49 protein-coding genes, 2 tRNA genes and 1 riboswitch (2 of these 52 running past the window's edge) are annotated in these 56,587 nt (G+C 64.9%); of the genes, 37 read left to right on the forward strand and 14 right to left on the reverse strand.

Annotation, left to right across the window (positions count from 1 at the left end):
- On the forward strand, positions 1-1,074 hold the 3' portion of the coding sequence (locus tag ACFVSJ_RS01795; protein ID WP_387433664.1) for a CitMHS family transporter. Its footprint begins 405 nt before the window's first position; the window shows 1,074 of its 1,479 coding nt (coding positions 406-1,479); its start codon lies off the left edge, out of view; the stop codon is at positions 1,072-1,074.
- 23 nt (positions 1,075-1,097) lie between these two features.
- On the opposite strand, the gene ACFVSJ_RS01800 is transcribed toward ACFVSJ_RS01795, so the two are convergent.
- Entirely contained in the window at positions 1,098-2,396 is a 1,299-nt protein-coding gene (locus tag ACFVSJ_RS01800; protein ID WP_387433666.1) for an LCP family protein, read from the reverse strand.
- A 170-nt stretch (positions 2,397-2,566) separates the two neighbouring features.
- Here ACFVSJ_RS01800 and gatC point away from each other — a divergent pair, with 170 nt between their 5' ends.
- From gatC to ACFVSJ_RS01820, 4 genes are all read left to right on the forward strand, one after another.
- Positions 2,567-2,863 carry an Asp-tRNA(Asn)/Glu-tRNA(Gln) amidotransferase subunit GatC gene (gene gatC, locus ACFVSJ_RS01805; RefSeq protein ID WP_387433668.1) on the forward strand — a complete coding sequence of 99 codons (297 nt, stop codon included), beginning with the start codon at positions 2,567-2,569 and terminating at the stop codon, positions 2,861-2,863.
- A 5-nt stretch (positions 2,864-2,868) separates the two neighbouring features.
- A complete protein-coding gene (gatA, locus tag ACFVSJ_RS01810) occupies positions 2,869-4,410 on the forward strand; it encodes an Asp-tRNA(Asn)/Glu-tRNA(Gln) amidotransferase subunit GatA (RefSeq protein ID WP_387433671.1) in 1,542 nt (513 codons plus the stop codon).
- Positions 4,410-5,918, forward strand: a complete 1,509-nt coding sequence (gene gatB, locus ACFVSJ_RS01815) for an Asp-tRNA(Asn)/Glu-tRNA(Gln) amidotransferase subunit GatB (protein ID WP_387433674.1) — start codon at positions 4,410-4,412, stop codon at positions 5,916-5,918. The genes gatA and gatB overlap by 1 nt, the downstream gene beginning before the upstream one ends.
- Positions 5,919-6,021: 103 nt before the next feature.
- On the forward strand, positions 6,022-6,570 hold the full coding sequence (locus ACFVSJ_RS01820; RefSeq protein WP_387433676.1) for a DUF5666 domain-containing protein: 549 nt from the start codon (positions 6,022-6,024) through the stop codon (positions 6,568-6,570).
- A gap of 3 nt (positions 6,571-6,573) precedes the next feature.
- On the opposite strand, the gene ACFVSJ_RS01825 is transcribed toward ACFVSJ_RS01820, so the two are convergent.
- Positions 6,574-7,602, reverse strand: a complete 1,029-nt coding sequence (locus ACFVSJ_RS01825) for a formylglycine-generating enzyme family protein (RefSeq protein WP_387433679.1) — start codon at positions 7,600-7,602, stop codon at positions 6,574-6,576.
- Positions 7,603-7,762: 160 nt separating this feature from the next.
- Between ACFVSJ_RS01825 and ACFVSJ_RS01830 the strand changes: the two genes are divergently transcribed.
- From ACFVSJ_RS01830 to ACFVSJ_RS01850, 5 genes are all read left to right on the forward strand, one after another.
- Complete coding sequence (locus ACFVSJ_RS01830; RefSeq protein ID WP_387433681.1) at positions 7,763-8,797, forward strand: ABC transporter permease; 1,035 nt, start codon at positions 7,763-7,765, stop codon at positions 8,795-8,797.
- A 30-nt stretch (positions 8,798-8,827) separates the two neighbouring features.
- Positions 8,828-9,751, forward strand: a complete 924-nt coding sequence (locus ACFVSJ_RS01835) for a carbohydrate ABC transporter permease (RefSeq protein WP_387433684.1) — start codon at positions 8,828-8,830, stop codon at positions 9,749-9,751.
- Between the two features lie 55 nt (positions 9,752-9,806).
- The gene (locus ACFVSJ_RS01840; RefSeq protein WP_387433685.1) at positions 9,807-11,468 is read left to right on the forward strand and encodes a sugar ABC transporter substrate-binding protein; all 1,662 of its coding nucleotides are present in this window, start codon (positions 9,807-9,809) and stop codon (positions 11,466-11,468) included.
- Positions 11,469-11,551: 83 nt separating this feature from the next.
- Positions 11,552-12,589: a LacI family DNA-binding transcriptional regulator gene (locus ACFVSJ_RS01845; protein ID WP_387433687.1), complete on the forward strand. Its 1,038-nt coding sequence runs from the start codon at positions 11,552-11,554 to the stop codon at positions 12,587-12,589.
- Positions 12,590-12,616: 27 nt separating this feature from the next.
- Positions 12,617-13,804: a Gfo/Idh/MocA family protein gene (locus ACFVSJ_RS01850; protein ID WP_387433689.1), complete on the forward strand. Its 1,188-nt coding sequence runs from the start codon at positions 12,617-12,619 to the stop codon at positions 13,802-13,804.
- Here ACFVSJ_RS01850 and ACFVSJ_RS01855 read toward each other — a convergent pair.
- On the reverse strand, positions 13,801-14,730 hold the full coding sequence (locus ACFVSJ_RS01855; RefSeq protein ID WP_387433692.1) for a LysR family transcriptional regulator: 930 nt from the start codon (positions 14,728-14,730) through the stop codon (positions 13,801-13,803). The genes ACFVSJ_RS01850 and ACFVSJ_RS01855 overlap by 4 nt on opposite strands.
- A 110-nt stretch (positions 14,731-14,840) precedes the next feature.
- On the opposite strand from ACFVSJ_RS01855, the gene tdh reads away from it, so the two are divergent.
- From tdh to hutI, 4 genes are all read left to right on the forward strand, one after another.
- Positions 14,841-15,887: an L-threonine 3-dehydrogenase gene (gene tdh, locus ACFVSJ_RS01860; protein WP_387433695.1), complete on the forward strand. Its 1,047-nt coding sequence runs from the start codon at positions 14,841-14,843 to the stop codon at positions 15,885-15,887.
- Positions 15,888-15,907: 20 nt separating this feature from the next.
- A complete protein-coding gene (locus ACFVSJ_RS01865; RefSeq protein ID WP_387433697.1) occupies positions 15,908-17,101 on the forward strand; it encodes a glycine C-acetyltransferase in 1,194 nt (397 codons plus the stop codon).
- A gap of 326 nt (positions 17,102-17,427) precedes the next feature.
- Positions 17,428-18,525 carry an NAD(P)/FAD-dependent oxidoreductase gene (locus tag ACFVSJ_RS01870; RefSeq protein ID WP_387433699.1) on the forward strand — a complete coding sequence of 366 codons (1,098 nt, stop codon included), beginning with the start codon at positions 17,428-17,430 and terminating at the stop codon, positions 18,523-18,525.
- 11 nt (positions 18,526-18,536) lie between these two features.
- Positions 18,537-19,757 carry an imidazolonepropionase gene (gene hutI / locus ACFVSJ_RS01875; protein ID WP_387433702.1) on the forward strand — a complete coding sequence of 407 codons (1,221 nt, stop codon included), beginning with the start codon at positions 18,537-18,539 and terminating at the stop codon, positions 19,755-19,757.
- A 47-nt stretch (positions 19,758-19,804) separates the two neighbouring features.
- Here hutI and ACFVSJ_RS01880 read toward each other — a convergent pair whose 3' ends face one another.
- Positions 19,805-23,689, reverse strand: a complete 3,885-nt coding sequence (locus ACFVSJ_RS01880) for an endo-alpha-N-acetylgalactosaminidase family protein (RefSeq protein ID WP_387433704.1) — start codon at positions 23,687-23,689, stop codon at positions 19,805-19,807.
- Positions 23,690-23,962: 273 nt separating this feature from the next.
- Between ACFVSJ_RS01880 and ACFVSJ_RS01885 the strand changes: the two genes are divergently transcribed.
- Genes ACFVSJ_RS01885 through ACFVSJ_RS01905 form a run of 5 tightly spaced genes read left to right on the forward strand, consistent with a single transcriptional unit; the run spans position 23,963 to position 28,442 of the window.
- Positions 23,963-24,880, forward strand: a complete 918-nt coding sequence (locus tag ACFVSJ_RS01885; protein ID WP_387433706.1) for an SIS domain-containing protein — start codon at positions 23,963-23,965, stop codon at positions 24,878-24,880.
- Between the two features lie 9 nt (positions 24,881-24,889).
- A complete protein-coding gene (locus ACFVSJ_RS01890; RefSeq protein ID WP_387433707.1) occupies positions 24,890-25,828 on the forward strand; it encodes an ROK family protein in 939 nt (312 codons plus the stop codon).
- Positions 25,825-26,781, forward strand: a complete 957-nt coding sequence (locus ACFVSJ_RS01895; protein WP_387433710.1) for a 1-phosphofructokinase family hexose kinase — start codon at positions 25,825-25,827, stop codon at positions 26,779-26,781. The genes ACFVSJ_RS01890 and ACFVSJ_RS01895 overlap by 4 nt, the downstream gene beginning before the upstream one ends.
- Positions 26,778-27,617 (forward strand): ketose-bisphosphate aldolase, encoded by an 840-nt coding sequence (locus tag ACFVSJ_RS01900; protein ID WP_387433713.1) that lies wholly within the window; start codon positions 26,778-26,780, stop codon positions 27,615-27,617. The genes ACFVSJ_RS01895 and ACFVSJ_RS01900 overlap by 4 nt, the downstream gene beginning before the upstream one ends.
- Positions 27,618-27,641: 24 nt before the next feature.
- A complete protein-coding gene (locus tag ACFVSJ_RS01905) occupies positions 27,642-28,442 on the forward strand; it encodes a DeoR/GlpR family DNA-binding transcription regulator (RefSeq protein WP_387433715.1) in 801 nt (266 codons plus the stop codon).
- A gap of 5 nt (positions 28,443-28,447) precedes the next feature.
- Here the strand turns inward: ACFVSJ_RS01905 and ACFVSJ_RS01910 are convergent, their stop codons facing one another.
- Entirely contained in the window at positions 28,448-29,128 is a 681-nt protein-coding gene (locus ACFVSJ_RS01910; protein WP_387433717.1) for a histidine phosphatase family protein, read from the reverse strand.
- A 48-nt stretch (positions 29,129-29,176) separates the two neighbouring features.
- Between ACFVSJ_RS01910 and ACFVSJ_RS01915 the strand changes: the two genes are divergently transcribed.
- Positions 29,177-29,932, forward strand: a complete 756-nt coding sequence (locus ACFVSJ_RS01915; RefSeq protein WP_387433719.1) for a CPBP family intramembrane glutamic endopeptidase — start codon at positions 29,177-29,179, stop codon at positions 29,930-29,932.
- A 102-nt stretch (positions 29,933-30,034) separates the two neighbouring features.
- Here the strand turns inward: ACFVSJ_RS01915 and ACFVSJ_RS01920 are convergent, their stop codons facing one another.
- The gene (locus tag ACFVSJ_RS01920; protein WP_387433721.1) at positions 30,035-30,673 is read right to left on the reverse strand and encodes a VOC family protein; all 639 of its coding nucleotides are present in this window, start codon (positions 30,671-30,673) and stop codon (positions 30,035-30,037) included.
- Positions 30,674-30,898: 225 nt separating this feature from the next.
- On the opposite strand from ACFVSJ_RS01920, the gene ACFVSJ_RS01925 reads away from it, so the two are divergent.
- Together ACFVSJ_RS01925 and ACFVSJ_RS01930 are read left to right on the forward strand one after the other, a co-directional pair.
- Positions 30,899-32,215 (forward strand): bifunctional o-acetylhomoserine/o-acetylserine sulfhydrylase, encoded by a 1,317-nt coding sequence (locus ACFVSJ_RS01925; protein WP_387433724.1) that lies wholly within the window; start codon positions 30,899-30,901, stop codon positions 32,213-32,215.
- Positions 32,216-32,376: 161 nt separating this feature from the next.
- Positions 32,377-32,491: riboswitch (SAM riboswitch) on the forward strand.
- Between the two features lie 14 nt (positions 32,492-32,505).
- Positions 32,506-33,627, forward strand: a complete 1,122-nt coding sequence (locus ACFVSJ_RS01930) for a homoserine O-acetyltransferase (RefSeq protein WP_387433726.1) — start codon at positions 32,506-32,508, stop codon at positions 33,625-33,627.
- 3 nt (positions 33,628-33,630) lie between these two features.
- Here the strand turns inward: ACFVSJ_RS01930 and ACFVSJ_RS01935 are convergent, their stop codons facing one another.
- Positions 33,631-34,767 carry a winged helix DNA-binding domain-containing protein gene (locus ACFVSJ_RS01935; RefSeq protein ID WP_387434161.1) on the reverse strand — a complete coding sequence of 379 codons (1,137 nt, stop codon included), beginning with the start codon at positions 34,765-34,767 and terminating at the stop codon, positions 33,631-33,633.
- A 10-nt stretch (positions 34,768-34,777) separates the two neighbouring features.
- The gene (locus ACFVSJ_RS01940; RefSeq protein WP_387433728.1) at positions 34,778-35,605 is read right to left on the reverse strand and encodes an SGNH/GDSL hydrolase family protein; all 828 of its coding nucleotides are present in this window, start codon (positions 35,603-35,605) and stop codon (positions 34,778-34,780) included.
- A 77-nt stretch (positions 35,606-35,682) separates the two neighbouring features.
- Here ACFVSJ_RS01940 and ACFVSJ_RS01945 point away from each other — a divergent pair, with 77 nt between their 5' ends.
- The gene (locus ACFVSJ_RS01945) at positions 35,683-36,330 is read left to right on the forward strand and encodes an alpha/beta hydrolase (protein ID WP_387433731.1); all 648 of its coding nucleotides are present in this window, start codon (positions 35,683-35,685) and stop codon (positions 36,328-36,330) included.
- Here ACFVSJ_RS01945 and ACFVSJ_RS01950 read toward each other — a convergent pair.
- Positions 36,327-36,557 (reverse strand): RNA-binding S4 domain-containing protein, encoded by a 231-nt coding sequence (locus ACFVSJ_RS01950; protein ID WP_387433733.1) that lies wholly within the window; start codon positions 36,555-36,557, stop codon positions 36,327-36,329. The genes ACFVSJ_RS01945 and ACFVSJ_RS01950 overlap by 4 nt on opposite strands.
- A 23-nt stretch (positions 36,558-36,580) precedes the next feature.
- Here ACFVSJ_RS01950 and ACFVSJ_RS01955 point away from each other — a divergent pair, with 23 nt between their 5' ends.
- The 13 genes from ACFVSJ_RS01955 (at position 36,581) to ACFVSJ_RS02015 (ending at position 49,949) form a co-directional block, all read left to right on the forward strand.
- Positions 36,581-37,585, forward strand: a complete 1,005-nt coding sequence (locus tag ACFVSJ_RS01955; RefSeq protein WP_387433735.1) for a DMT family transporter — start codon at positions 36,581-36,583, stop codon at positions 37,583-37,585.
- 91 nt (positions 37,586-37,676) lie between these two features.
- Positions 37,677-39,062, forward strand: a complete 1,386-nt coding sequence (locus tag ACFVSJ_RS01960) for a glycine--tRNA ligase (protein WP_387433738.1) — start codon at positions 37,677-37,679, stop codon at positions 39,060-39,062.
- Between the two features lie 2 nt (positions 39,063-39,064).
- Positions 39,065-40,027 (forward strand): GNAT family N-acetyltransferase, encoded by a 963-nt coding sequence (locus ACFVSJ_RS01965; protein ID WP_387433740.1) that lies wholly within the window; start codon positions 39,065-39,067, stop codon positions 40,025-40,027.
- 91 nt (positions 40,028-40,118) lie between these two features.
- On the forward strand, positions 40,119-41,564 hold the full coding sequence (locus ACFVSJ_RS01970; RefSeq protein WP_387433743.1) for a YibE/F family protein: 1,446 nt from the start codon (positions 40,119-40,121) through the stop codon (positions 41,562-41,564).
- 103 nt (positions 41,565-41,667) lie between these two features.
- Complete coding sequence (locus tag ACFVSJ_RS01975) at positions 41,668-42,597, forward strand: ABC transporter ATP-binding protein (protein WP_387433744.1); 930 nt, start codon at positions 41,668-41,670, stop codon at positions 42,595-42,597.
- A complete protein-coding gene (locus ACFVSJ_RS01980; RefSeq protein ID WP_387433746.1) occupies positions 42,594-43,370 on the forward strand; it encodes an ABC transporter permease in 777 nt (258 codons plus the stop codon). The genes ACFVSJ_RS01975 and ACFVSJ_RS01980 overlap by 4 nt, the downstream gene beginning before the upstream one ends.
- 30 nt (positions 43,371-43,400) lie before the next feature.
- Positions 43,401-44,504, forward strand: a complete 1,104-nt coding sequence (locus ACFVSJ_RS01985) for a sensor histidine kinase (RefSeq protein ID WP_387433749.1) — start codon at positions 43,401-43,403, stop codon at positions 44,502-44,504.
- The gene (locus tag ACFVSJ_RS01990) at positions 44,501-45,112 is read left to right on the forward strand and encodes a response regulator transcription factor (protein ID WP_387433752.1); all 612 of its coding nucleotides are present in this window, start codon (positions 44,501-44,503) and stop codon (positions 45,110-45,112) included. Before ACFVSJ_RS01985 ends, ACFVSJ_RS01990 begins: the two co-directional genes overlap by 4 nt.
- Before the next feature lie 40 nt (positions 45,113-45,152).
- Entirely contained in the window at positions 45,153-46,334 is a 1,182-nt protein-coding gene (gene dusB / locus ACFVSJ_RS01995; RefSeq protein ID WP_387433755.1) for a tRNA dihydrouridine synthase DusB, read from the forward strand.
- Positions 46,335-46,398: 64 nt separating this feature from the next.
- Positions 46,399-47,715, forward strand: coding sequence for a deoxyguanosinetriphosphate triphosphohydrolase (locus ACFVSJ_RS02000; RefSeq protein WP_387433757.1), 1,317 nt, complete (start codon positions 46,399-46,401; stop codon positions 47,713-47,715).
- A 34-nt stretch (positions 47,716-47,749) separates the two neighbouring features.
- A complete protein-coding gene (gene dnaG, locus ACFVSJ_RS02005; protein WP_387433759.1) occupies positions 47,750-49,636 on the forward strand; it encodes a DNA primase in 1,887 nt (628 codons plus the stop codon).
- A 51-nt stretch (positions 49,637-49,687) separates the two neighbouring features.
- Positions 49,688-49,760: transfer RNA gene (locus ACFVSJ_RS02010), tRNA-Asn, on the forward strand.
- Positions 49,761-49,876: 116 nt separating this feature from the next.
- Positions 49,877-49,949: transfer RNA gene (locus tag ACFVSJ_RS02015), tRNA-Asn, on the forward strand.
- A gap of 62 nt (positions 49,950-50,011) precedes the next feature.
- Here the strand turns inward: ACFVSJ_RS02015 and ACFVSJ_RS02020 are convergent.
- The 5 genes from ACFVSJ_RS02020 to ACFVSJ_RS02040 form a co-directional block, all read right to left on the reverse strand.
- A complete protein-coding gene (locus ACFVSJ_RS02020; protein ID WP_387433762.1) occupies positions 50,012-50,419 on the reverse strand; it encodes a hypothetical protein in 408 nt (135 codons plus the stop codon).
- A 50-nt stretch (positions 50,420-50,469) separates the two neighbouring features.
- Entirely contained in the window at positions 50,470-51,753 is a 1,284-nt protein-coding gene (locus ACFVSJ_RS02025; RefSeq protein ID WP_387433764.1) for an alpha/beta hydrolase, read from the reverse strand.
- Positions 51,754-51,793: 40 nt separating this feature from the next.
- Positions 51,794-54,292, reverse strand: coding sequence for a phosphatidylglycerol lysyltransferase domain-containing protein (locus ACFVSJ_RS02030; RefSeq protein WP_387433767.1), 2,499 nt, complete (start codon positions 54,290-54,292; stop codon positions 51,794-51,796).
- 83 nt (positions 54,293-54,375) lie between these two features.
- The gene (locus ACFVSJ_RS02035) at positions 54,376-54,555 is read right to left on the reverse strand and encodes a glycine zipper domain-containing protein (RefSeq protein ID WP_387433769.1); all 180 of its coding nucleotides are present in this window, start codon (positions 54,553-54,555) and stop codon (positions 54,376-54,378) included.
- A 19-nt stretch (positions 54,556-54,574) separates the two neighbouring features.
- Positions 54,575-55,804: a multidrug effflux MFS transporter gene (locus ACFVSJ_RS02040; protein ID WP_387433771.1), complete on the reverse strand. Its 1,230-nt coding sequence runs from the start codon at positions 55,802-55,804 to the stop codon at positions 54,575-54,577.
- Between the two features lie 173 nt (positions 55,805-55,977).
- Between ACFVSJ_RS02040 and ACFVSJ_RS02045 the strand changes: the two genes are divergently transcribed.
- Positions 55,978-56,587, forward strand: partial view of a phage holin family protein gene (locus ACFVSJ_RS02045; RefSeq protein ID WP_387433772.1) — the 5' portion only. The gene runs 239 nt beyond the window's last position; only the first 610 of its 849 coding nucleotides appear in the window; its start codon is at positions 55,978-55,980; its stop codon lies off the right edge, out of view.

The following is a 56,587-nucleotide window of genomic DNA, read 5'->3' on the forward strand; positions in this document are numbered from 1 at the left end:
CCGGTTGTCCTCACCTGCGTGGCGGGCCTCGCCAACGGCACCATGAACATCCTTCCGTGGGGCGGTCCGACTGCCCGCGCCGCAACCGCCCTGCACCTTGATGTCAACGACGTCTTCGTCCCGATGGTCCCGTCGCTCATCGTCGGCCTCATCGTGGTGCTGGTCTTCTCCTGGCTGCTTGGCCTGCAGGAACGCAACCGCCTCCGCGCCACTGCACCGGAGATCTGGGGCGACGTCGCCAATCCGGCTGACGCGTTCGACGGCGGCAACGGCCGCGGCGGTTCGGTCGCCGCCGGTTCGGGCCTGGGTTCCGGCTCCGGCTCAACCAAGAACGCAGGCAAGCCGGGCACCGGCGGAGGCTCCGGCGTCGTGGTTCTGGAACGTACCGAAGAATTGGTGGACGAGCACGATACCGCCATGGCGGACACCGCCCTGGATCCCAACCGTGCCACCCTGCGGCCCAAGCTGTTCTGGTTCAACCTGGCCCTGACCGTCGCCGTCATGGTGACGCTGGTGGCCAACATCATCCCGCTGCCGTTCGTCTTCATGGTGGGTTCCGCGATCGCCCTGCTGGTCAACTTCCCCAAGGTCAAGGACCAGGGTGCGCAACTGATCGCCCACGCACCGTCGATCGTTGCCGTGGTCAGCATGGTCATGGCCGCCGCAGTGCTCACCGGCGTCCTCAATGGCACCGGCATGGTCAAGGCGATGTCCGAGTGGCTGGTCCAGATCATCCCCGCCGACATGGGCCCGTTCATGGCAGTGATCACCGGCGTGCTCAGCATCCCCATGACGTTCTTCATGAGCAACGATGCCTTCTACTTCGGCGTCCTCCCCGTCCTCAGCGAAACCGCCGCACACTACGGTGTTGGCGCCGCGGACATGGCCCGTGCTTCCATCACCGGCCAGCCGTTCCACCTGCAGAGCCCGCTGGTTCCGGCCATCCTGCTCCTCGTTTCCCTTGCCAAAGTGGACCTGGGCGACCACCACAAGAAGGTCCTGTGGCGCACCGCGGTCATCTCGCTGGTGATGCTCGCAGTGGGCGTGCTGACGGGAGCCATCGGTATCGGCTGACCCCGATCAGCCACCGCAGATGATCAGCCTGCCGGGTTCGTTGCCTGGCAGGTCTGGTCATTTGCTGTTTGTGCGGCAATGTTCTGCGGGGCTGTGGCCTCAGCGGCAGGAGCCGGGCCTTCGGCTGCCGGGGCGCCTGCCGCAGCGTCGTTCGCCGCGGGATCCTGCGCCGCCGGAGCCTGCGGGTTCGGGGCCGTGGAAGGTTCGGCGGGGGCCTTGCCCAGGTCCGCACTCTTCTGCAGGGCCGCGAAGAGGTTTCCGGCGGCGGGTTCGTCCAGGGCAAGCCTGTTCGGGTCTTCCAAGGCCGGCGCAGTTGGAACCGTGATGAAGTTGACCTTCGCGGGGTCGATGTTCTTGAGCCTGTCGGCGATGGTCAGCAACGATGCAGCCGAAGCCAGGCCCGTGTCCACGGTGAGGTTCCTGGTCATGGTGTCCGCGATGCCCAGGGCCTTGGGCGGATCGCTGAGGGTTCCCTCGGACTTGAGCTTGCGCGTGAGGGAACCGAGGAAGGATTGCTGGGCCTGGATGCGGCCGAGGTCCCCGCCGTCCGCGAAGGCATGCCGTGTTCGGAGGAACGCCAAAGCCTGGTCACCCTGCACCTGCGACGTTCCCTGCGGGAGGTCCAGTCCGGACTCGGGGTCGTTCACCGCGGAGTCCACGCACACGTCCACGCCGCCAACCGTGGTGGAGAGCTCCTTGACGGCGTTGAAGTCCGCCATCATGAAGTGGTCCACCTCCATGCCGGTCAGGTTGTTCACGGTATCCACCGCACAGCCGACGCCGGCTTCGGCCATGGCGCTGTTGATCATGACGCCTTGGCGGGCCGCGTGCTGCTGCTTGGTGTCTTGGTCCGTGCATTCAGGAACATCCACCAGCAGGTCCCTGGGGAAGCTGATGACGTTGACGTTCTTGTTGTCGGCGGAGATGTCCACCAGCATCGTGACGTCCGATTGCCCATATCCGGAGGACTGGTCGGCCGTGCCGTACTGGCCGTTCTTGCCGCTGCGTGTATCGCTTCCCAGGACCAGGATCTGGATGCGGTCCTTTGAATCGTCCACCCCACTTTCAGTGCGGTTGCTGCCCGCCCCCAACGAGCCTGTGGAGATGTTGGACTGCAGCCGCCAGACCCAGTAGCCGCCAAAGCACAGGACGCCGAGCAGGGCGGCGGAAACCGCCAGGACCACGGGCTTGAGCCAGCGCCGGCGCTTGCGGACGGGCGCGGACGACGACGGGCTAAGGCTGCCTTGGGCGAGGTTTCCCTGGCCGGGGTAGCGGGCTGCTTCTGTTGGATTGTGGTCGGGGGTATCGTGGCGACCTTGCACGGGTCGGGCCTTTCCTCGGGGTAAGAAGCCGTCAATTTTACGGAGCGATTCTGGAAGCTTCCTGAACGGAGCCGGAATCCGGGACGGGGACGGGCCACCTGTGTGACCCTCGCCGGGCCCGGACAAGTAGACTGGTTCGGAAAACCATTTGAACTTTGCAGGGGAGATCCATGGCTGCGATCAACCGTGACGACGTCGCGCATCTTGCGCGTCTGGCTCACATTGAAATGAGTGCCGAAGAGCTGGACAGGATGGCCGGCGAGCTTGCCGTCATCGTGGATTCGGTGAAGTCCGTGAGCGAAGCTGCCGGGGACGACGTCCCGGCCACGTCCCACCCGATTCCGTTGACCAACGTCTTCCGTGAAGACGTCGTGGGCCACACGTTCACGGCCGAGCAGGCGTTGTCCGGCGCCCCCGATGCCGCCGAAAACCGTTTCAAGGTCCCGGCGATCCTGGATGAGGACTAACAACCATGACTGAACTGAAGAACGAACTCATCCGCCACTCCGCCGCCGACCTCGCAGCCAAGCTGGCTTCCAAAGAGGTTTCCGCCGTCGAGGTCACGCAGGCGCACCTGGACCGGATTGCCGACGTCGATGGCCAGGTTAATGCCTTCCTGCACGTCAACACCGAAGAAGCCCTGGCCGTCGCAGCCGAGGTTGATACCGCACGCGCAGCCGGTGAGGAACTGCACGCCCTCGCCGGTGTGCCCATCGCGGTCAAGGACCTGATTGTCACGGTCGGCCAGCCGACCACTGCGGGCTCCAAGATCCTTGAGGGCTGGCACAGCCCGTACGACGCAACTGTCATCAAGAAGCTCCGCGCCGCGAAGATGCCCATCCTGGGCAAGACCAACCTTGACGAGTTCGCCATGGGTTCCTCCACGGAGCACTCGGCGTACGGACCCACCCGCAACCCGTGGGACCTGGACCGCATCCCCGGCGGTTCGGGCGGCGGGTCCGCTGCCGCCGTCGCAGCTTTCGAAGCACCGCTGGCGCTCGGCACGGACACCGGCGGCTCCATCCGCCAGCCGGGTGCCGTCACCGGAACTGTGGGCATGAAGCCCACCTACGGCGCGGTTTCCCGTTACGGTGCCATCGCCATGGCGTCCTCGCTGGACCAGATCGGTCCGGTATCCCGCACCGTCCTCGACTCTGCACTGCTGCAGGAAGTCATCGGCGGCCACGATCCCTTCGACTCCACGTCGCTGACCGACCCATTCACCAACCTCGTTGCAGCGGCGCGGCTGGGCAACGTGGCGGGCCTGAAGATCGGCATCATCAAGGAACTGCACGGCGAGGGTTACCAGACCGGCGTGGAGAACCGCTTCAACGAGTCCCTTGAACTGCTCAAGGACGCGGGCGCGGAAATCGTCGAGGTGTCCTGCCCCAACTTCAAGTACGCGCTCGGCGCCTACTACCTGATCATGCCCTCCGAGGTCTCCAGCAACCTGGCCAAGTTCGACGGCGTCCGCTACGGCCTGCGTGTCCTGCCCAAGGAAGGCCCGCTGACCATCGAGCGTGTCATGGCAGCCACCCGTGCCGCCGGTTTCGGCGACGAAGCCAAGCGCCGCATCATCCTGGGCACCTACGCCCTCAGCGCCGGCTACTACGACGCCTACTACGGCTCGGCCCAGAAGGTGCGCACGCTGATCCAGCGCGACTTCGACGCCGCCTTCGCCCAGGCCGATGTCCTGATCTCCCCGACGGCTCCCACCACGGCGTTCAAGCTGGGGGAGAAGCTGGACGATCCTTTGGCCATGTACCTGAACGACGTCGCCACGATTCCGGCCAACCTCGCCGGCATTCCGGGCCTGTCCCTGCCGGGTGGCCTGGCCGACGAAGACGGCCTGCCCGTGGGCATCCAGCTCTTGGCGCCTGCCCGCGAAGACGCCCGCCTGTACCGCGTGGGCGCCGTCCTCGAATCCATCCTTGAAGAGAAGTGGGGTGGCCCGATGCTCGCACAGGCACCTGCCCTGGGTTCTGCCGCCACAACCGCCGGAGGTTCCAACTAATGTCCGTCGATGCAACCCTGAGCTTCGAAGAGGCCATGGAGAAGTACGATCCCGTCCTGGGGTTCGAGGTCCACGTAGAGCTCAACACCAAGACCAAGATGTTCTCCTCGGCGCCCAACGTCTTCGGTGACGAGCCGAACACCAACGTCAACGAGGTTGACCTGGGCATGCCCGGCGTCCTGCCGGTGGTCAACAAGACGGCGGTGGAGTCCTCCATCAAGATCGGCCTCGCGCTGAACTGCAAGATCGCCGAGTCCTGCCGCTTCGCCCGGAAGAACTACTTCTACCCGGACACCCCCAAGAACTTCCAGACCTCCCAGTACGACGAGCCGATCGCCTATGACGGCTACCTGGACATCGAACTGGAGGACGGCACGGTTTTCCGCGTGGAGATCGAGCGCGCCCACATGGAAGAGGACGCCGGCAAGCTGACCCACATGGGTGGCGCCGCAGGCCGTATCCAGGGTGCGGACTACTCGCTGGTGGACTACAACCGTTCCGGCGTTCCGCTGGTGGAAATCGTCACCAAGCCGATCGAGGGCGCGGGCAGCCGTGCTCCCGAGCTGGCCAAGGCCTACGTCGCCGCGGTTCGCGAGATCGTGAAGAACCTCGGTGTCTCCGACGCGAAGATGGAGCGCGGCAACGTCCGTTGCGACGCCAACGTTTCCCTGCGCCCACACGGCCAGGAGCGCTTCGGCATCCGCTCGGAGACCAAGAACGTGAACTCGCTCCGCGCGGTTGAACACGCCGTCCGCTACGAGATCCAGCGCCACGCCGCCGTCTTGGATTCCGGCCAGCCGGTCATCCAGGAAACCCGCCACTGGCACGAGGACACGCGTTCGACGACGTCGGGCCGCGCCAAGTCCGACGCCGACGATTACCGCTACTTCCCGGAGCCGGACCTGGTTCCCGTTGTTGCGTCCCGCGAATGGGTGGAGGAACTCCGCGCCACGCTGCCTGAGCCGCCGGCCGAGCGCCGCAAGCGCCTCAAGGAAGCCTGGGGCTATTCGGACCTCGAATTCCGCGATGTGGTCAACGCAGGCGTCATGGACTCCGTTGAGGAAACCGTCGCAGCCGGAGCCACCGCCGACGTCGCCCGCAAGTGGTGGATGGGTGAGGTTGTTGGCCGTGCCAAGACCGCGGACGTGGAGCCCGCTGAACTCGGCGTAACCCCGCAGCTGATTGTCGAACTCAACAAGCTCGTTGAAGGCGGCAAGATCAACAACAAGATGGCTTCGCAGGTCCTGGACGGTGTCCTTGCCGGCGAAGGTACGCCTGAAGAGATCATCGAAAAGCGTGGCCTCGCAGTGGTTTCCGACGACGGCCCGCTCCTGGAAGCCATCGATGCAGCGCTCGCAGCCCAGCCAGATGTTGCCGACAAGATCCGTGGCGGCAAGGTCCAGGCTGTTGGTGCCATTGTGGGTGGCGTCATGAAGGCCACCCGCGGCCAGGCTGACGCCGGTCGCGTCAAGGAACTCATCCTTGAGAGGCTCGGGGTGGAGGGCTAGGTTCCCCGCACACCCAAGTGGGTCGCAGTTGTAGCCGTTTTGATCCCTCAGAACGGCACCAATTGCGACCCACTTTTTGTTGGTCCGGGCGCACAATTAACCCATGGCCACACTTTCTCCGGGCCTTCGCAAGGCCTTCATAGCCGGCGGCATCGCCGTCGCCCTGACCGGCGCCGGGGGCGCCGCGGTGTGGGCAGGCACCCAGCCCAGCCCGTCGCCGTCGGGCACGTCCTCCAGCAGCCCGTCGCCAAGCCCCTCGCAAGTCAAATCGGATGCCCGCCACGGGCAAGCCATCCACGGCGAACACGTGGTGAAGGACGCCGATGGCGCGTTCCGTACTGTGATCACCCAGGCCGGGACCATCGAGTCGGTCAGCAGCTCGGAGGTCACCGTGAAGAGCGAGGACGGGTTCACGCAGCGTTACGCGATCAACTCCGACACGAAGATCAGCAAGGTTTCCGCTGACCTGCCCCGGAACGGACGCGGGAAGCCCACGCTGCCTTCGGCCTCGGCAACCGACCTGAAAGCCGGGGACAGGATCCACGTGTCCGGAACCAAAAACGGCGACGCCGTCACCGCCAACAGGATCCTGTCCGGTGAACTGCCCGCCATGATGCGTGGCCATGGCGTGCGGGGCCACGGGCCGAAATAGCAGTTACAGCACCACAGTCCTGAAACCCAGGTTGCCGCTCGCGGAATCCGGCGTGTTTGAGCTGCGCGCTGCCAGCCGGTACCGGTTGCAGTATGAGTCGTGGCACAAGTACGAGCCACCCCGCATCACGCGTCCGCGCCCGATGGTGGGTCCTTGCGGATCTTGGACCGTGCCGTTGGCAAGGCAGGTTTTGTAATACTTGGGCAGGAACCAGTCGCTGCACCACTCCCACACGTTGCCGCTGGTCTGGTACATACCGTAGCCGTTCGGTTCGAACCAACGCGCGGGCGCAGTGGTCAGGAAGCCGTCCTCGACGTCGTTGCGCGCGGGGAACTCACCTTGCCAGATGTTGCAGTTGTGGCGCGCTTCACCTTCTCCGGGGTTGTGGAGCTCGTTTCCCCAAGGGAAGCGCAGGCCCTCGTACCCGCCGCGGGCCGCATATTCCCACTCGGCTTCGGTGGGGAGCCGCCGGCCCGCCCATGCGCAGTAGGCCAAGGCATCGTTGTGTGAAACGTGGGTCACTGGATGGTCCGGGATGTCCGTCCAGGCCGAGAGGGGTCCTGCGGGGTGCTTCCAATCAGCGCCGCGGACATTGAGCCACCATGGGACGTTGCCAACCCGGTTGAGGATGTCCCCGGGCCCGGCTTGGACGGCGAGGTGGAAGACGGGCGAAGTCCCGAAACTTTCCGATTCGGTCCGGTGCCCGGTGGCGTCGACGAAAGCCGCGAACTCCTGGTTGGTCACGGTGGTGGCGCTGATGCGGAAGGCCGCGACGCGCACCTCATGCACGGGGGACTCGCCGTCGTCCTCGTAGCCTTCGTTGAAGGGGTCACCCATGGCGAAGGTTCCGCCGGGGATATCGACATCGTTGCCACCGCCTTGCGGCGTGGGACTTTGCGTCCGGGGCCCTTGGGATGAACCTACGACGCCGGCACCCGCCACGGGATGGCCACCCGCCGCGCGCTGTGGCGGCGTCAGCCCCGACGTCGTATGTTCCCGGGCGCCGGCGCCCGGGCTGCAGCAATCGTTCACCCCACCATCCTACTGGGGCGATCCGACGCCGAAAGTGATGAAAACTGATTTCTACGCTCAGTTTCAATCATGATCTTGCAAAAGGCGGATGTGTCACTTATGGTTTGTTAAACGGTTAACGAACGTGGCTTGAATCACACTCAGCACTTGAGGAGACAGCATGAACTCGACAACGGAACAGGCTCCGGCATTGTCCGAAGCCCGCCGTGTCCCGGCTCGGGAGGGCGTGAAAGCGCCAGTGTCCGGCTCCCGGAAGGGCAAGGGGACCAAGCCGCCCAGCCAAAGCTTCCGCTCGCGCTTGAAGCGGGACAAGCAGATGCTCCTGATGATGGTGCCGGGAATTGCGTTCCTGCTGCTCTTCTTCTACATCCCCATCCTGGGCAACGTCATCGCCTTCCAGGACTACCAGCCGTATCTGGGCATCGGAGACAGCCTCTGGGTCGGCTGGCAGAACTTCGTGGATCTCTTCGCGAATCCGGACTTCATCCACGCATTCTGGAACACGCTGTACCTCGCGGCCTGGCAGTTGGTGTTCCTGTTCCCCGTCCCGCTGGTCCTGGCCCTGATCGTCGATTCCCTCATCAGCACCAGGGTCCGTCAGGTCTTCCAGAGCATCGCCTACCTGCCGCACTTCCTTTCCTGGGTCCTGGTGATCGCTTTCTTCCAGCAAATGCTGGGCGGCGCGGGATTCATCAACAACCTGCTCCGGGACTGGGGCATGGACCCCATCCCCTTCATGACCAACCCTGAGACGTTCCCCGTGTTGGTGGTGGTCCAGATGATCTGGAAAGACGCCGGCTGGGCCATGATCATCTTCCTCGCTGCCTTGGCGAGTATCGATGCCTCGCTCTACGAGGCGGCCGCGGCGGACGGTGCCGGGCGTTGGCGCCGGATGTGGCACATCACCCTGCCTGGCCTCCGCCCCGTGATCGTCCTGCTCCTCATCCTGCGCATCGGCGACATCCTCTCGGTGGGCTTCGAGCAATTCATCCTGCAACGCGATGCCGTGGGTGCCGGGGCCTCGGAAGTCCTGGACACCTTCACCTATTACACCGGCGTTGTGGGTGGCGGATGGAGTTCGGGTGCCGCCGCGGGCCTGGCCAAGGGTGTGGTGAGTGCGCTGCTGATCTACGGCGCGAACAAGCTGGCACACCGCTTTGGCGAAGACGGAATCTTTGCACGGAAGGTCGGCTAGCCCCAGAGGCGGCCGTACAAGGAGAACCCCATGGCAACAACACTTTTCACCCGCAAACCCCGCGAGTTGAGCTACAACCCCAAGCGACCAGTGTGGAAGGAACGTCCTTCCGCCCTGTACCAGACCGTCAAGACGGTGGTCCTGGTCCTCTTCAGCCTGTCCATCCTTGCCCCGATCCTTTTGGTGGTGTCCACTTCCCTGGCCGACAACGAGCAACTGGTCAAGGCCGGCGGCTTTGTCCTCTGGCCCGAGCGTCCCACCCTTGAGGCGTACGCCACGATTTTCAAAGGCCCCATGGTCCTGCAATCCCTCGGAGTGAGCGCCCTCATTACCGTGGTGGGAACCATCCTGGCCCTGTTTGTCACCATCACCATGGCCTACGCCACCAGCCGCTCGGTCCTGTTCGGGCGCCCCGTGGTGCTGGCCGTCCTGTTCACCCTGCTCTTCGCACCGGGCCTGATCCCGTCCTTCCTTATGATCCGCCAGCTCGGCCTGCTCGACTCATTGTGGTCGCTCATCCTGCCCGGCATCTTTGGAGCGTTCAACTTCGTCGTGATGCGGTCCTTCTTCATGAACATCCCCGGTGAGCTGATCGAAAGCGCCAGAATCGATGGTGCCAACGACTGGCAAATCCTGTGGCGCATCGTGATGCCGCTGTCCAAAGCCGTGATCGCCGTCGTAGGCCTGTTCTATGCGGTGGGCTTCTGGAACTCGTTCTTCAACGCGCTTCTCTACATCAACGACCACAGCAAGTGGCCCATCCAGCTGTTGCTGAGGAACTTCGTGGTGCAGGGAAGCGGTGCCGCGGACCAATTGGGAATCACCACTACGCCGCCGCCACAGTCCATCCAGATGGCCGTGGTGGTGGTGGCCCTGGTCCCCATCCTCATGGTCTACCCGTTCCTGCAGAAGCACTTTGCCAAGGGCGTCATCACCGGCGCCGTCAAGGGCTAGCACAACAAACTTCCACGCGTCAGAAACCAAAAAGATAACCAGAAAGGGTTATGCCATGACAAGCACTACCTCAGGACAGGCTGGATTCAGCCGCCGCGGCTTCCTTGGCCTCGCAGGCCTGGCCGTGACCGCCGTCGGCCTGTCCGCTTGCGGTGGCGGCGGGGCTTCCGGAGGTGGGGGCGCCGCTGCCTCCGCCGCGGTCAAGCTGCCCACGTACAAAGAGTTCACGGGTGTCACCCCGGACATCGCCGGCAACGCCCAAGGCCTGCAGGCCGGATACTTCAAACTGCCCGATGCCGTGCAGTCCGTAAAGGCTCCGCCGCTCAAGGGCAAGGTCACCGGGCTGACGGAAACCTTCGACACCATGAGCCCCGGCTTGAAGGACAACCCGTTCTGGCAGCGCCTCAATGCGAAGCTTGGCGGGGACCTGGAGCTGCAGATCGCCGAGGACATCGGCGATGGCTATCCCGCCAAGTTCGCCACGGTCCTTGCCAGCAACGACCTCCCGGACATGATGTGGGTACCGCCGAACCAGGGCATCCCCAACGTCGGCCCCATGCTGGAGGCAAAGTTCCAGGACCTCACGCCGTACCTCTCCGGTGACGCCGTGCTCGAGTACCCCAACCTGGCCGCACTGAAGCCGGATTCCTGGAAGACCGCCGTCGTGAACGGAAAGATCTGGGGCGCTCCCATCCCCAGCACCCCGTTCGGCCAGGTGTACCTGGGCAACCACGACATGTGGGCGCAGGTTGGTGGCTTCGAAGCATCCAGTGCCGACGAGTTCCTGGACAAGGCCAAGGAGCTGACCCGTCCCGGCGACCAGAAGTACGCCCTGGAACCGGCCTACATCAACGCGCTGCACATGGTCACCGAATGGTTCGGCGCCCCGAACAGCTGGGCCGTCAACAAGGACCGCACGCTGACGCACCTGTACGAGACCGATGAATACATGGCCGGCGTCGAGTTCACGGCCAAGATGTTCGCCGCGGGGGTCTTCTACCCCGATTCGAAGGCCACGGACATCCGCGCCCGCGTCGCGAACGGAACCGTGGGTGCCCAGGTGGTGTCCGGCCCGCATGACATCCGCAGCTACCGCGCGCTGAGCCGCACCGCGAAATTCGACATCCTCATTCCGTTCAGCGCCGACGGCAAGGTCAAGCCCACGTACGACATGGGCTACGGAACCGTAGGCTTCACGCCGTTCAAGAAGGCGGAGGAGGGCAAGATCCGCGAACTGCTTGCGCTCATCAACTACCTGTCGGCGCCCTTCGGCACGGTGGAGTACATGCAGAAGAACTTCGGCGAGCTCGGCCAGGACTACACCCTGGACGGCAGCGGCAACCCGGTCCGCACGGACACGGGCACCACCAATGCGCCGGGCCTGGTCTCGGCATTGAACATCATGTCCAGCCCGGAGAACGTCCTCTTCAACCCCGGTTTCGACGACGACACGCGCTACGTCAGCGAGCAGGAGAAGAAGCTCCTGGAGATCGCCTGGCGCAACCCCACCAACGGTTCCTACTCGGACACCAACGCCAAGGTGGGCGCCAAGATCACCAAGCAGCTCCGGGACAAGGTGGTGGACATCATCACCGGCCGCGCCAAGATCGACGAGCTCAAGGACGCCGTGAAGCGTTGGAAGAGCGAAGGCGGCGACAAGATGCGCGACGAGTACCAGGCCGCGTTGGACCCCAACGCGCCGGTCTTCCGGAGCTAGCCCGGTTCCCCGGCCAACCCGGCTTCACGGGCTAGCCTCGACACCACGGACGACGGACACCACATCTACACCCAGGGGGAACCATGGCAGGAACAAACAGCACCGGCGTCAGGCCCACCATTCGCATGGTGGCCGAACTCGCCGGAGTCTCCACGGCCACGGTTTCCTATGTGATGTCCGGTCGCCGGGGTGACGGCGGGCCAGGCGTTTCGGATCCGACGGCGGAAAAGGTCAAGGCCGCTGCGGAGCGCCTCGGCTACCGGCCCAACCAGGCTGCCCGGGCCATCCGCACCGGACGGACCAACACCGTGATCCTCTCGCTCACCATGCTCTCGGATCCCTGGTCCCTGTCCGTCATCGAGGCGGTCCAGCGTGCCGCGGAACCATTGGGAATCACGCCGATGATCCTGGGCGACGCCGACTGGGTGAAAGTCCTGGGAACGCATAGTGCCGACGCCGTGTTCGTGGACGCCGTCCGGGAGGACCAGGCTGCTTCGCTGCGAAAGCTGGCCGGGCATGGAACCACGTTGGTGGTCTTCAACGAAAAGCTGGAACCGGAGGGTTTCGACGTCATCCGTTCCATCGCGGAGCCCGGTTGCCGGATGGCCGTGGAGCACCTTCTCCACGGCCACCGGCGGATCGCTTGCCTGACTCCGGCCACTGCCGCCGGAACCTCGGGTGGCAGCCGGTACCGCGCTTACTCCGAAGCCCTGGCCGCTGCCGGGATCGAGGAACGGGAAGACTACGTTGGCCTCTTTGACGGAACCACCTCCGGAGCCTTTGCCGCTACGACCCGGCTCCTGGGACTTCCAGACCGGCCCACCGCCATCTACGCCACCACGGATTTCGCCGCCGTCAGCGCCATAAACGCCGCCCAACGCCTGGGCCTTGCCGTAGGCCAGGACGTGGACATCATCGGTGTGGGCAACACTGTGGAGGGTGAGCGCATGTCACCGTCCCTGAGCACAGTGGGTCCCGTGGACTTCTTCGACAAGCTCGCCCGGCTGCTCCTGCAGCGGGCCACGGGTGCCGTCGATACGCCGACGGTCCTCGATTTCCCCTGGCACCTCTTCGTGCGTGAATCGGCGCCCCACCGCAGCGCCGCGACCAGACTCAACTAAAGAATCAGCAGAAGGAATTTGTACACCATGGAAAAGGATTTGAAGGTCGGCATCGTGGGTTTCGGCCTGCGTTCGGGGTTGTGGAAGCACGCCCACAAGCCGGGCCAGGGGTCTGAGGTCACCATTGTCTGCGACCTCAGCGAACGTGGACGCGCCGACGCCGCCGAACGTATCCCGACAGCCCGCATCACGGACAACCTCGAGGAGTTGCTGGCCAGTGGCCTGGACGCAGTCCTGGTCCTGACTCCGGACAACCAGCATGCCGCCGTCGCGGTCCGTACGCTCAAGGCGGGCATCCCCACCTTCTGCGAGAAGCCGCTCGACGTCACGCTGGAAGCCGCCGACCTGATCCTCAAGACCGCGTATGAAACGGGCACCCGGCTCTACGTGGGCCACAACATGCGGCACATGCCCGTTGTGGTCCAGATGCGCCAGATCATCGAGGAAGGCCGCATCGGCGAGGTCAAGGCCATTTGGTGCCGCCACTTCGTTGGCCATGGCGGTGACTACTACTTCAAGGACTGGCATGCCCAGCGCGCCAACGTCACGTCGCTGCTGCTTCAAAAGGGCGCCCACGACATCGACGTGATCCACTGGCTGGCCGGCGGGTACGCCAAGCGGGTGTCCGCCGTCGGAGAACTCGCCGTTTACGGAGACGTGAAGAACCGCGGCAACAACGACGGCAAGCGCATGGGGGACTGGTTCTCCCTGGACAACTGGCCGCCCACGGAGCAGAAGGACCTGGCGGAGGAGATCGACGTCGAGGACATCTCCATGATGAACATGGTCCTGGACAATGGCGTGTTGGCCTCCTACCAGCAGTGCCACTTCACGCCCGACTACTGGCGGAACTACACCATCATCGGCACCAAGGGCCGGATCGAAAACTTCGGCGACGGCCCGGGGGAAACCATCAATGTCTGGACCTCGCGGACCTCAGGGCGCGGCGAACCGGACCAGGTCATCACCATCCAGGACGGCGAGGGTGGCCACGGCGGTGCCGATCCGAAGCTGATCGCGGAGTTCCTCCGCTTCGCTTCCCAGGGCGGCCGGACGCAGACCAGCCCCATCGCGGCGCGCCAAGCGGTGGTAGCCGGAATCCTCGCGGCCGAGTCCCTGCGCAGCGATGGCTCCGCCCGCGAGGTCCCGGAGTTGCCCGCCGAACTGGTGGAGTACTTCGACGCCGGCCAGCCCGCCTTGACCCACTTGGGTTAGCGGGGGCTTGCCAGCTCGGTCATGACGGTTTGAAGTGACTCGCAAACCGTCATGACCGATTTCCTTTTAAGCGTTTCCGGGCGGGCCAGGATGTCGATCTTGCGCACCGAATTCACACCCGCCAGGGGCCGCAGTACCACGCCCGCATCCAGGACCCGACGCGCCGTGAACCTCGGAAGCAGCCCAATCGCGCCGCCGGCCGAAACCAGCGCCGCCACGGTCGAATAGTCGTTGATGCGGTGCAGCACCTCGGCTGGCCGTCCGCTGACGGCCACGACGGCGGACAGCACGTCCGCGGGGGAGTAGCCGTCGCGGCTGGTCACCCACGGTTCATCGACGACGTCGGACGGCTCCAGTTCGCGTCGTGAGGCCAGCGGGTGTCCAGCCGGCAAGGCGATGTCCAATGGCTCATCCGCGAGCGGGATCACGGCGACTTTGTCCTCCGGCCACGGTGGGCTGTTGTCCATCCGGTGTGCCAGGACCAGGTCGTAGCGGGCAACCAGCCCCGGGAAGTCCTCTTGGGCCACGTCCTCGTCTGAGAGGCGCAACCGAGGTGAGTTCCCGCCGTCGGACGCTTGCCCGCTTGCCAGCAGCGCAGCCAACGGCGCAAACAGCGCCTGCCCGGCACTGTGGAAGGCGCTCACGCTGACAGGGGCGTCGGGTGCGTCGTGATAGGCGCCGATCGCCGCCCGCGCGTCGGCCATGGCATTCACGACGGCGGCACCCGCCTCCGCGAGCACGCGGCCTGCATCCGTCAGCACCAAGGCGCGGCCTTCCTTGCGCGTCAAGGGCACGTCCACGGACCTCTGGAGCAGGGCGAGCTGTTGCGAAACGGCCGACGGGGTGACCATGAGGGTGTCGGCTACGGCCTTCACGCTGCCCAGGTCCCCGAGCTCGCGGAGCATCTGCAGCTGATGGATTTCCATTAGCAAATCCTAAATCGTTGATTGAGAAGAATCTAGTTGTGCTAAACCGTTAACGGGCTTTCAATGGAAGTCAGCAGCAGCGAAGCAGCATCCAGCCAGTGAGGAATCCCATGAAGGCTCTCTACAAATCCGGACCGCACGCAGGGTTCGAACTCGTCGACCGTCCCGAGCCGGAAGCCGGTCCGTCCGACGTCAAAATCCGTGTCATGACAACCGGCATCTGCGGCACCGACCTCCACATACAGAGCTGGGATGCCTGGGCCCAAGGCATCATCGAGACCCCGCTCATTGCCGGCCACGAGTTCTACGGCGAAGTGGTGGAAATCGGTGAGGACGTCCGCGACGTCAAGATCGGTGACCGCGTCTCCGGCGAAGGCCACGTGGTCTGCGGGATCTGCCGCAACTGCCGGGCCGGACGCCGCCAGATGTGCATCCACACGGTTTCCGTCGGCGTGCAGCGCGACGGTGCGTTCGCGGAATACGTCGTGATCCCCGAGACGAACGTGTGGGTCCACCACGACGAATCGGTCACGCCCGAACTCGGCGCCATCTTCGATCCCTTCGGCAACGCCGTGCACACTGCGCTGAGCTTCCCGCTGGTTGGTGAAGACGTGCTCATCACGGGCGCGGGACCGATCGGGCTCATGGCCATCGCCGTCGCCCGGCACGCGGGAGCCCGCAAGATCGCCATCACCGACGTCTCCGCACCGCGCCTCGAACTCGCCCGGCAGATGGGCGTGGACCTTGCCGTCGATGTGTCGAAGATGCGCGTCCGCGAGGCACAGCAGGAACTCGGCATGCGCGAGGGCTTTGACATCGGTCTGGAAATGTCGGGACACCCCACGGCCCTGCCTGAGATGATCGACAACATGAACCACGGCGGCCGCATCGCCATGCTCGGCCTTCCCAGCCAGTCCATCGACATCGACTGGGGCAAGGTGGTCACCCACATGCTGACGCTCAAGGGCATCTACGGACGTGAAATGTTCGAGACCTGGTACGCCATGAGCGCCATGCTCTCCTCCAACCCCGCGCTGCACCGCAGCATTTCCGCCGTCGTCACGGACAAGCTGCCCGCAACCGAGTGGGAAAAAGGCTTTGAGATCGCCCGCAACGGCGTGGGCGGCAAAGTGGTCCTCGACTGGACTGAACTGTAAGAACTTTCAGGAGCAAATCAATGTACTCAGCCATCAAAGACCAACTCCAGGGCGAACTCGAGGAGATCCGCAGCGCCGGGCTCTTCAAGACAGAACGCCACATCGACTCCCCGCAGGCGAGCCACATCGCGGCCGGCCAGCTCGGCCAGCCCGCCAGTAAGGTCCTGAATTTCTGTGCCAACAACTACCTGGGCCTGGCCGACCACCCGGACATCATCGCCGCCGCCAAGTCCGCCATGGACGAGCGCGGCTTCGGCATGGCTTCCGTGCGGTTCATTTGCGGCACCCAGGACCTCCACCTGGAACTCGAGTCCCGCGTTTCGGCCTTCCTCGGAACCGAAGACACCATCCTGTTCTCCAGCTGCTTCGATGCCAACGGCGGCGTTTTTGAGTCACTGTTCGGCTCGGACGACGCCATCATCTCGGATTCCCTCAACCACGCTTCCATCATCGATGGCATCCGCCTGAGCAAGGCCAAGCGATTCCGTTACGCCAACCAGGACATGGCTGATCTTGAGGCCAAGCTGGTTGAAGCTGAAGGTTCCCGCCGGAAGATCATCGTCACGGACGGCGTCTTTTCCATGGACGGCTACCTGGCACCGCTCGAAGCCATCTGCGACCTCGCGGAGAAGCACGACGCCTTGGTCATGGTGGACGACTCCCACGCCGTCGGCTTCATGGGCTCCACCGGCGCCGGCACTCCCGAGCACGCCGGCGTTTCCGAGCGCGTTGACATCTACACCGGTACCTTCGGCAAGGCCCTCGGCGGCGCCTCGGGCGGTTACGTGTCCGGTCGCGGCGAGATCGTTGCCATGCTGCGTCAGAAGGCCCGCCCGTACCTCTTCTCCAACTCGCTGGCCCCGGCCATCGTGGCGGCCACCATCAAGGCGATCGAGCTGGTGCAGGAGTCGGGCGAACTCCGCACCCGCCTCTTCGAGAACGCTGCACTCTTCCGCCGCCGCATGAGCGAGGAAGGCTTCGAACTGCTCGACGGCGAGCACGCCATCATCCCGGTGATGTTCGGTGACGCCGTGGTTGCAGCGCGCGTGGCTGACGAGATGCTCCACCACGGCGTCTTCGTCACAGCCTTCAGCTTCCCCGTAGTGCCGAAGGGCGTGGCCCGCATCCGCGTGCAGCTCTCCGCCGCGCACAGCACGGACGACGTCGAAGCGTGCGTCCAGGCGTTCGTCAAGAGTCGCGCCGCGGTCGCCTGACCGCCTAACCCCCAACGCTCTCTCACCAACCCCCCCCCCCCTTTGGGCCCGATCCTCTCTCACGAAACCCCCCTTTGGGCCCGATCCTCTCTCACGAAAGGTCCCTTTGGGCCCGATCCTCTCTCACTCCCTTGAAACAAGTGAGGGTCCGGGGGGAAGCGGGTGTTTGGTAAGAGAGCGTCCGGGGGAAGGGGGTGTTTGGTGAGAGAGCGTTCGGGGGAAGGGGGTGTTTGGTGAGAGAGCGTTCGGGGGGAAGGGGGTGTTTGGTGAGAGGGCGTCCGGGGGAAGGGGGTGTTTGGTGAGAGAGCGTCTGGAAGGATGGAGCCATGGCTTCGAACTATGACGTGGTGATCGTTGGCGGCGGGATTGCCGGGCTTTCCTTGGCTTCGGCCCTGGCGGGGAAGTGCACGGTTGCCCTGGTGGAGGCCGAGCAGTCCCTGGCGTTCCATACCTCGTCCCGTTCGGCCCGGCAGTTGATTCCGAGCTACGGGCCGCCGGTAGTACAGGAGCTGACCGTCCGGACGCTTGACCTCTTGAAGGCCCGGGACGAAAACCTCCCCGAACCGGTCCTGACACCGCGCGGATTCATGCTGGTGGGCGACGAACCGTCGGTCAAGGCCGAAGCGAGCGGCAATATGCACAGCATCACCCATGCCAAGGCACTCCAGCTCTGTCCCGTTCTCAAGCCCGGGTCCTTTACTGCCGCCGGCCTGGACAGTGGCTCGTTCGGCTGCAACGCCCCGCTGTTACTGGAGGACCACCGTCAACAGGCGGAAGCAAAGGGCGTGGACGTCATCACGGGAGCCCGCGTCCACTCCGCCCAACGCATCGGAAGCGGCTGGGAACTGGGCGCCGGCACCGAAGGTTTCCAGTCCGGCGTCGTGGTTAATGCGGCCGGTGCGTGGGCAGATGAGCTGGCCGTCATCAGCGGCGTCGAAAAGCTGGGACTCCAGCCGTACCGCCGGACGGCGGCGATCGTGAACGTCAAGACGCCGCTCGCCCCGCAAACGCCCATGGTCTGCGCCGCGGACGATTCCTTCTATTTCCGTCCGGAAGGCAGCCAGGTGCTCGTGTCACCGTCAGAACACGTGCCCAGCGGCGCCGAAGATGCCAGGCCGTACGCCGGAGATGTGGACAAACTCATCGACACCCTCAACGCCGTAACCACCTTGGGCATCCACTCGGTTGACCGTGCCTGGACGGGCCTGCGGACCGAAGCGGCCGACGGCGTCCCCGTGGTGGGCTTCGACGCCGAGGCCCCCGGCTTCTTCTGGCTGGCCGGCCAAGGAGGCTACGGATTCCAGACGAGTTCAGCGATCGCCGAGCTTGCGGCCGGCCTCATCCTGGGCGAAACAAAAGCCGACAGTCCGGAATCCCGGACAGCGGAGCAGCTCGCGGCGGTCCGCTGGTCCATCCGGCGCTGAACAATAGGGACATGACACCAGCCAGCACACTCATCACCAACATCGGCGAACTGATGACCCAGGACCTGGAGCACAGGGTCCTGAAGGACGCCGCGATCGTGTTCGAAGGCGAGCGCATCTCCTGGATCGGTTCCAGCACCGACGCGCCGGCGGCTGATGAAAGGATCGACGCCGATGGCCGGGCCGTCCTGCCTGGCTGGGTGGATTCGCACTCCCACCTGGTGTTCGCCGGCGACCGCACGGCCGAGTTCGAGGCCCGGATGGCGGGGGAGAGCTACAGCGCGGGCGGCATCGCCGTGACCACGGGCGCCACGCGGAGCGTCAGCGACGAGGAGCTGACCCGGCTGGTCAAGGGGCGCGTGGAAGAAGCACTCTCGCAGGGCACCACGTACCTGGAAAGCAAGACCGGGTACGGCCTGGACGTTGAGAATGAGGCCCGGAGCGCCCGGATTGCGGCGGAGTTGGTGGACGAGGTGACCTACCTCGGCGCACACCTGGTCCCTGCCGGAGTGGACCCGGAGGAGTACACGGACCTGGTCTGCGGTGAAATGCTCGACGCCGTCCTGCCGCATGTCCGCTGGGCGGATGTCTTCTGCGAGACCGGTGCCTTCAACGAGGACCAGTCCCGCCGGGTCCTCAAAGCTGCGAAGGACGCCGGACTGGGGCTTCGCGTGCATGGAAACCAGCTGGGCGAGGGCCCGGGCGTTGCACTGGCCGTGGAGTTTGGCGCCGCGAGCGTGGACCACGTGAACTATCTTTCGGACCAGGACATTCGGGCGCTCGCAGGGACTTGGTCAGGATGGGATGCCAAAGCCGGCGCCGGCACGAAGGGCACGGTCGCCACGTGCCTGCCCGCCTGCGATCTCTCCACCCGCCAACCCTTGGCCCCTGGCCGGGAGCTGATCGACGCCGGTGTCCAGATAGCGCTCGCCGCCAACTGCAACCCCGGTACGTCCTACACGAGTTCCATCGCCTTTTGCGTAACGACGGCGGTCCTCCAGATGCGCTTGAGCGTCCACGAAGCCGTCCGCGCGGCGACGTACGGCGGCGCCTTGGCACTGGGCCGGGAGTCCGGGAACGACGTCGACGGCGAACGGGCGGTGGGCTCGCTCGCCGTCGGTCATCGCGCGGACCTGCACATGCTCAAGGCGCCGTCAGCTACGCACCTGGCCTACCGGCCGGGAATTCCGCTCACGCATTCGGTGTGGCGGGCCGGCCGGCAGGCTTTCTAGGAGCAGGGGCCAGCCTACTGGCAGGCTTTCTAGGAGCAGGGGCCAGCCTACTGGCAGGTGAACTTTGCGTCTGCCCAGTCGGCGTGGTCGTTGCCGTTCCCGTCTCCGGAATCGTTCGCCACGAGGTCCACGTACTGGGCTCCCGTGATGTCCACGTTCAGTGGCAGGGGAGCGCTGGTGGGGCCGAGGACTGGCGTGGCTACTTTGGCTGTACCGTCTGCCACCACGGAGAACTTGACGCTTCCGCGGGTTGGCTGGGCGTCGTCGATTCCAACGGTGGCGTTGAAAGCGGTGCAGCGGCCGCCAAGGAAGTAACGGATGGTGCTGTTGGCATGGGCGCCGAGTCCCTTGGCGAAGACTGTTCCGTTCAGCGTCAGGGGCTTGCCGTCGCCGGCGCCCTGCTCTCCGTTGGACATGTCTTTCTCCACCGGTCCCCAGCCATTCGTTGCGGTGACCCAGGGGTGGTCGCTCGCGTAGACGGTGGCCTGCGGTGGTTTGGGAAGTGTCCGGATGCTTGCCGTGGTGCTGATGGTCCGGCTGCCCGTGGGTTCCGTGGTGGTGGTGTACTTGGCCGTCGCCGTGATGGGGTAATCGCCGTCCGCCGAAGCGGGGGCAGTGACTTTCCAGGTGGTGGCGAGACTTCCACCGGCGGCCAGGGTGCCAGAGGTGGCAGGCGTGGCTGGCGTCGCCGTCCAGCCTTCGGGGAGGGCGAGTTCCACGGACACATCCTTGATGGCCGCGGGCTCGTCGGACACGAACGTGGTTACGAAGTCCTGTGCCTTGCCCTGCTGGACCACATCGCCCTGAAGTTCGGCGGAGAGCTGGGCGCACGCCGGGACAGCTTCAGAAGAACCGAGGTCTTCCACCAGGAGGTTGTCCAGGGTGAAGTCGGAGCCGTTGGCGCTGCCGGTCCTTTGCAGGCCAACAAAGTAATCGCCGCAGAAGCCCGTATCGAAGAGCTGCTCAAACCGCGTGGTCGAGGTCTTGGCGTCGACCGGCTGGCTGCCCGTCACCGCCGGTCCGGCCGCGGAGTCGTAACCCGAAACCCAGGCGTACTGCCCGGCCTTGGAGTTCTGGTAATCGAACGACACCCTGTACTTGTGTCCGGCCTTGAACGGAACTGTCGCCTCGGTGGTGCGGTACACCATCCCGGGTCCTCCGTTGGGTGCAAGGTTCTCGTCGTGGGCGATCAACGACCACGTGCCGTCCAACACCTCATCGATCACGTTGGTGTTCCAGCCCTTCTGCGTGAAGGGTTCGTTGCGTTCGGTGATGTGCGTCCGGGGATCGGTGGATCCTCCGGCGTTGCCTTTCACGAACGGTCCCCAGCCCTGGTCAACGTTTTCGAAGTCCTCGCTGAGCACGCCGGTGGTTGCCACCCGGGCGGTCTTCACCGCCCGGAAGTCGTCCACGCGTACTGTAGCGTCGCCGTCGTCCGCTTTGAGGGTGACAGTTGCCTTCGTGTTGTTGCCCGGCACGTCCACCAGTACTCGAACCCGCTGGAACGCGGTGCCGTGCTTCTCGTCGCCGGCCACATAGTTTTCGGCGTTGGAGGAATCGATGGTGACACTTTCGGTCTTGCCATCGACGGTGACGGAAAGGGTGGTGGGCCGTGTTTTGCCTGGCTGGATTTCCAGCCACGCGCTGACCGACTGCGTACCGGCGTCGAGCTTTACGTCCTGGCTGATTGACGACGGCGACGCGCCCAGCTGTGCGAAGCGGCGGCCCTTCTCGTCGCGCACCTGGGTGACGTTTCCGCTGGGATTCCAGCCCGCAAGGTCGCCGCCGTTGAATCCGGGATCCTTGAACGGGGTTCCCGAACCGAAGGAAGCGTTCTTCGGAAGCGTGTTGTTCTTCGCCGTCAGAACGTAGGGCTGTTTGGCGTCTGCGGTGACGGTGACTTGTCCGTTGACCACCGGAACATCGGCCACCTTCACGCGTCCGTTGTCCGTGAGTTTGAACAGCTCCAGGGACGTGGCCTTTGCGAAGTCAGTGGTCAGTGTCCACGTGGTGGAGCCGCCCGCGGGGTTGTAGTGGTAGAGCTTGTCCAGGGTGTTGTTTTCCTTGGAGGACCACGGCAGGAGGTAGGTGCCGCCGGAGAGGACGGATGCTCCACCTACGGTGATGTTGCGCGCTTCGGCGGTGTTGCCCGTCACCGATACCCCATCCGCGAGGTCGATGCGGTCCGCGGTCCACTTGGTGATCGGGTGGTGCTGGAGGAACTTGGCCGGCAGGTTGGAGGTCCAGATGTTCTCGCTGAACGCGTTGAAGTCGTTCTGGCCGGTCCAGCCTTCGAACTCGACGATGTGGCTCACGCCGAGCTTGGGGTCCGGGTTCCACACATCCGATTGGCTGTTGTTGATGAAGCGCAGGATCTGGGAATTGATGCCCTTGTTGGTGGAGCCGCCGTACTTCTCATCGTTGGCCCAGTGCGACCATGTGTTGTTCCGGGAGAGATGGTCGGCCCACTCGGAACCTACGCGGAAGCCGTTCTTGACCAGTTCCTGCTGCAAGCGCTCGGCAAGCCAGCCGTACTCGTAATAGACGTCCACGTAGACGAAGTCCAGGTTCTTGTCCGTGGCCTGGCGTAGTTCCTTGATCCGCTGTGCGAGCTTGCCCGAATTAAGGTCCTGCCGCTGGTTGATGTAGTACGACTGGTCCAGCCAGTTCCAGCCCAGTGCCTTGTCCGCCCTGAGCAGGTCCTCGCTGAAGGACTTGGCCTCGGGGTAGATCTCGGTGGCGTTGATGTGGACACCGAAGCTGGCGTTCCAGTCCTTGCCTTCCTTGACCAGGGCATTGAGGTCTTCCAGACCGCCGGCACGGGTGTTGAAGTTGTTGCCGTAATCGGTGTTGGCAGAGTCGTGGCCCTCGCTCGTGTAGCCCTTGAGCATGGCCACTTGACCCAGCCCGTCCGTTGCCAGGGAGATCCGCTTGACGTCGTCCAGGGTCCGGAGGAACGGATGGGTGGCCTGCGATGCGAAGTTGAACGGGATGTGGGTGATCACGTTGTCCGGGGTCTGTTCGCCTTTGTTGGCGCTGACCTGGATGGAACGCATGGCGATCGCCGCGTCCTGCCAATCCACGGAGCCGTCGGCGTTGGCATCGGTGGTGATGGCCACGCGGGTCCATGGCAATTCTTCCGTGGTGCTTGAACCCTCGGCCCGGTAGAGCCATTGGCCGCTCGCGATCCCCATGGAGACCCCGCCCGATCCGTTGGATACCGCTTGCCGCCAGAACCGGCCCCGGTCCTTGGAACCCGGCCCGGACGAGGTGTCATAGAGGGCGTTGGATTCCAGCGCTGCGCCCAGGACGGACGTGTTGGCCAGGGCGTAGGCAGAGCTCTTGGCTGAGGCATCCACGGGCGTCCCAGGGGTGATGGGCGTGAACTCATCTCCAGTGACGCTGCGGTCCACGGAAAGGTTGGCCGTGGACACCTGGGCTCCGGGCTGCGTGGAATCCACCGAGACAAGGTTGAGGCGGGGGAGTTGCAACGTCCTGACCAGGAATTCCGGGGAATCCTTGATCTCGGTGACGTTGAAGGAGACCACGTTTTTCTTCACGGACAGGCGGGCCTTGATAGTGGCATTGCCGAAGGCGGGAACGGACAGGACGTAGTCGATGGTGTCCTTGCCCGAGGTGGTGGACGTGCCGTTGACCTCGTATTCGGTGCCGTTGATGGTGATGGTTGCGAGCCGGGCAGCAGTGCCATTGAGTGACGCCTTGGTGGCTGCATCGGTGTAGGTGAGGGCCTGGGGGAACGTGGTGGACACGGCAACGCTGAGCTGGCCGGATTGCAAGGTGGCCGTACCGGGTGCGTCCGTTACGGCGGCCGCGGGGGTGGGATGCAGGGCCAGTAGGCCAAGCGATGATGAGGCGACGATGCACGCCAAACTTAGCGAAAGCATGCGTCTGGGGGATGACAAGCGGGGCATTTTGCTCCTTCTTGATTCTTCCGAGCGAGTAACAATCATGTTCTTGCGGACAGGACAAGCCTCATGCATCGGACAGAAGTTGACAAGAGTTAACGGAATATTAGCCAAATCGCACAACTTGTCACATGATCGATCGCGTGAGCGGAGGGAGTGGAGACGTGGGCGGAATCCGGCGATTTCCTGAAGTGAGTGATCCTTGTGAGATTGAAAATGATCGTTTAGTGTTTTTATAGATCAGAAAACGTCATTGCATGAGCGGGAACGGAACAAACGATGAGCAGCAACACCCTGGGTGCCTTCATGGAAGAAGAACTCGAATCACAGCCCGACGTCTGGCAGCGTGCCATCGAGCAGTCCGCGGCCGAAAACCTGCTTCCGGCGGACGGTCAGCGGGTCGCCGTGATTGGCTGCGGCACCTCGTGGTTCATGGCCCAAAGCTACGCGGCGGCCCGGGAATCCGCTGGAAAGGGTGTCACTGATGCGTTCGCAGCTTCGGAGGCTTTCCTGAACAACAACAGCCCGGAACGGCAATACGACGCCGTCGTGGCGATCACCCGTTCCGGCACCACCACTGAGGTGCTCGAGATCCTGGCCGCCCTGAAGGGCATCGTCCCCACTGTCGCGATCATCGGGGACACCTCGTCCCCGATAGTGGACCTGGCTGATGCGGTGATCGGGCTGCCCTATGCCGACGAGCGCTCCGTGGTGCAGACCCGGTTCGCCACTACTGCCCTGGTGTACTTGCTGAGCAGCTTGGGGATCGACCTGAACACCGCGATCGCCGATGCCCGCAGTGCCGTGACCGCTCCCGTGGCGCAGGAACTCCTCGACGCCGAGCAGTTCAGCTTCCTCGGCACCGGCTGGACCGTAGGGCTGGCCCACGAAGCCGGGCTCAAGATGCGCGAGGCCGTGCAGGGCTGGACCGAGTCCTACCCCGCCATGGAATACCGCCATGGTCCCATCTCCATCGCAGCGCCCGGCCGCGTGACGTGGCTCTTCGGCGACCAGCCCGAGGGCCTGGACCAGGACATGGCCGTCACCGGGGCCCTCTACATCCACACGGACAAGCACCCCCTCGCGGAACTGGCACGCGTGCACAAGGTCACGCTGGAACGCGCCCGGGTCCGCGGGCTGAATCCTGACCTGCCCCGCAATCTGACGCGCTCCGTCATCCTCGACGCTTCCGCCTAGGCCGCGGCCATGGTCCTCGGAACCGCAGCCGCAGCCGTCCTGGCTTTCGATGTTGGCGGCACGGACGTCAAAGCGGGCCTCGTGGACGCCCAGGGAAACGTCCTGGGCATGCGTCGGGTACCCACACCCCTGGACAGCGCACGCCCGGGCGAAGCTGTCCTCGACCGGCTGGCCGAATTGGCTGATCAACTTGCCACGGAATTTCCCCATGTCCCGGCAAAGGCCGCGGGAATCATCGTCCCTGGCATCGTGGACTCCGTGGAGGGCATCGGCGTGTACTCGGCGAACCTTGGCTGGCGTGACTTTCCGTTCACCGTCGAGGCGGAAAAGCGCCTGGGACTGCCGGTCGCGTTCGACCACGACGTTCGTTCGGCCGCCGCCGTGGAACACCGTTTTGGCGCCTCCCACCAGTTGAATGAGGTAGTGGTCATGGTGGTGGGGACCGGAATCGCCGCCGCGGTCTTCTCCGGCGGCAAAGCCGTCACCGCCGGAGGTTTTGCCGGGGAACTCGGCCACGCCCAGGTTCCGGATCCGGCCACCGGTGGTGTGACCATCCTCGAGGCGATTGGTTCCGCCGGTGCCATCACCCGGCGGTATAACGCGCAGTCTCCAGACCCCGTGGGCGGCGCGAGAGAAGTCCTGGTTCGGGCCCGCGGGGGAGAACCCCTCGCGGCCCGGACCTGGCAGGAGGCCGTGGATGCCTTGGCTTTTACTATCTGCCAGTGCGTCAACATCATCGGAACCGAGGCTGTGGTCATTGGGGGCGGCCTCGCCGAAGCTGGAGACGAACTGCTGGAGCCGCTGCGCCAAAAGGTAGACCACGCCCTGGACTTCCAACGCCGGCCCCGCATCATCAAGGCGCAGCTCGGCCAAGACGCTGGCCTTCTCGGGGCGGCCCTCAACGCACGCGCCCTTCTGGACCGCAGCCTCGTGGGAGGGGCACAGTGAACCGCATCGTCACCGTCACGCCCAACCCGGCCATCGACATGACCTACACCGTCCACGGCATCACCGAAGGCGCAAGCCACCGCGTTGCCACACCGCTGAGCCGCGCCGGTGGCAAAGGACTCAATGTTGCCCGGGTGGCCCATCAGGTGGGACATCCGGTCTTGGCCGTCGCCCCGACAGGCGGTGCTGCGGGCCAAACGCTCGCTGCAGAGCTTTGGACCAGCGGTGTACCGCACAAGCTGGTCAACGTCGCCGCGGAAACCCGCCGCAGCATTGCGCTCGTTGACACCGTCGCCGGGGAGACCTCCATCTTCAACGAGGAAGGCCAGGCCCTCCTGCCGGATGATTGGCGCTCACTGACCGCCGCCGTCGTGCGTGCCGTCCAAGGCGGTGACGGCCACGGCCCTGCCGCCGTGCTGGTCGGTTCGGGCAGCTTGCCGCCCGGCGCACCCGAGGATTTCTACCCGTCGCTGGTGCGGACAGCGCACGACGCCGGCATCCCGGCGATCATCGACACCTCCGGTCCGGCGATGATCGCCGCAGCCCGGGCAGGGGCCGATGTCCTCAAACCGAACCACCATGAACTTGCCGAAGCGACGGGGGAGGAGAGCCTCGAAGCCGCAGCGCTTTCGTTGATCGCCTTGGGTGCCAGGACTGTGCTGGTGAGCGCCGGCGCTGAAGGGATGCTCGCCTTCGACCACGCCACCCCTGGCGGCTACTGGAGCGCCCGGCTGCCGGCTCCCCTCAGCGGGAACCCCACCGGAGCTGGCGACGCCGGTGTGGCGGCTGCCGCCGTCGCGCTTGCCCAAGGCGTTACTGAACCGCGCGAGCTCCTCAAACGAGCCACGGCCTGGTCTGCGGCCGCAGTGCTGATGCCGGCCGCCGGTGAAATCTCACCCCGCTACAAGGAACTTGAACAACAACTGATCGTGACCTGGAAGGAGACCCGGTGACCCTGGTCAACACGCGGGAACTCATGGACAAGGCCGCAGCCAACGGAATAGGCCAAGGGGCTTTCAATGTCATCCATGTGGAAACAGCCGAGGGGCTGGTGGCCGGCGCCGAAGCTGCCGGAGTTCCGCTGATCCTGCAGATTTCCGAGAACTGCGCCAAGTACCACGGCGGCCTCGAACCGATCGGCCTCGCCGCCTTGGCGATCGCCCGGGATGCCTCCGTGCCCGTTGCCGTCCATCTGGACCACGCCGAATCCGAAGACCTGGCGCTGGCCGCCGTCGATCTCGGCTTTGGCTCCGTCATGTACGACGGCGCCCACTTGCCCTACGACTGGAACGTCGAAGTTACCCGGCGCGTGGCGCGGTACGCGCATGAGCGTGGCGTGTACGTTGAAGCCGAACTCGGCAAAGTCGGCGGCAAGGACGGCGCACACGCGCCCGGTGTCCGCACCGACCCCACCGAGGCAGCAGCCTTCGTCGAAGCAACCGGCGTGGATGCGCTCGCCGTGGCTGTCGGTTCGTCACACGCCATGACCGAACGCAGCGCCGCGCTGGACCTGCACCTGATCACCCGGCTCAAGTCCGCCGTCGGGAAACCTCTGGTCCTCCACGGTTCCTCCGGCGTCACAGACGAGGTGCTCGTAGCCGCAATCGGGGCCGGTATGACTAAGATCAACGTATCCACACATTTGAACGGGTTCTTTACCCGCGCCGTCCGTGAGTACCTCGATGCCAACCCTGCAGTGGTGGATTCCCGGAAGTACCTCAAGGCCGGCCGGGACGCCCTGGTGCTGGAATCTGCACGTATGCTGACGCTGTTCGCCAAAGCGAAATAGCAGGATCGACGCGAAAGGCTTGTCATGACCCGCACCGATCGGCTGACCGCCATCCTGGACCTCCTGGCCGAATCCGGCCACGTGGAAGTCGAGGACATCGTGACGCGGCTCGGCGTGTCACCCGCAACGGCCCGTCGCGACCTGGACAGCCTCGCCAAACAGCGTCTGCTCAGCCGGACCCGTGGTGGCGCCACCACTGGATCCGTGGCTTATGACCTGCCCGGCCGCTACAACCGCGACGACCACGCCGAGGCCAAACAGGAGATCGCGCAGGCTGCGTCATCGCTGATCCGTCCAGGAGCGGTGATCGGCCTCAGTGGCGGAACCACCAACACCGCATTGGCCCAGTTGCTGTCCACCCGCGAAGACCTGAACGCGCCGTCCAACAGGCCAACTCTCACCGTGGTCACCAACGCCATCAACATTGCCTCACAGCTTGCCGTGCGTCCCAACATCAAGATCATGGTCACCGGTGGCATCCTGAACCCCCGCTCCTACGAACTCGTGGGGCCCTACACGGACGTCATCATGCAGAAGGTTGCGCTGGACATTGCGTTCATCGGCGTCAACGGCGTGGATCCCGACCTTGGCCCCACCATCACGGATGAGGGCGAGGCCATGGTGAACACCGTGATGGCCCGCCGGGCCACCGAATCCTATGTGGTTGCCGATTCCTCCAAGGTAGGACGGCGCTCCTTCGCGGCCATGGCTGGTTATGAGTTCCGGCACCTGATTACGGACGCCGGGATCACGCCGGAGGACAGGGCCGCTTTCGAAGCCAAGGGCACGGAAGTCATCGTGGCGCCCGCAGGGATTACTGCCTAGCTCCGTCAGAACCGCATCGGGGGAGCATCGAGCACGGAATCGTCCACGTTCCGGGGCACCCACTGGCTGAAGGGCTCATCCAACACGTACTGCTCGTCAGCGGTCCGGATCAGCGTCCGGAGTTCGGCGTTGCCCGGGTTGTTCAGCGACTCGAAGTACTCCACCGTCCAGTGGAACCAGCGCATGCAGAACAGTCGCATGGTGAGTCCGTGCGTGACCAACAGGGCGTTGGGTGCGTACGTCGGCTTTTCCCAGTGCCGATACAGCGTTTCCATGAAGGACGAGACGCGGTCGTAGACATCCGAACCGGACTCGCCTTCCCGGAAACGATAGAAGAAGTGGCCGTAAAGATTGCGCAGCTCCTTTTGGTCCTCGATGTCCCCGGCAATCTGGAAGTTGGCCCAGTCCTGTTCCCTGAGCCGGGGCTCCTCGATGACGCGTTCGATCAGTGGGCCGAGGTTCATGGCTTCGAGTGTCTGGTAGGCACGTAAGTACGGCGAGACGTAGACGCATACCTGCTCTCCGTCGAGCTTGCGTCGCAGGCGTTCCCCGGCAGCCCGCGCTTCTTCAACGCCTTTCGCTGTCAAGGGAATGCGGTAGTCGGGCACTCGATTGTAGATGGAGGTGTCCGCATTCGCTGCGGACTGGCCGTGCCTGACCATGAAGATTCTGCCGGGAGCGCTCATCCCACCAAGCATAGGGTTCCTCCAAGGAACTGCAGGCAAGATAGGAACATGCTCGTAGCCTCCCGTCGCCGCCTGCGCGCCGAAGTCCTGATTGTGCTTGGCCTCTCGCTGGGCCAATCCGCTGTCTATTCGGTGGTGCAGCTCCTGGACAAATTGACCCGCGCTCCCTTGTCCGAGGCGACGTCAACCCTCAACAGGTCCCAAAGCACGCGGGAGTACTTCGACCTCACGTACCAATTGCTGGACATCCTGTTCGCCTTGGTTCCCGTGGTCCTGGTGTTCTATTTCCTGTCCCTGCACGCGCCCGGGGGGTCGGCGTTCGCCCGGCTCGGCTTCAACTTCGCCCGGCCGGGCAAGGACGCGGTGCAGGGACTCGGCCTCGCGGCGGCGATCGGCATTCCGTCGCTGGGCCTGTACGCCGTGGGCCGCGCATTGGGGATCACCACGGCGATTGTGCCCAGCGGACTTGATGCGTATTGGTGGACCGTGCCTGTGTTGGTTCTTTCGGCCATCCGCCACGCGATCGTCGAGGAAGTGATCGTGGTGGGCTACCTCCTGGACCGGTTCGGCAAGTTCGGCTGGAGCACCCCGGTAGCGATCGTCGCCAGCGCAGTCCTGCGCGGAAGCTACCACCTCTACCAAGGGTTCGGTCCCTTCATCGGCAACGTCGTGATGGGCCTGGTGTTCGCGTGGATCTACACCAGGACCAAGCGCGTGATGCCCCTGGTGATTGCCCACGCCTTGTTGGACATCGTGGCCTTTGTGGGCTTCAGTCTGTTCGGCAAGTCGGTAGGCTTGGGCTAGTGCCCCAGTTGTGCGGGCGTGGGCTTAAAGGTATTCGGCCGCCATCTGCAGGTGACGTCATTGGCACCCGCTGATGGCGGCCGAAGTTTATTGCAGGGTGCGTCAGATAGTGACGGCGCCCGAGGCGGTTTCGAAGGTCACGGACATGATGCCGGGCGTACCGTGGGGAGCCATCCACTGGACAGCAACGTCCTCAAGCGGCTTCTCCACGGGTTCGCCCAACCATTCGGTGACGCGTTCCGCCGAGCCCGCGATGGTGAGGCTGGACATCTTGACGTCGCTCTCGTAAACCTTGGACGGGTGCAGGCCGGGATCTCCTTCCCACTTGAGCAAGTACGGAACCTGCGGATCCGCGATCAAGCCGAGAATACCGATCTGCTGCCATACGAGTTCGCGGCCGTCCGGGAACTTACGGTTGCCCGGTACTGCAGCACGGCCCAGGCGTTCTTCGAACGGAGCGAGGTCGTCAACGGCGACGCACCAGCCCATCCAACCGCCGCCGGCCGCCGAGCGTGCCCGGACTGCCTGGCCGAAGGGTGCCTTATCCGAAGCGGGGTGGTCCAAGACCTCCACGACTTCAAGGTATTTGTTGTCCGCAAGGGGAATGATCATGTTCCGGGTACCGAAGCGCGGGTGCACTCCGCCCCGGACTGCGTCCACTCCCAGTGCTGCGGAAATTCGTTCTGTCGTGGCCAGAAGGCCATCTCGTTCACAAGCGTAAGAGACGTGATCCATGCGCATGGCTTCATCTTGGCACTTTGTGATTCGGGTCTCAGCTAAGTCAAGCCTAACTAAGGTGGGATGTTATGGAAGCGTCATGCCGGGACGCCGCAAAGACGCGAAATGACCGAAAAATACTGTCTTCGTCACAAAGCTGTGCAATGCTCCCGCCGCTTCCTAGACTGGCCGCAGTTCCAAGCATCCGCTGCCCACCAAACCCATGCGCTGTACGAAGAGGAGAACGCAATGTCCCAGGGATGGTCCTTCGAAACCCGCCAGATCCACGCCGGCCAGGAACCGGACTCCGCCACCGGAGCCCGCTCGCTTCCGATCTACCAGACCACGTCCTTCGTGTTTCCCAGCGCCGAGAGTGCGGCCAACCGCTTCGCCCTGGCCGAGCTCGCCCCGATCTACACCAGGATCGGCAACCCGACGCAGGACGCCGTGGAACAGCGCATCGCCAGCCTGGAAGGCGGCTTGGGTGCCCTGCTCCTGAGCTCCGGCCAAGCCGCGGAAACGTTCGCGATCCTTAACATCGCAGAGGCCGGCGACCACGTGGTGGCAAGCCCCAGCCTGTATGGAGGCACCTACAACCTTCTGGCCCACACGCTGAAGAAGTTCGGCATCTCCGTGACATTCGTCGAGGACCCGGACAACCTCGAGCAGTGGCGCAACGCCGTCCAGCCCAACACCAAGCTCTTCTTCGGCGAAGTTGTCTCCAACCCGCGCCAGGATGTCCTGGACATCGAAGGCATCGCCAAGGTTGCCCATGAGGCCGGCGTCCCGCTCATTGTGGACAACACGCTGTCCACGCCGTACCTGATCCGTCCCATCGAATGGGGCGCGGACATTGTGGTCCACTCCGCCACCAAGTACCTCGGCGGGCACGGTGCAGCGATCGCCGGCGTGATCGTGGACTCCGGCAACTTCGACTTCGGCCAGGACCCGGAGCGCTTCGCCAACTTCAACACCCCGGACCCGAGCTACAACGGACTCGTCTATGCCCGTGACCTGGGCAAGGACGGCGCCCTCGGCGCCAATCTCTCCTACATCCTCAAGGCCCGCGTCCAACTCCTCCGCGACCTTGGCTCGGCAGTCTCGCCGTTCAACGCCTTCCTCATCGCCCAAGGCCTGGAAACGCTGAGCCTGCGCGTGGAGCGTCACGTAGCGAACGCCACCAAAGTGGCGGAATGGCTCGAAGCCCACGACGACGTCGAATCCGTCGCCTTTGCGGGGTTGCCGTCCAGCCCTTGGTATGACCGCGGGCGCAAGTACGGTCCCCGGGGTACGGGCGCCGTGGTGGCCTTCAACATCAAGGGCGGCGTGGAAGCCGGCAAGCGCTTCGTGGACGGCCTTGAGCTGCACTCACACGTTGCGAACATCGGCGATGTCCGGTCCCTGGTCATCCACCCGGCGTCGACTACCCACAGCCAGCTGACCGTGGAACAGCAGGCCGTCGCGGGAGTCACCCCGGGCTTGGTGCGCCTGGCGGTCGGCATTGAACACGTGGACGACATCATTGCCGACCTCGAAGCCGGCTTCCGCGCCGCGAAGGGCGCCTGAGCCGCACCCGCAGTGAAAAGCGGTGGCGCCGCCAGGTCGACGATAATTCGCCTGGCAGCGCCACCGGGTGCTCTTTCGTGAACGAAGCTGCCCCAAACCGTCACACAGCTGTCACATTCTTCGCCAGAACAGCTGTGTCTTTCCTAAACTCTTACGTATTAGGTCATGAGTGCCAGTGACAGCCCCGGCTTGCTGGCCGGCAACCCTCCTCCGCGGTGGGGTGCCCCGGGTGAAGACCTGGCCTGCCGCATGAAAGGCGGTGGGCAAGCGCGAGGTTAGGTGTCAAAGGAATGACCATTACTGCTACAGCCCTTCCCACATCCGAAGAAGCGGACGGAACCGTCAAGTACGCCCACGTGGGCCCGCTGGAACTTGAAGCCGGCGGCTTCCTTCCCGATGTTGTCCTGGCCTACGAAACGTGGGGCCAGCTGAACGCCGATGCCTCGAATGCCGTCCTGGTGGAGCACGCCCTGACTGGCAGCACCCACGTAGCCCGTGGTGCCACGGATGAGGACGGTTGGTGGGAGCAGTTGGTTGGCCCGGGCGCCACGATCGACACGGACCGGTTCTTCGTCATTTCCATCAACATCGTGGGCGGCTGTTACGGCAGCACGGGACCGTCCTCCGAGGCCCCGGATGGAAAGCCGTGGGGTTCGAGGTTTCCGCTGGTCACGCTTCGTGACACCACCGAGGCTGAATCCCGCTTGGCTGACGCCCTCGGGATCCGTGCCTGGCACTCCGTGATCGGCGGTTCCATGGGCGGCGCACGGGCACTGGAATGGGCCGTGACGTTCCCCGGACGGGTCAAGCGCTGCGCCGTCGTTTCGGTGGGCGCCTACAGCACGGCGGAGCAGATCGCCTTCGCGCAGTCGCAGACGCTGGCGATCCGCCAGGATCCGAACTTCAACGACGGCGACTACTACCACGGCGCCGCACCCGAAGCCGGTCTTGCGTTGGCCCGTCGGATCGCCCACATCACGTACCGCTCGGCGCTGGAGCTGGACGTCCGCTTTGGTCGCGAAGCCCAGCACCAGGAGACTCCGCTCGCGGCAGCGATCCTGGGAGAACGCGGACGCTACCAAGTGGAGAGCTACCTCGACCACCAGGGCACCAAGCTGGTACGCCGCTTCGACGCCAACAGCTACATCGCCATCACCGAGGCCCTCATGAGCCACGATGTCACGCGAGGACGCGGAACGCTCCAGGAAGCCCTGGGCCGCACGACTGCGGAGTTCTTCATCGCGGCCGTGGACACGGACAGGCTCTACTTCCCGGCCCAGTCCCGGGAACTCGCTGAGGCGTTGCCGGGGGAGGTTCCCGTGCACGTCATTGAAGCGCCCATCGGCCACGACGGGTTCCTCACGGAAATCGGCCAGCTCTCGGCACAGCTGAGGGAGTCCTTCTTCGCCTGAGCGTCAGACCAGCTTGGCCTCCATGCCGAGGAAGCTGCCGTAGCGTTCCACTTCGGCTTCGAGGGCCCGCTGGACCGATGGCGTGTCGGGCTGGTTCAGGCGCACGTCCAGTTCACAGGTGTCACCGGCGAAGCCGTGGCGCCACCAGCCGCCCAGCCTGCCATCCAGCAGTACGACGTGCATGGGTCCACCGTTTTCCGGGAAGTACGGAGCGACCCCGCCAAGGTAATGCCTGGATTGCGAGTAGCCCATGACGTACTCGTCGTAGCACTGGATGAGGTCTATGCGGGGGAGTGCGGCGGCCGGGCTGCCGTCGCCTGCCTCGCCGGGCCCGGCCAGTTCCCCGGCGGCCAGGTAGAAGTCGAGCCCGTCGACGGCGAGGGTTGCCAAGGCGCCCGGGGCGATGTCCCTGGCCACGTCGAGCCCGCGGCGCACGTCCTTCATGGTCAGCCCGGACCACGCCGAGCAATCCTTGATGGTTGCCGGACCACGGCTGGCGAAGTACCGCAGGGCCAGTTGCCCCAGGGCCTGGTCACGTTCGGCCGCATCGAGGACAGCTGGACCCGGGTGGGGAACGCGCTCGTCGAACAACGCATAGGTTTGTTTGAGGGCGCCCCCGGCCGAACGGATGGGTGTGCCGCTGACCAGGATCCTGCTGATCTCGGCGTGCATGAGGTGGTAGACGAATCCAAGTCCCTTGCCCGGGAATCCGGCTTCCTCCAGCACGGCGGCGAGTTCCTCACGGGTCTTATGGGCGCCGCCGGCTACGGCGTCAGCCAGGATGCTGCCGCTCCGTTCGGCCGAGGAAGCGTCCACGCCCGTCTGCCGGTACATCCCCTTGTTTCCCTGGTGCAGCCGTTCTGCCGAGAGGGCCATGAGCCAGCCGAGATCGTCCCGGTGCACAAAATGCCACGTGGGCCGGAGGATGTGGGTGCGCAGGATGGTGCCGTCCGACACGGAGTCCTCCACAGAGGCCGCGCTCGTGCCCGGGGTCCTTTGCGCCAGCGACCACCGGGCGTAGGGAAACTCCTGGGCCTGGACCGCCAGGAGGTTGCGCACGGCGCCAGCGGCATCGGGGGCGAAGGGCGCGCGCAGTTGTTGCCGGCGCAGCCGGAGCCGCACGACGTCGTCGGGCTGCAGCGCCACCACGTCAGCCGCGCGGCAATCCGGTGACATTCGGCCCGAAGACGGGTCCCGGCGTCGGGCGTTTCGGCGTGATGCCGTCCCCCGAGGACTGGTGCCGCAACCTGCGGATGACCCATGGGACAAAGTACTCCCTGGCCCACACCAGGTCCGATGAACGCGCTTCACGCCACGTGCGAGGTGGCAGGGGCTTGGGGACCAGCGGTTCCAGGGTATGGGGGACATTCAACGCTTCAAGGACCATCATGGCTATGGTGTGGTGGCCCAGCGGTGAGAAGTGAAGGCGGTCCTCGTCCCACATCTGGGTATCAGCCAGTTGCCGGAGGGACCACATGTCGGCCACGATTGCGTCGTGCCGGGCAGCGACCGTCCGCAGGTTCTCGTTGTAGATGGCGACTTTGCCGCGGATCCGTCCGAGGACCGAGGAGGCCGTATCCGGCCCGTTGAACAAGACCACGGTGGCGCCGCCCGAACCGAGTTCCTGGACGGCGACGTCCAATTTCTCGGCCAGCAGGTCGGGATCGCCGCCGGGCCGGATGAGGTCATTGCCGCCGGCAGAAATGGAGACGAGGTCCGGCTGAAGTTCCAGGCAGAGACCAACCTGCTCATGAACGATCTGCTGCAGCAAGCGGCCCCGGATGGCCAGGTTGGCGTACGCGAAGTCTTCGTGGCCGCGCCCGAGTTCTTCGGCTACGCGGTCCGCCCAGCCACGGAAACCGCCGGGATTCTGCGGCTCGGGGTCGCCGATGCCCTCCGTGAACGAATCTCCCAATGCCACGTAACGGCTCCAGGGGTGTGTTTGGACTGCCTCGCCCGGCGTCACCAATGAACTCATTCTTCCTATCCTGCCTCGTGACCGCGAACCTACGCGACCGTAGGTTGTTACCCGTGGGTAACTGCAAGAATAGACCCATGACTGAAGCCGTTGCATTCCCCGCGCCCGTTGTCCAGTGGTCCCATGACGAAGCCGACCGGGCGGGCAAGCCGCTCCTGGTCCTGCTGCACGGCTACGGCTCCAACGAGGACGATCTCTTCAGCCTCGCCGGGCTGCTGCCTGCCGACTTCGTGGTGGCGTCACTGCGCGCGCCGATGCCGATGGGGCCGGGCTTCACGTGGTTCCCGCTCACGGCGTCCATCGACTACTCCCTCGACGCCGTCAAGCTCGCCGCCGAGTACGCGCTGGAGTGGCTGGACACCGTCAAGGCCAACCATTCCTCGGTGACGCTCCTCGGGTTCTCCATGGGCATGGCCATGGCCACCACCATGCTCCGGTACCGCCCTGCGGACTTCGCCGCCGTCGTCGGGCTTTCAGGTTTTGTGGTCGACGCCGGGGCTGACGCAGCCTTCCGGGATGGCGAACTGGACGGCTCGGTGCCGTTGTTCTGGGGCCGCGACCAGCAGGACCCGGTGATCACTCCGGACAAGATCGAGTACACCATGGGCTGGGTGCGCAAGCACGTGGACCTCACCAAGGTGCTGTACACCGGTATGTGGCATGGGATCAACCAGCAGGAGATCGGTCATGTGGGCGAGTTCCTCACCCACAAGGTGCTCAGCTAGGCGTTGCCGGCGATCCTGACGGTCTGCCCGTTGACGGTGACGGTGTCGCCCGGGTGCAGTTGGCGGCCGCGGCGTTCTTCGATGTCGTCGTTGACCTTCACAAGGCCGTTCTTGATGAGCTCCGCGGCCTCCACCCCGTCCTCCACGAGGTTGGCCAGTTTCAACAGCTGGCGAAGGCGGATCATGTCATCGCGGATGGGGATTTCTTCGATTTCGGGGTTGCTCATACAGCAATGATGCCTGAAGTAGTGTGGTGACGGTGCCGCAGCCTACCCGTCGTTCCAGCCTTCCGCTTGCCCTTGGACTGCCACTGGCCGTCGTGACGGGGCTGGTGCTCCCGCTCCAGGGACGCATCAACGGGGCCCTCGCGGTCAACGTCAACGACGGCATCACCGCTTCTGTGGTGAGTTTCACCACCGGACTGGTGGTGATCGGTGCGATCTCGCTGGCCACGCCCAAAGGCAGGGCCGGTCTGGCCCGAATAGTTCCCGCGGTCCGCAGCCGCAGTTTCCCACCGTTCTACGTCATGGCCGGTGCCGTGGGGGCGTTCTTTGTCTTCGCCCAGTCCTACACCGTGGGGCTCCTGGGTGTGGCGTTGTTCACTGTCGCCACCGTGACAGGACAGACCCTGAGCGGGCTGCTCGTAGACCGGCTGGGGATAGCCCCGGGAGGCAAGCGTTCCGTTACCGGCATGCGGGTGGTGGGCAGTGTCCTCACCGTGGCGGCAGTCGCCTGGGCCGTGTCCCCACACTTTGGTGGAGCGTCCGACGTCGGCGCGCTGGTTTTGCCGATCCTCCTGCCTCTCCTTGCGGGTTTCCTGATGAGCTTCCAGCAGGCCATGAACGGCACCGCCACAGTGCACTACGGCACGCCCCTTGCCACCACCTTGGTCAACTTCCTGGCCGGCTCCGTGGTGTTGTGGATTGCTTGGCTCCTCAAGGTCGCGATCACGGGACCTGGGAATCCCTTGCCCGGTGAGCTCTGGTACTACCTCGGCGGCCCGCTGGGCTGCGTGGCGATCGGGCTCGCGGCGTTGCTGGTCCGCAGCCTCGGCGTCCTGGTCACGGGCCTGGGCATGATTGCCGGCCAGTTGGTGGGTTCCTTGATGCTCGACGTCGTGATCCCCACGTCCGGGACAGTGGTCGCCTTGCCCACGGTGCTCGGTACGTTGCTGACGCTCGCTGCGATCGTCGTGGCCACGCTTCCCTGGCCCAAAGGCGCCTTCGCCGGAGGGGCGGCCGCGAAAGGCCGGTAGGCTAGGAGACGCAGCTTCCTGCACTGTTCAAACCACCGCGTCAAACCACCGCGGACCGCACCCAGCGGCCCTGTAGAAATCTGGAGTACCCATGGCAGCAAAATCCGTCCTCGACCAGGTCATTTCCCTCTCCAAGCGGAGGGGCTTCGTGTTCCAGGCCGGTGAAATCTATGGTGGCTCCCGCTCCGCGTGGGATTACGGCCCCCTGGGTGCGGAACTGAAGGAAAACATCAAGCGCCAGTGGTGGCAGAGCATGGTCCGTGGCCGCGAGGACGTGGTTGGCCTGGACTCGTCCGTGATCCTGCCCCGCCAGGTGTGGGAGGCGTCCGGCCACGTGGAGGTGTTCTCCGACCCCCTGGTGGAGTGCCTTTCCTGCCACAAGCGCTACCGTGCAGACCACCTCGAGGAAGAGTACGAGGAAAAGAAGGGCCGTCCTGCCGAGAACGGCTTGGCGGACATCGCCTGCGCCAACTGTGGCACGCGCGGCCAGTGGACAGAACCACAGGAGTTCTCCGGCCTCCTCAAGACATTCCTCGGCCCGGTTGCCAGCGAAGAGGGCCTGCACTACCTGCGCCCCGAAACCGCGCAGGGCATCTTTGTGAACTTCAACAACGTGCTCACCACGTCCCGGAAGAAGCCGCCGTTCGGCATCGGCCAGATCGGCAAGTCCTTCCGTAACGAGATCACGCCCGGAAACTTCATCTTCCGTACCCGCGAGTTCGAACAGATGGAGATGGAGTTCTTCGTCGAACCCGGTACGGATGAAGAGTGGCACCAGTACTGGATGACCGAACGCATGGCCTGGTACACGGGCCTGGGCATCCGTGAGGAAAACCTGCGCTTCTTCGAGCACCCGCTGGAGAAGCTGAGCCACTACTCCAAGGGCACCACGGACATCGAGTACCGCTTCGGTTTCCAGGGCTCGGAGTGGGGCGAGCTCGAAGGCATCGCCAACCGCACGGATTTCGACCTCTCCACGCACGCCAAGGCTTCCGGCACTGACTTGAGCTACTTCAACCAGGCCACCAACGAGCGCTACACGCCGTTCGTGATCGAGCCCGCGGCGGGCCTGACCCGCTCCTTCATGGCCTTCCTCATCGACTCCTACACCGAGGACGAAGCGCCCAACGCAAAGGGCGGCGTCGATGTCCGTACCGTCCTGAAGCTCGATCCGCGCCTGGCACCGGTCAAGGCTGCCGTCCTGCCGCTGAGCCGCAACGAGGACCTGTCCCCGAAGGCCAAGGCCCTGGGCGCCCAGTTGCGCAAGAACTGGAACATCGACTTCGACGACGCCGGTGCCATCGGCCGCCGTTACCGCCGCCAGGACGAGATCGGTACTCCGTTCTGCATCACTGTGGACTTCGACACCCTCGAGGACCAGGCCGTCACCATCCGTGAGCGCGACACCATGAGCCAGGAGCGCGTCTCCCTGGACAAGGTGGAGGCTTACCTGGCAGCCCGCCTGATCGGCGCCTAAGCGTGGCACTGGAATACCGTGAGTGGAAGGAGGGCGACGACCTCGCCCTCCTGGAGATCTGGGGCGACCCGGAAACCCTTCCTGCGGAGCAGTTCCGTGCCGCGTTGGCGCCGTCGGGCAACCAGCCATGGCGCCGGTGCATCGTCGCGGAAGACGTCGTGGATGGCGTCCGCATTCCCGTGGCCGCCGGTGTAGTCCATGAAGCCTCCCTGCACCCGGAGCGGTTGTGGGCCTACATCGAGGTGGCCAAGGACCATCGCCGCAGCGGCATCGGTGCCACCCTCCTGACCATGCTCCGCGCCGAAGCCGGGAACTCGCCGTCGGGCGTTTCCGCGCTGCGCTCCAAGGTGGAGCCGGGCACGCCCGGGGCCGCCTTCGCGGAGGCGGCAGGGCTGGGACCCATCCAGCGCTCGCAACTCGTGGTGGTGGAGCCTGAGCCACTGAAGCTGCCGAGGTTCGGCGACGGGTCCGAGGAAGCTGCCGCCGAGCGCGTGGAGGACCTTGCCACCGGGTCGGTGGAGTTGAGCGACGTCGTGGGGCGCTACTACTCGGCCGTGCATTACTGGGACAGCCCGGGCGAACTCAGCATTGCCACGGTGCAGCGGCTGTTCCTGCACGACCTCACGGGCGCGCACGGCGCAATCGTCCTTCGGGCACCGAAGGCCAGTGCTTTCGGGACCGGTGTCCCGGCGTCCAGGAAGGGCAAGATCCAGGCGTTCGCCATCAGTTATGCCCAGGGCAACTCCGAGGAACCCTCCGACGTGTTCGTGGGGCACGATCCAGCCTTGGGGGCGGAAGAGGCAGAATCAGCGGTGCGGGACTTGCTCGCGCTCATCGCCTACCAGCACCCCGTGCTCCTGGAAGTGGATGAGTCGATGGTTGCGCTCCGGGCAGTCTTGAAGCCTTTGCTGGAGTCCGGCAAGGCACACGTTCGCGGCGCAGACACATTGATCGTGATCGACTGACGGCAGAACATCAAGCCCTCCTGAGCACCGCTTGGAATGGGGTGACTGTGGCTCCGCCACGTAGGGTTGAAGGCATGAGGTTTAGCTGCTGATGGGCCACGGTCACTCCCACGTTGACAGTTCCGAGCCGACTCCGGAAGCCATCGCATCACGTAAGCGGGCCAATTGGCTGCTCGCTGCAGTGCTGGTTCCACTGGGAGTCCTGACCATCGTGGCCATGATGGTCATGTGGCCCTCGGGCAGCCGCGAAGGAATCTCGTTCGCGAGTCCTTACGAGGCTGCCCCCGGGGTCACTTTCGATACCGGCAAGATCCAAAGGGTGGTGCAGGAGAGCTGCACACAAACCGGGCAGACGGATTCCAGCCAAACCGGAAGCACCCAGGCAGGTTCCGAGTGCACTTTCGCCTTCACGGAGCCGGACAAGGGCGGCGAACCCGTCAAGGTGGTCATCAACCCGGACGTCGCCAAGTCCCACGGCGTGGACGTAGGTGATTCCATCCGGTACCTGAACCTCTCGGGTGTCCAGGGGGCAGCGGCAGGCAACGGTTCGCCGTCGTACGTCTTTGTGGACTTCGTACGCAACGTGCCCATCGCCCTGTTGGCCGTGCTGTATGCCGTTGTGGTCATTGCGGTGGCCCGGTGGCGCGGCTTCCGCGCCCTCCTGGGCCTGGTGGGTGCCTACGCCGTCCTGGTCAGCTTCATCCTTCCCGGCCTGGTGGAAGGGAAACCGCCGCTGCTGCTGGCTTTGGTGGGGTCCACGGTGATCATGATCGGCGTGCTGTACTTCGCCCACGGATTCTCCGCACGCACGTCCACGGCCCTTCTGGGAACCATCTTCGGCCTGGGGATCACTGCGCTGTTGGCTGCCTGGGCCACCGATGCGGCCAACCTCGCAGGCGTCGGCAACCACGACGCGGCCACCCTCATCAACATGTCGGACAAGATTTCCATCTCCGGCATCATCCTGTGCGGCCTTATCATTTCCGGCCTTGGCGTCCTCAACGACGTCACCATTACGCAATCCTCCGCAGTGTGGGAGCTGTACGAGCTGGCACCCAATACCAGTGCCCGCAAGCTGTTCACCTCTGCCATGCGGATCGGCCGCGACCACATCGCCTCCACGGTGTACACGATCGCCTTTGCGTACGCCGGGGCAGCGCTTCCCATCCTCATCATCGTGATGCTCTACGACAGGCCCCTTGCCGAGGCCCTCACCAGCGCCGAACTGTCCGAGGAAGTCATCCGCACGCTGGTTGGCTCCATCGGCCTGGTCCTCGCCATACCGGTTACGACGTTCATCGCGGTGCTGGTGGTCAAGGCGACCGGCCCCAAGCGAGCCACAGGACCGTCCTCCGTCGACCCCGACGACGTCGCCGATACCGGCGCGCTCGCAGCCGCGGCCGCCGTCGTTGGTTCCGAAAGCGGAACGCCCGACGCCGGGACGCACCACGGCGGCAACCCCGCCGGCGCTTCGAAACCGGCCCGTCCGGGGAGCCGGCGCGCCCGGCGCGAGGCTGAGCGGAGCTCCGACGGGTAAGCCATGACATTTGTCATCCCGCACCGGTGACAGCCAGTAGGGGATGAGCGGCCGGTTCGCGGCTTGACTGGGTAGTGACACAAAACCACTGCCAGGGAGAGCGATGACAAGCGCAGGCGTACCGGCCGTCCAAGCCGCCGGACTTCATAAGAGTTTTGGGAAGGTCCACGCCGTCCGTGGCCTGGACCTGACCGTGCAGCAGGGCGAGGTGGTTGCGTTCCTCGGCCCGAACGGGGCGGGCAAGACCACCACCATCGACATGATCCTGGGACTCAGCTCCCCAGACCAGGGTGAGGTGTCCATTTTCGGGCACTCGCCGCGGGGAGCCATCGCCCGGGGACAAGTTGCCGCCGTCATGCAGACCGGCGGCCTGCTGAGGGACATCAGCGTCCGCGAAACCGTGCAGTTGACCGCTGCCATGTTCGAATCGTCACGTCCCGTCGATGAGGTGCTTGGCCGCGCAGGCATCCTGGACATCGCGGACCGGCGGGTGGAGAAATGCTCGGGCGGGCAGCAACAGCGGCTCCGTTTCGCCATGGCGCTTGTTTCCGATCCCGGCCTCCTCATCCTCGACGAGCCCACCACGGGCATGGACGTGGCCGGACGCCGGGACTTCTGGACGGCGATCCGCGCCGATGCCACGAAGGGCCGGACGGTCATTTTCGCCACCCACTACCTCGAAGAAGCAGATGCCTACGCGGACCGGATCGTCCTGGTCCGGCAAGGCACTGTGGTGGCCGACGGTACGGCCGCCCAGATCAAGAACCTGGCATCGGGCCGGACCGTGAAGGCCGCACTGCCGGTGGAGGACAAGGCGCTGCTCACTGCCCTGCCACCGAGCGATGCCATGGAGTACGACGGCGGCCGCCTCACCGTCCGCACGTCCGACTCGGACTCCGTGGTCCGTTACCTGCTCAACAACACCCGGGCCCATGACGTGGAAGTGGTGGCCAACAACCTTGAAGAGGCCTTTGTGGCACTGACCGCCGAAGACAGCAATGCCGAACCCGTATTCGAAGGAGACCGGGCATGAGCCAGGCAACGGCAATCCAGGACCGCAAGCCCTCGGCCGGGGGAGTCAACCCGACGTTCCTGTGGATCGAAATCAAGCGCATGCTCAGGAACCGGCGCACCATGATCTTTACGTTGGTGATGCCGGCCGTCTTCTTCTTCATGTTTGGGCTGCCGAACAAGGACGAGCACTTGCCCAACGGCCACAGCTACGGTGAATACATCCTGATCAGCCTCACTGTGTACGCGGCCATGACCGCTGCCACCGGAGCCGGCAGCCAAGTGGCGGTTGAACGGGCGCAGGGCTGGAGCAGGCAGTTGCGGCTCACCCCTTTGCTGCCCGGTGCCTACATCGGTGTGAAGGCAGCCGCAGCATTGACGTTGTCGCTGGTGGCGGTCATCGCCCAGTTCGTCATCGGCGCGCTCGCCGGGGTGACCATGGATGTCCAGGCCTGGATGACTGCGGGCCTTGTCGCTTGGCTTGGGTCCTTGGTCTTCGCCGCGCTGGGATTGTTCGTCGGGTACCTGATGCCGAGCCAGAACGTCATGCAGATCCTTGGCCCGGTGCTCGCCATCCTGGCCATGCTCGGGGGCTTGTTCATGCCGATCGAGGTCATGGGGGATACCTTCGGCCAGATCGCCAAGTTCACTCCTGCCTACGGAATCGGGCAGCTGGCAAGGAGCCCCATCACCGGCGAATTCGATGCGATGTGGATTGTGAACGTCGTGGTTTGGCTGGCGATTTTTGCCGGCGGGGCAGCCATGGCCTTCCGCCGGGACACCAACAGGGTCTGACCGGCCAAAGTCTTGGCTAGGGTGGGAATCATGAAATCCCGGGTCTTCGGTGACATGTTCCGTGGGCCTGGGCCCCGCCGCTGGTTCCTTGGCGCCGGATTGTCAGTCCTTCTCTGGGCCTGGCCCACCTGGAACCTGGTGTGGTCGGTGGACGAGCCACTCGTATGGAAACTCGCTGCCTCGGCTTCCCTGGTTGCCTTCTTCCTGGCCTATGCCTTCCTGCCGATGTTCGGTTGGCGCAGGTCCGCCCGGACGGGCCTGGCATCGGCAGGAATCCTCTTTGCCCTGGACGGCGTGGCGATCCTTCTCTTGGGACGGGAAGCCCTGTGGACGTGGCCGTTCCTGGCTTGCGCCATCGCCATGACCGTCCTGCCGCCACGGGTGGACTTCGCCATCATCATGTTCCTGGCCGGCACGTCCCTCGCCGTGGAACTGTCCGACGGGCACCCGGAGCAAGCGTTCTTCCAACCGGCGTTGATCCTGTCCTTGGGCCTCATGATGACGTCCTTCGCCCGGCTGATCCGGCAAACCACGGAATTGCGTGCCGCGCAGACGGGGTTGGCCGACGCCGCCGTGGCAGCGGAACGGAGCAGGGTTGCCCGCGACATGCACGACATCCTCGGCCACTCCCTGACCGTCATCGCCGTCAAGGCCGAGCTGGCGGGCCGGATGCTGGAAAGCCCGTCCGGCACCGACCGCGCGGCCCAGGAGATCTCCGATGTCCAGGACCTGGCCCGAGGCGCCCTGGCGGATGTCCGTGCCACGGTGGCCGGCTACCGCGGCGTAAATGTGCTTGCCGAGCTGGCAGCGGCCCGGACGGCCCTGGAATCGGCGGGCATCGACGCCGAAATCCCGTCCACCTCCGAGGAAGTTCCGGCGCGTCACCGCGAGTTGTTCGGCTGGGTACTGCGCGAAGGGATCACCAACGTGGTGCGCCATTCGGGCGCCGACCGCTGCCGGGTCCGCCTGTCGGCGTCCACCGTCCTGGTGGAGGACGACGGCGTCGGGCCTGCCTCGGACGACGCCAACGGAAACGGACTGGCCGGAATCCGGGAAAGGGTGGAAGCGGCCGGAGGCTCGGTCAGTGTGGGGCAAAGCGACCTGGGAGGATTCAGATTGGCGGTACAGGTATGACCATCCGTTTAGTGATCGCCGATGACCAGGCATTGGTCCGGGGCGCGTTGGCCGCGCTGCTGGGATTGGAGCCGGACATCGAGGTGGTGGCGGAGCTCGGTGACGGTACAGGCGTGGCCGAGGCGGTTGTGCAACACTCGGCTGACGTGGCCATGCTCGACGTCGAAATGCCGGGGCTGGACGGCATCAGCGCCGCGGCCGAAGTCCGGAAGGCCGCTCCCTCCTGCCGGGTGCTCATGGTCACCACCTTCGGCCGGCCCGGCTACCTCAAGCGCGCCATGCGCGCCGGCGCCTCGGGGTTCGTGGTGAAAGACACTCCGGCACGCCAACTCGCCGAAGCCGTAAGGCGGGTCAACCAAGGACTCCGGGTGGTGGATCCCGCGCTGGCTGCCGAATCGCTGACCTCCGGGGACAGTCCGCTGACCGAACGCGAAACAGAGGTGCTGAGGGCAGCGGCCGACGGCGGTACGGTGGCGGATATTGCCAAGGCAGCAGTGCTGTCCGAGGGAACCGTGCGGAACTACCTGTCTGCGGCCATGGCCAAGACCGGCGGCCGAACGCGCGCCGAAGCGGTGCGGATTGCGGCCGGCAACGGGTGGTTGCTGTAGGCAAGGCTGCCGATTTGCCCCGATTTGCAACAATGGATAGGTGACTGTAGTAGCGACACCTCCCACTCCCAAGCTTGAGCTCCCGCCATTGCGGCTCGGCGGGATCACCGTGGACACCCCAGTGATCCTCGCTCCGATGGCAGGCATTACCAACTCTGCCTTCCGCAGGCTGTGCCGTGAATACGGTGGCGGCCTGTACGTGGCCGAGATGGTGACGTCGCGGGCGCTGGTGGAACGGACCCCCGAATCGCTGCGCATCATTTCGCACGACGATGACGAGAAAGTCCGTTCCGTGCAGCTCTACGGCGTGGATCCGGTAACGGTTGGCGCGGCCGTCCGCATGCTCGTGGAGGAAGACCGCGCGGACCACATCGACCTCAACTTCGGTTGCCCCGTGCCCAAGGTCACCCGGCGCGGTGGCGGCTCTGCTTTGCCGTGGAAGATCGATCTCTTCACCTCGATCGTGCAGACTGCAGTCAAGGAAGCGTCCAAGGGCGGCATCCCCTTGACCATCAAGATGCGCAAGGGCATCGACGAGGACCACCTGACCTACCTCGACGCCGGCCGGATCGCGCGCGACTCGGGAGTTGCCGCCGTCGCACTCCATGGTCGGACGGCAGCCCAGTTCTACTCGGGCCAGGCGGACTGGTCCTCCATCGCGCGCCTGCGCGAAGCCCTGCCGGACATCCCGGTCCTGGGCAACGGCGATATCTGGTCCGCCGAAGACGCCGTCCGCATGGTGCGGGAGACCGGCGTCGACGGTGTAGTGGTGGGCCGCGGCTGCCAGGGCCGGCCGTGGCTGTTCGGCGACCTGCAGGCCGCTTTCGAGGGCAACGACCAGCGGCACCGCCCGGGCCTGCGCCAAGTGGCCGAGGGCGTCTACCGCCATGCCGAACTCATGGTGGAGACCTTCGGCAACGACGAATACAAAGCACTCCGCGAAATCCGCAAGCACATGGCGTGGTACTTCAAGGGTTACGTGGTTGGCGGTGAACTGCGCGCCAAGCTCGCTACCGTCCCCACCCTGGAGGTCCTGCGCGAACTCCTGGACCAGTTGGACCTGGACCTGCCCTACCCGGGCGTGGATTCCGAGGGCCCCCGTGGCCGTGCCGGCTCACCCAAGCGGCCCGCGCTGCCGAAGGACTGGCTGGGCAGCCGGCAGTTGAACGAGGAACAAAGCGCCGACATTGCCGCAGCGGAACTGGACGTTTCGGGCGGCTAGCTTCCATCGTGTAAGACTGGCTCAAGAGGCACCAGACCACGGCGCTTGAAGGAGGCAGATACCCATGGGCACCGAAGCGACAATCGGCCGACCCGGAACTGCGCATGACTACGTGCAGGCAATCCCCGGTTACTCCGAGGCGGATTCCGCGCGTTGGGTCGAAGAGCCGAGCAAGAACACGTACCGTTCCGACTTTGAACGGGACCGCGCCCGCGTGCTGCATTCCTCAGCCCTGCGCAGGCTCGGAGCCAAGACCCAGGTAGTGGCCCCGGACACCGACGACTTTGTCCGGACGCGCTTGACCCACAGCCTGGAAGTTGCCCAGGTGGGACGCGAACTTGGCCGTTCCTTGGGCTGCGACCCGGACGTCGTGGACACGGCTTGCCTGAGCCATGACCTTGGACACCCGCCGTTCGGCCACAATGGTGAATCGGCGCTGAACGAGGTGGCCCACGCTATTGGCGGCTTTGAAGGCAACGCCCAGACACTGCGCTTGCTGACCCGTTTGGAACCCAAGGTCTTGGCCGACGATGGCCGGCCTGCCGGCCTCAACCTCACCCGCGCCAGCCTGGATGCTGCCTCGAAGTACCCCTGGTCGGCGCTCGACGCTCCGGTGATCCACGGCCACCGGACCAGCAAGTTCGGCGCGTACGAGGACGACCTTCCAGTCTTTGAGTGGCTGCGCGAGGGGGCCCCCGGCAACCGTTCCTGCATCGAAGCCCAGGTCATGGACCTGGCGGATGACATCTCGTACTCGGTCCACGATGTCGAGGACGCGATCGTCGCCGGCCATTTCCAATTGAAATGGATGGAAAACCCGGACCACCGGGCCCGCGTGGTGGGCTACACCAAGCAGTGGTACCTCCCGCACAACGAGCCGGCGGAGATCGATGCTGCGCTGGCCCGGCTCGAGGCCACCAAGGTGTGGGTCCGTGAAGCCGACGGCAGCCGGAAGTCGATGGCCGCGCTGAAGGACATGACCAGCCAACTGATCGGCCGGTTCTGCCAGAGCGCCATGGAGACCACCCGCGCGCACTTCGGCCCGTCCAACCTCACCCGCTACGGCGCCGAGCTTATGGTGCCCGAGCAAACGGTCACGGAAATCGCCGTGCTCAAGGGGCTCGCGACCACCTTCGTCATCTCCACGGATCACCGGCAGCCGGTCTACGAGCGCCAGCGCGAAGTCCTGCACGCCCTGGTAGGCGTACTCAACGCCACCGGCGACCGCCATCTGGAGCCGATGTTCGCAGCGGACTGGCGTGCCGCCGTCGACGATGCTGCCCGCCTGCGCGTGGTGATCGACCAAGTGGCCTCGCTGACCGACGGTTCGGCCTTGGCGATGTACGAGCGCTTGGTGGGGAGCCTGCCGTCGCTGTGGTAGTTTCCCGCCCCGGCCGCCGGACTAGGATGGTCTAGTGGCTGGCCTGATCAAACGTGAAGATATCGACGAAGTACGCCAGCGCACGGACATCAAGGAAGTAGTTGACGGCTACGTCACGCTCAGGAGCGCCGGGCTGGGCAGCTTCAAGGGTTTGTGCCCGTTCCATGACGAGCGTTCGCCGTCTTTTACCGTCCGTCCGCAGGTGGGCCGGTACCACTGCTTCGGCTGTGGCGAGGACGGTGATGCCATCTCCTTCATCCAGAAGATGGACCACAGTTCCTTCCACGAGGCCGTCGAGAAACTTGCCGCACGGATCGGCTACGAATTGCGGTACGAGGACGGTGGCACGGGACCGAGCCGGGAAGAAGTCGGCAAGCGCCAGCGCCTCCTGGACGCCCACAAGATTGCTGACGAATTCTTCCGTGCCCAACTCCTGACCCCCGGTGCCGCCGAAGGCCGGAACTTCCTGGATGGGCGTGGCTTCGATCGCGCAGCGGCGGAACACTTCGGCGTGGGCTACGCGCCGCAGGGCTGGGACTCGCTGCTGAAGCACTTGCGGGGCCGCGGCTTCACCGATGCCGAACTCAAGCTGACGGGGATGTTCTCCGAGGGCAACCGCGGCATTTACGACCGCTTCCGCGGCAGGCTCATCTGGCCCATCCGCGATATCGCCGGAGACACCATCGGCTTCGGGGCCCGCAAGCTCTTCGAAGACGACCAGGGCCCCAAATACCTGAACACGCCCGAGACGACGCTCTACAAGAAGTCCCAGGTGCTCTACGGGATCGACCTCGCCAAGCGGAACATCGCCAAGGACCGCCAGTTGGTGGTGGTTGAGGGGTACACCGACGTCATGGCCTGCCATCTGGCTGGAGTCGCGACGGCGGTGGCCACTTGCGGTACCGCATTCGGTACCGAGCACATCAAGATCGCCCGGCGGTTGCTCTCCGACGACGGCACCGGGGGAGAGGTGGTCTTCACGTTCGACGGCGATGCCGCCGGCCAGAAAGCCGCCCTGAGGGCCTTCGAGGAAGACCAACGCTTCGTGGCGCAGACCTACGTCGCCGTGGAGCCCACCGGCGCCGACCCCTGTGATCTCCGCCAACTCAAGGGCGACCCGGCCGTGCGCGAACTCATTGCCAGCCGCAAGCCGCTCTTCGAATTCGCCATCCGCGCATCGCTGCGCAAGCACAACCTGGACACCGTGGAAGGGCGGGTCGCCGCGCTCCGGGAGGCCGCGCCCGTCGTCGCGCAGATCCGGGACTCGGGAATCCGCCCGGCCTATACCCGCGAACTCGCCGGATGGCTCGGCATGCCCATCGAAGAGGTCAGCCGCTACGTAGGGGCCGCGGCCAAGCGGGCGGCCGCCGGCGCCACCCCGAACCCAGCCGCCGAGCAACAGCCGACGACGGCGGCAGCACCGGCGTCGAACGGTCCGGTTTTCAACCGTCCCGACCCGCGCGACCCCGTGGCGGGGATGGAGCGGCAGGCGCTGGAGGTTGTGCTTCAGGAGCCCTCGGTGCTCGGTGAGGGGAACTGGGAGCGCTTCGAGGCCTCGTACTTCGCCACTCCTGCCTACGCGGCCCTGCATGCCGCCATCAGGGCCACAGGAGTGGCGCAGGCAGCCGATCCCGTCGCATGGGTGGAAAAGGTCCGCCAGGAAGTTCCCGAGCCCCTGCGGCCGCTCGTGTCCGAACTGGCAGTGACCCCCTTGCCGGCCAGCACGCCCGAAGCGATGCAGCGGTACTGCCGGGATATCCTCGCCCGGCTTTTCGAGTTGCAGATCACCCGCATCAAGGCTGACAAAATGGGCCAATTGCAGCGCCTCGACTCGGCGGCCCATCCTGAAGAATTCCAGCGGCTGAACCGCGAGCTGATGCAGCTGGAAATGGAGCGCCGGGCGCTGCGGTCGGAGGCCTGACGCTCGATTTCGCTTTTCGCCCGGGCCCTGTTAAGCTAATTACCGCTTCAATCCTCCGTAGCTCAATTGGCAGAGCATTCGACTGTTAATCGAAGGGTTACTGGTTCAAGTCCAGTCGGAGGAGCGTGCAAATACCCCCGTTTCGGATCGCCGGAACGGGGGTATTTTTATACCCCCAGGGGGTATCCGGCTCCGATTTCGTTTTTCGCCCGGGCCCTGTTAAGCTAATTACCGCTTCATTCCTCCGTAGCTCAATTGGCAGAGCATTCGACTGTTAATCGAAGGGTTACTGGTTCAAGTCCAGTCGGAGGAGCGCACGAACCCCGCACCGGCCTCAGCTGGTGCGGGGTTCATTTTTTTGGTTCGCGGATTCTGCTAGACGAAGTCCATCTCCACCTGCAGGAACCGGGACGCTTCGGCTACTGCGGCCAGGAAGGCTTCCTGTTCCGTTGGCGGGGTTCGTGGCTCGCGCGGATGCCACTCGTGCGGAGCGGAGTAGACGCGTGTGAAGCCGCCGCCGGGTGGTGCATAGAAGATGCCGAAGCGTTGGACCGGCCATTCGGGGGATGTCTCGGGTGCCACCAGCAGGGCAGCGTCCGCCTCGGGATTGAACCACTGGGCGATGGGGCGGCGCCGGTCGTCGGTGAACAGGCCTGCGGCGTAGAGGGCCGCCGACTGCGGACTCGTCACGGAGCACAGCCGATCCCACCACAGCGGCAGGATGCGTTCATCCCGACGCTGCCACGGTGCCGGTAGCGGCTGCAGCTCTTGCCAATGTGGCACACCTCAACTTTATCGTCCGCACACGGGGCACAACAGGGGCGTGCCGCGTGTCAGCGCGACAATCCGAGCCGTGGGTACAGGACCTCGAAGCCCTTGACCAGGCCGGCGTTCAACGCGATGCCCACGTGTCCGCCATTGGGCACCTCGTAGTACGTCACCGTCATTCCGGACGCCTTCGCCGCGGCGGAGACGGCTTTGGCTGCCGCCACGTAGACAACATCGTCAGAACCGGCGGTAAACACCGCCGTGGTGTCCGGGAATTGCTTCCCCCTCATGATGTTGATGGGCTTCTGCGCATCGTATGCTGCCTGGTCGCCGTGGAAGATTTCGGCGAGGTTGCCTGCGGGGTCCTCTGCGCCGGGAAATTCCTCCCCTGAGATGTCAACCACGTTGCCCCACATCTGCGGGTACTTCACGGCGAAGGAAATGGCGCATTGGCCGCCGTTGGAGTACCCGGCAATGGTCCAGTGGTCCCGGTCCGGAAGGATGTTCAGGTTTTCCTTGGCCCAGTTGACCACATCCACGTTGATGTACTTCTCCACGTTGCCGTAGGTAGCCGTGTCCAGGCAGAGGGTGTCGTCCTGGTCCGGGCCGATTTGGTCGGCCACGATCGCTATCGGGGCCAGGCCATTGTTCTTCCCGGCGAAATCATCCAGCGCTGCCGCCACGTACTGGGGGTCCGGCAGCCCGGGCTGGCCCATCATGAGGACGTAGAGCGGCAGGCGGGGCGGGTTGGCAGTCAACGCGGCCGGCGGCAGGTAGATACCGGCCGGCCGGGCGTTGAATCCGGAGGCCGTGGCAGGAATCACTTGCGTACCTACCTTGCCCTGGGCCGGCATGCCCGCCGGGGGCTTCCAGTTCTGCCACAAGGGTCCCGAAGGGATGGCAGCGTCAGGGTCGGGCTTGTTCAACGTGATGGGATCCTCAGTGGGAATGCCCAAGGCCGAACCCAGGGTGTTGTTCAGGCCGAACTCCGTGTTGACGCCCAAGGCAGTGACCAGCAGAAAGACAGGAATGGAGATCGCCGCCACGACTTTCCGCCACCGCGGACTGTGGCGGAACGTGGCGATCGCGAGTCCCAGGGCGGCGAAGCCCGTAATGACCCAGAACCAAACCCGCGGGGTGAGACCCACATGGAAGACATCCATGACGTCCTCTACGAGCCATACGGTCAGCCAACCCACCAGTGCGGCGATGGAGATGCCCAGTACGGCAGTGATGGCCCAACGCGATGACGGTCGCAGGAAGAGCAGCAGGAACAACCCCACGCCGATCACCACGGCGATGGTCATGACCACAGGACCGGTGATCTCGATTTTCAGGAGGTCGTTCATAGTGGCTGCGTCCGTCCCGCCACGCTGCAGCAGGCTCCGCTCATGCAGCCGCCTCCCGGGCTACCATTTGGCGCAGCAACCCGGCGCTTTGCGCGGGGGACAGTCCCGGCAGGTACGCAGAGCCCACGGCCAATCCGATGGCCGGCAGGGACAGGGGATCGCGGTAGTACATGTACAACGTGCGGTGCTCCGGCTGGAAACGTGATTTGAAGGCAGCGAGGGACTTGAAGCCGTACATGGGTTCCAGGGCATTGCCCAGCAGTGCCAGGACGCGGTCCAGCGCACTGTGGTCACCGTCGTCCGATCCGGCGCCCGTGTTGGCCAAAGGCGAGCCTGACAGTGAGATCTGCGGGACGTCTTCCTTGAAGTGGGACACGGCGGAAGCGATCAGGAACTCCATGACCCCCTTGAAACCCGTGGTGCGGCGCCGCATGAAGTCCAGGGTCCAGCCCGTCACTACGCCGTCGGTGAAGACCGGCAGCCAGCTGGTCACGCCATGGACCAGGCCGTCGTCGTCCACCGCAACGCAACAGAGCACTTCAGGGTCCTTGAGCTCGTCCAGCCCGCCCAACGTGAAGCCCATCTCCGGCAGGGCCTTGTCTGCCACCCATTCCTCGGAGATTTCGGCCAATTGCGCCCTGATTCCGGGAGGCATGAGGTGGTAGTGGTGCCACTGGTCCTTGATGGACAACTTGTCCGCGCGGTTCAGGGCGGTCCGAACGTTCTGCCATTCCTTGCCCTTGAACGTCATTGTCTGCACGTTCAAGAGGGTTTCTTCGGCCACCTCCAGCCTGCGGAAGTTCCGGGGGAGAAGGGCCGCGTCCAATTCATCGGTGGCCGAGTAGAAGCACGGCGTCAGGCCCAGTGCGGCACAGTGGGCCAGGAATCCCGTGGCTGCGTCGCTGTGGTGTTCTTTGGCGCCGAAGGGACCGGCTACAGTCAAGGCCACTCCGTTGTGTACTTGGTAGGCAAGGCCGGCGTTCCGGTCGGGGGTGAACCAGTACTGGTTGTTGTCCCACAGCGCCATCCAGGAAAGGGAGCCACCGCCGTCGTGGATGAGTTCGCGGGCGTGCCCGAGGTCCGCGGCCGGGTCCGTGGCCAGGGTCCGGAACCGCTGGAAGTTGTTCAATACCAGCAGCAGGATGCAGAGCCAGATCACGTCCCCACCGAGTCCGTACAGGATGGTGCTGAACAGGCCTTGGGGGAGCTCGGTCACGAAGGGAACAGGGAACGGGACCAGGATGTGCGTCAGCTGGCCCAGGAGATCCCAGGGCGTGGAGCGTTCCGGGTTGCCTTCGACAAACCAGAACACCACGTAGAGGCCCACGGCTGCGACGGCCATGGCCAGGGTGGTCCGGCCCAGTACCCGGTAGCCGGCATCGCTGGATTCCACCCGGAACTTGTGGCGGTTGGCCAGCAGGAGGGCTGCGATGATCAGCGGTGCGAGGACCGCCGGTACCGCATACAGCAGCAGGAATCCAACGTCGTCGCTCCCCAGGGTCACTTCGGGGTCCGTAACGTACTGCAGGATGGTGAAGATGGTCACCGCGGCCAGGTACAACTGGATGGCCAGGGTGAGCCGGTAGGCGAGTCGTCGGCCGCGACGCAGCCCTTCGGCGCACACCAGGAGCAGCAGGACCGGGATCAGGGTGAGGACCGTTGCCCCGAAGCTCTGCACGCCCACCACGCTTTGCAGCGTGACGCAGCTCTTGTCGTTGTCGCAGGCTTCCTGAACCTCGTCCACGGTGGGACTGGCCTGCAACATGACCTGCGAGACCACCGAGAGCGGACCCACCTCCAGCGTTCCGGTCAATTGGGTGAGGAGCGGACCCAACGCGAACACGCCAACTACGGTGCCCACCAGGAACCGCGTCTCGCGAAGGCTCGAAGAATGGAAGGACCCTGCCTTGCGCCGCAGGACCAGGGACCGGATGCCCCAACCGGCCAGGATGCCGATCACGGCACCGGCGAGGGCCTGCAGCGTCTGGGCCACGCCCACAAACAAGGCGAACATCAGCGTGGCGGCCAGCAGCCACGTCCTGAGCCGCCGGCGCCACAGGGCCTCAAGCGCCGCCGTCGAGCATCCCAAAGCCGCCGCGGCCCCTCCGTAGGCGCCAACGACGTACTCTCCGCCCAGGAAGCTGAGCCACTGGTCGCTGTTGTCCGTGCCGAACTCAACCAGGACAACAACCACCATGGCGCTGAGCGCGGTCCCGGCCACGAAGGCCGCCAGGGCAAGCCAGGGGCCCATGGTCCGCTCGGCGATGCCCACGCCAACCAGGATGCAGACAGTGCAGGCCAGGTAGTCCAGGAGCGATGAGGCAAAGAAACCGGAAGTGAAGACGGACCACCAGGGCCCCGGTTCGACGGCCAGGCCGATGCCCACTTGCTCCAGCAGCGGCTCGCCGGGCCCGGCCAGCACGCTTCCAGTCGCGATGCCGATGATCCACAGGACCGCAATGAGTCCCAGGGTCAGTGGCAACCTTCGCAGAATGGTCGCGCCGCGTACGTTGCCCCTCAATCCCACAGCCGCACTCATGTGATTCCCCTTCACAGGTGTTGCACGGGTAACCCCGGCTGGCCACCATTCTGCCTTGCCGGTGCGCGGATGGGGAGGTGTTGCTACTGCCTGTTCCAGGGACCCGGGTTGACGCGGTACAGGAGGGCGGCTCCGACTACCGCGCCAAGGATGGCGCCGAACAGTGCGTTTCCGGCCGCACGGCCCAGCAGCATTCCGACGACGGCGCCAAGCACGGCTCCGAGGAAGAGTCCCCGGCCGTTGCGGTGCGGTTTCCTGGTCATGGTCCCAGCCTAAGGGCCGCTAGTGGATGGACGGCACGGTGCGGGGACGGACCACGAGCCAGAGTGCCGCGATGGCGCCGGCGATGCACACCGCCTGGACAGCACCCATGGGAACTGCTGAGCTGACGCCCAGCCAGCCGACGATCGGGGGAACAATGCCGGCCATAAGGAACTGGGCGGCTCCCAGCATCGAGGCTGCGGTCCCGGCTTGGGCTCCGTGGTTGGCCAGGGAGAGCACCTGGACACACGGGAACATGAAGCCGGTGGCGAAGATGTAGAACCACAACGGGATGAGGATGCCCCAGAGGCCCACGTGCAGGAGGTCCAGGACCACAATGAGGGCGGCCATGAGCAGAAGGAACACGGTGGCCCCCGCGACGATCCACTGTGGAGCCACCCTCCTGATCAACCGGGAACTGATCTGGACGCCCGCCACGATGCCCAGGGAATTGATGCCGAAGAGCAGTCCATATTCCTGCGCGGAGAAGTCGTAGATGTTCTGGAAGAGGAACGTCGAGGCCGAGAGGTAGGCGAACAAGCCACCGAAGTTCAGGCTTCCTACCATCAACATGCCCACAAAGATGCGGTCCGTCAGGACCGTCTTGTACCTCTGGCGGACCGTGACGTCGGAGGTCCCGCGCTGCTCCGCGGGCAGAGTTTCCTTGATGAAGAACACGGCGGCCAGGATCACCAGCGTGCCGTAGCAGGCGAGGAAGTAGAAGATGCCCGGCCAGGGGAGGACCAACAGCAGCTGGGAGCCGATGATCGGTGCCAGGATCGGGGCGAGCCCGTTGACCAGGGACATCCGGGAGAACATCCGGACCATCGCATAGCCATGGAACAGGTCGCGCACCATGGCCATGGCCACCACGCCGCCGCCGGCGGCCCCAATGCCCATGAGCACGCGGAAAAGCGAGAGGAGCCCGATGTCCGTGGACAGGGCAGCGCCCAGTGAAGAACCGATGTGGAGGGCCGTGGCAAGGATCAGCGGAAGGCGCCGGCCGAACTTGTCGCTGAACGGTCCAACCACCAACTGGCCCAGTCCAAAGCCCACCGTGGTGCCCGTCAGCGTCAGCTGGATCGCCGCTGCCGACACGCCAAAGCTGTCTTCCAGGGCAGGGAAAGCAGGGAGGTAGAGATCCACGGTAAACGGGCCCAGCGCTGTGAGCGCGCCGAGCAGAAGAATGTAGACAAGTTTTTCGCGTCGGCTCAGGGAATCGCCCGGAGCAATGGGGTGCGTCACGATCATCTATCCTATGGCCGACACATCATATTTTTGGAGCCCTTTCGGGCGCGCCGCCCTGCCAAGCACGGAAGTTCAGCCGGAACCTGAATGATAGTTTTGAGGACAGGTGCCCGCGGCCTGGTTCATCACCGCGTTCACCCATCACGAAGCCCAGAGGAAGCAGTTAGGCGGAACCCATGAGTGGACGTCACACCAGCCGGTCCGGCAGAGGTCCGGCCATCCGTACTTTGCCGAAGACCCTCAAGCTCGTTGCCCGTTTGGCTCCCAGGCAACTGAATGACGAAATCGCGCTGGCCAAGGTCGAGCTCAAACGCAAGGCCACACAGGTAGGGGTTGCCGGAGCATTCTTTGGCGTGGCGCTGGTTTTCCTGGCGCTTCTGGTGATCGCGTTGGTGGTGGCCGCGATCCTTGGATTGGCCACCATCATGCCTGGTTGGCTCGCGGCACTGATCGTCTCGGCTGTCTTCCTCGTGATCGTGGCACTGGGCGCCCTTATCGGCGTCGCCAAGTTCAAGAAGGCCATGCCGTTGGTTCCCGAGGACACCATCCGCGGGATCAAGCACGATCTCGGTATCGCCAAGGAAGGCTCGGCCTTCGACGAGTCCATCCTCGATCCGAACTCGCCCGCTGCCGAGGCAGCCGCTGCCGCCAAGAAGGCCGAAGCGGAAAAGGCCAAGGCGGAGAAGGCAGCAAAGGAAGCTGCCAAGGAAGCCGACGCTGTCAAGGCACCCACCGAGGCTGAGCTGCGCCGCCGCCTGGACAAGCGTCGCGAGCACCTGACCGGGG

This window comes from Paenarthrobacter sp. NPDC058040, from assembly GCF_042885775.1.
Classification (GTDB): domain Bacteria; phylum Actinomycetota; class Actinomycetes; order Actinomycetales; family Micrococcaceae; genus Arthrobacter.

Excerpts from the sequence above, each read along its gene's own strand:
- gatC (WP_387433668.1), top strand. The coding sequence starts at position 2,567 with ATGGCTGCGATCAACCGTGACGACGTCGCGCATCTTGCGCGTCTGGCT.
- gatA (WP_387433671.1), top strand. The coding sequence starts at position 2,869 with ATGACTGAACTGAAGAACGAACTCATCCGCCACTCCGCCGCCGACCTC.
- gatB (WP_387433674.1), top strand. The coding sequence starts at position 4,410 with ATGTCCGTCGATGCAACCCTGAGCTTCGAAGAGGCCATGGAGAAGTAC.
- ACFVSJ_RS01820 (WP_387433676.1), top strand. The coding sequence starts at position 6,022 with ATGGCCACACTTTCTCCGGGCCTTCGCAAGGCCTTCATAGCCGGCGGC.
- ACFVSJ_RS01830 (WP_387433681.1), top strand. The coding sequence starts at position 7,763 with ATGAACTCGACAACGGAACAGGCTCCGGCATTGTCCGAAGCCCGCCGT.
- ACFVSJ_RS01835 (WP_387433684.1), top strand. The coding sequence starts at position 8,828 with ATGGCAACAACACTTTTCACCCGCAAACCCCGCGAGTTGAGCTACAAC.
- ACFVSJ_RS01840 (WP_387433685.1), top strand. The coding sequence starts at position 9,807 with ATGACAAGCACTACCTCAGGACAGGCTGGATTCAGCCGCCGCGGCTTC.
- ACFVSJ_RS01845 (WP_387433687.1), top strand. The coding sequence starts at position 11,552 with ATGGCAGGAACAAACAGCACCGGCGTCAGGCCCACCATTCGCATGGTG.
- ACFVSJ_RS01850 (WP_387433689.1), top strand. The coding sequence starts at position 12,617 with ATGGAAAAGGATTTGAAGGTCGGCATCGTGGGTTTCGGCCTGCGTTCG.
- ACFVSJ_RS01855 (WP_387433692.1), bottom strand. The coding sequence starts at position 14,730 with ATGGAAATCCATCAGCTGCAGATGCTCCGCGAGCTCGGGGACCTGGGC.
- tdh (WP_387433695.1), top strand. The coding sequence starts at position 14,841 with ATGAAGGCTCTCTACAAATCCGGACCGCACGCAGGGTTCGAACTCGTC.
- ACFVSJ_RS01865 (WP_387433697.1), top strand. The coding sequence starts at position 15,908 with ATGTACTCAGCCATCAAAGACCAACTCCAGGGCGAACTCGAGGAGATC.
- ACFVSJ_RS01870 (WP_387433699.1), top strand. The coding sequence starts at position 17,428 with ATGGCTTCGAACTATGACGTGGTGATCGTTGGCGGCGGGATTGCCGGG.
- hutI (WP_387433702.1), top strand. The coding sequence starts at position 18,537 with ATGACACCAGCCAGCACACTCATCACCAACATCGGCGAACTGATGACC.
- ACFVSJ_RS01880 (WP_387433704.1), bottom strand. The coding sequence starts at position 23,689 with ATGCCCCGCTTGTCATCCCCCAGACGCATGCTTTCGCTAAGTTTGGCG.
- ACFVSJ_RS01885 (WP_387433706.1), top strand. The coding sequence starts at position 23,963 with ATGAGCAGCAACACCCTGGGTGCCTTCATGGAAGAAGAACTCGAATCA.
- ACFVSJ_RS01890 (WP_387433707.1), top strand. The coding sequence starts at position 24,890 with ATGGTCCTCGGAACCGCAGCCGCAGCCGTCCTGGCTTTCGATGTTGGC.
- ACFVSJ_RS01905 (WP_387433715.1), top strand. The coding sequence starts at position 27,642 with ATGACCCGCACCGATCGGCTGACCGCCATCCTGGACCTCCTGGCCGAA.
- ACFVSJ_RS01910 (WP_387433717.1), bottom strand. The coding sequence starts at position 29,128 with ATGAGCGCTCCCGGCAGAATCTTCATGGTCAGGCACGGCCAGTCCGCA.
- ACFVSJ_RS01915 (WP_387433719.1), top strand. The coding sequence starts at position 29,177 with ATGCTCGTAGCCTCCCGTCGCCGCCTGCGCGCCGAAGTCCTGATTGTG.
- ACFVSJ_RS01920 (WP_387433721.1), bottom strand. The coding sequence starts at position 30,673 with ATGCGCATGGATCACGTCTCTTACGCTTGTGAACGAGATGGCCTTCTG.
- ACFVSJ_RS01925 (WP_387433724.1), top strand. The coding sequence starts at position 30,899 with ATGTCCCAGGGATGGTCCTTCGAAACCCGCCAGATCCACGCCGGCCAG.
- ACFVSJ_RS01930 (WP_387433726.1), top strand. The coding sequence starts at position 32,506 with ATGACCATTACTGCTACAGCCCTTCCCACATCCGAAGAAGCGGACGGA.
- ACFVSJ_RS01940 (WP_387433728.1), bottom strand. The coding sequence starts at position 35,605 with ATGAGTTCATTGGTGACGCCGGGCGAGGCAGTCCAAACACACCCCTGG.
- ACFVSJ_RS01945 (WP_387433731.1), top strand. The coding sequence starts at position 35,683 with ATGACTGAAGCCGTTGCATTCCCCGCGCCCGTTGTCCAGTGGTCCCAT.
- ACFVSJ_RS01950 (WP_387433733.1), bottom strand. The coding sequence starts at position 36,557 with ATGAGCAACCCCGAAATCGAAGAAATCCCCATCCGCGATGACATGATC.
- ACFVSJ_RS01960 (WP_387433738.1), top strand. The coding sequence starts at position 37,677 with ATGGCAGCAAAATCCGTCCTCGACCAGGTCATTTCCCTCTCCAAGCGG.
- ACFVSJ_RS01970 (WP_387433743.1), top strand. The coding sequence starts at position 40,119 with ATGGGCCACGGTCACTCCCACGTTGACAGTTCCGAGCCGACTCCGGAA.
- ACFVSJ_RS01975 (WP_387433744.1), top strand. The coding sequence starts at position 41,668 with ATGACAAGCGCAGGCGTACCGGCCGTCCAAGCCGCCGGACTTCATAAG.
- ACFVSJ_RS01980 (WP_387433746.1), top strand. The coding sequence starts at position 42,594 with ATGAGCCAGGCAACGGCAATCCAGGACCGCAAGCCCTCGGCCGGGGGA.
- ACFVSJ_RS01985 (WP_387433749.1), top strand. The coding sequence starts at position 43,401 with ATGAAATCCCGGGTCTTCGGTGACATGTTCCGTGGGCCTGGGCCCCGC.
- ACFVSJ_RS01990 (WP_387433752.1), top strand. The coding sequence starts at position 44,501 with ATGACCATCCGTTTAGTGATCGCCGATGACCAGGCATTGGTCCGGGGC.
- ACFVSJ_RS02000 (WP_387433757.1), top strand. The coding sequence starts at position 46,399 with ATGGGCACCGAAGCGACAATCGGCCGACCCGGAACTGCGCATGACTAC.
- ACFVSJ_RS02025 (WP_387433764.1), bottom strand. The coding sequence starts at position 51,753 with ATGAACGACCTCCTGAAAATCGAGATCACCGGTCCTGTGGTCATGACC.
- ACFVSJ_RS02030 (WP_387433767.1), bottom strand. The coding sequence starts at position 54,292 with ATGAGTGCGGCTGTGGGATTGAGGGGCAACGTACGCGGCGCGACCATT.
- ACFVSJ_RS02035 (WP_387433769.1), bottom strand. The coding sequence starts at position 54,555 with ATGACCAGGAAACCGCACCGCAACGGCCGGGGACTCTTCCTCGGAGCC.
- ACFVSJ_RS02040 (WP_387433771.1), bottom strand. The coding sequence starts at position 55,804 with ATGATCGTGACGCACCCCATTGCTCCGGGCGATTCCCTGAGCCGACGC.